The sequence below is a fragment of the Hydrogenophaga sp. genome (assembly GCF_030158645.1).
Lineage (GTDB): Bacteria > Pseudomonadota > Gammaproteobacteria > Burkholderiales > Burkholderiaceae_C > Hydrogenophaga.
The window spans coordinates 1-54132 of the sequence record NZ_JAOASO010000085.1; the positions used below are offsets into that span (position 1 = coordinate 1).

Annotated in this window: 58 protein-coding genes (1 of these 58 only partly in view); 31 read left to right on the top strand and 27 right to left on the bottom strand. The window is 66.9% G+C overall.

Annotated elements, in window-relative coordinates:
* The first annotated feature begins 229 nt into the window (after nucleotides 1-229).
* From Q1W68_RS08205 to Q1W68_RS08225, 5 genes are all read left to right on the top strand, one after another.
* Nucleotides 230-727 carry a hypothetical protein gene (locus tag Q1W68_RS08205; RefSeq protein WP_300652937.1) on the top strand — a complete coding sequence of 166 codons (498 nt, stop codon included), beginning with the start codon at nucleotides 230-232 and terminating at the stop codon, nucleotides 725-727.
* A gap of 206 nt (nucleotides 728-933) precedes the next feature.
* Nucleotides 934-1827 (top strand): sulfurtransferase, encoded by an 894-nt coding sequence (locus Q1W68_RS08210; RefSeq protein WP_300652935.1) that lies wholly within the window; start codon nucleotides 934-936, stop codon nucleotides 1825-1827.
* A 40-nt stretch (nucleotides 1828-1867) separates the two neighbouring features.
* Nucleotides 1868-2428, top strand: coding sequence for an OsmC family protein (locus tag Q1W68_RS08215; protein WP_069048175.1), 561 nt, complete (start codon nucleotides 1868-1870; stop codon nucleotides 2426-2428).
* Between the two features lie 106 nt (nucleotides 2429-2534).
* On the top strand, nucleotides 2535-3683 hold the full coding sequence (locus Q1W68_RS08220) for an acyl-CoA dehydrogenase family protein (RefSeq protein WP_300716104.1): 1149 nt from the start codon (nucleotides 2535-2537) through the stop codon (nucleotides 3681-3683).
* Nucleotides 3680-4957, top strand: coding sequence for an FAD-dependent oxidoreductase (locus tag Q1W68_RS08225; RefSeq protein WP_300716106.1), 1278 nt, complete (start codon nucleotides 3680-3682; stop codon nucleotides 4955-4957). The genes Q1W68_RS08220 and Q1W68_RS08225 overlap by 4 nt, the downstream gene beginning before the upstream one ends.
* Nucleotides 4958-4967: 10 nt before the next feature.
* Here Q1W68_RS08225 and Q1W68_RS08230 read toward each other — a convergent pair whose 3' ends face one another.
* Nucleotides 4968-5369, bottom strand: coding sequence for a helix-turn-helix domain-containing protein (locus tag Q1W68_RS08230; protein ID WP_300653739.1), 402 nt, complete (start codon nucleotides 5367-5369; stop codon nucleotides 4968-4970).
* 109 nt (nucleotides 5370-5478) lie between these two features.
* Between Q1W68_RS08230 and Q1W68_RS08235 the strand changes: the two genes are divergently transcribed.
* The gene (locus Q1W68_RS08235; RefSeq protein WP_300653736.1) at nucleotides 5479-6258 is read left to right on the top strand and encodes a hypothetical protein; all 780 of its coding nucleotides are present in this window, start codon (nucleotides 5479-5481) and stop codon (nucleotides 6256-6258) included.
* 6 nt (nucleotides 6259-6264) lie between these two features.
* On the opposite strand, the gene Q1W68_RS08240 is transcribed toward Q1W68_RS08235, so the two are convergent.
* The gene (locus Q1W68_RS08240) at nucleotides 6265-7308 is read right to left on the bottom strand and encodes an RNA methyltransferase (protein ID WP_300661423.1); all 1044 of its coding nucleotides are present in this window, start codon (nucleotides 7306-7308) and stop codon (nucleotides 6265-6267) included.
* 20 nt (nucleotides 7309-7328) lie between these two features.
* Nucleotides 7329-8234 (bottom strand): LysR family transcriptional regulator, encoded by a 906-nt coding sequence (locus Q1W68_RS08245; protein WP_300653732.1) that lies wholly within the window; start codon nucleotides 8232-8234, stop codon nucleotides 7329-7331.
* Nucleotides 8235-8332: 98 nt separating this feature from the next.
* Between Q1W68_RS08245 and Q1W68_RS08250 the strand changes: the two genes are divergently transcribed.
* The 4 genes from Q1W68_RS08250 (at nucleotide 8333) to Q1W68_RS08265 (ending at nucleotide 10877) form a co-directional block, all read left to right on the top strand.
* Nucleotides 8333-9217, top strand: a complete 885-nt coding sequence (locus Q1W68_RS08250) for a pirin family protein (protein ID WP_300716110.1) — start codon at nucleotides 8333-8335, stop codon at nucleotides 9215-9217.
* Nucleotides 9218-9331: 114 nt separating this feature from the next.
* A complete protein-coding gene (locus Q1W68_RS08255; protein WP_300653726.1) occupies nucleotides 9332-10201 on the top strand; it encodes a pirin family protein in 870 nt (289 codons plus the stop codon).
* 68 nt (nucleotides 10202-10269) lie between these two features.
* Complete coding sequence (locus tag Q1W68_RS08260; RefSeq protein ID WP_300653723.1) at nucleotides 10270-10482, top strand: AbrB/MazE/SpoVT family DNA-binding domain-containing protein; 213 nt, start codon at nucleotides 10270-10272, stop codon at nucleotides 10480-10482.
* Nucleotides 10482-10877 (top strand): type II toxin-antitoxin system VapC family toxin, encoded by a 396-nt coding sequence (locus Q1W68_RS08265; protein WP_300653720.1) that lies wholly within the window; start codon nucleotides 10482-10484, stop codon nucleotides 10875-10877. The genes Q1W68_RS08260 and Q1W68_RS08265 overlap by 1 nt, the downstream gene beginning before the upstream one ends.
* 19 nt (nucleotides 10878-10896) lie before the next feature.
* On the opposite strand, the gene Q1W68_RS08270 is transcribed toward Q1W68_RS08265, so the two are convergent.
* Together Q1W68_RS08270 and Q1W68_RS08275 are read right to left on the bottom strand one after the other, a co-directional pair.
* Nucleotides 10897-11511 carry a YitT family protein gene (locus tag Q1W68_RS08270; RefSeq protein WP_300653718.1) on the bottom strand — a complete coding sequence of 205 codons (615 nt, stop codon included), beginning with the start codon at nucleotides 11509-11511 and terminating at the stop codon, nucleotides 10897-10899.
* 42 nt (nucleotides 11512-11553) lie between these two features.
* Nucleotides 11554-12573: a zinc-binding alcohol dehydrogenase family protein gene (locus Q1W68_RS08275; RefSeq protein WP_300716113.1), complete on the bottom strand. Its 1020-nt coding sequence runs from the start codon at nucleotides 12571-12573 to the stop codon at nucleotides 11554-11556.
* A gap of 101 nt (nucleotides 12574-12674) precedes the next feature.
* On the opposite strand from Q1W68_RS08275, the gene Q1W68_RS08280 reads away from it, so the two are divergent.
* Nucleotides 12675-13586, top strand: coding sequence for a LysR family transcriptional regulator (locus Q1W68_RS08280; protein WP_300716116.1), 912 nt, complete (start codon nucleotides 12675-12677; stop codon nucleotides 13584-13586).
* A gap of 15 nt (nucleotides 13587-13601) precedes the next feature.
* On the opposite strand, the gene Q1W68_RS08285 is transcribed toward Q1W68_RS08280, so the two are convergent.
* The 7 genes from Q1W68_RS08285 to Q1W68_RS08315 form a co-directional block, all read right to left on the bottom strand.
* The gene (locus Q1W68_RS08285) at nucleotides 13602-14069 is read right to left on the bottom strand and encodes a nuclear transport factor 2 family protein (RefSeq protein WP_300716118.1); all 468 of its coding nucleotides are present in this window, start codon (nucleotides 14067-14069) and stop codon (nucleotides 13602-13604) included.
* Nucleotides 14069-14512: a cyanase gene (cynS, locus tag Q1W68_RS08290; RefSeq protein WP_300653708.1), complete on the bottom strand. Its 444-nt coding sequence runs from the start codon at nucleotides 14510-14512 to the stop codon at nucleotides 14069-14071. The genes Q1W68_RS08285 and cynS overlap by 1 nt, the downstream gene beginning before the upstream one ends.
* 45 nt (nucleotides 14513-14557) lie before the next feature.
* Nucleotides 14558-15352 carry an ABC transporter ATP-binding protein gene (locus Q1W68_RS08295; protein ID WP_300716257.1) on the bottom strand — a complete coding sequence of 265 codons (795 nt, stop codon included), beginning with the start codon at nucleotides 15350-15352 and terminating at the stop codon, nucleotides 14558-14560.
* 67 nt (nucleotides 15353-15419) lie between these two features.
* On the bottom strand, nucleotides 15420-16283 hold the full coding sequence (gene ntrB / locus Q1W68_RS08300; protein WP_300653703.1) for a nitrate ABC transporter permease: 864 nt from the start codon (nucleotides 16281-16283) through the stop codon (nucleotides 15420-15422).
* Nucleotides 16284-16285: 2 nt separating this feature from the next.
* On the bottom strand, nucleotides 16286-17695 hold the full coding sequence (locus Q1W68_RS08305) for a CmpA/NrtA family ABC transporter substrate-binding protein (protein WP_300716121.1): 1410 nt from the start codon (nucleotides 17693-17695) through the stop codon (nucleotides 16286-16288).
* A gap of 159 nt (nucleotides 17696-17854) precedes the next feature.
* Nucleotides 17855-18529: a response regulator transcription factor gene (locus Q1W68_RS08310; protein ID WP_300716123.1), complete on the bottom strand. Its 675-nt coding sequence runs from the start codon at nucleotides 18527-18529 to the stop codon at nucleotides 17855-17857.
* Nucleotides 18526-19725, bottom strand: a complete 1200-nt coding sequence (locus Q1W68_RS08315) for a PAS domain-containing sensor histidine kinase (protein WP_300716125.1) — start codon at nucleotides 19723-19725, stop codon at nucleotides 18526-18528. Before Q1W68_RS08315 ends, Q1W68_RS08310 begins: the two co-directional genes overlap by 4 nt.
* 92 nt (nucleotides 19726-19817) lie before the next feature.
* Between Q1W68_RS08315 and Q1W68_RS08320 the strand changes: the two genes are divergently transcribed.
* On the top strand, nucleotides 19818-20423 hold the full coding sequence (locus Q1W68_RS08320; RefSeq protein WP_300716126.1) for a cyclic nucleotide-binding domain-containing protein: 606 nt from the start codon (nucleotides 19818-19820) through the stop codon (nucleotides 20421-20423).
* Here Q1W68_RS08320 and Q1W68_RS08325 read toward each other — a convergent pair.
* Entirely contained in the window at nucleotides 20420-21370 is a 951-nt protein-coding gene (locus Q1W68_RS08325; protein WP_300716127.1) for a TerC family protein, read from the bottom strand. The genes Q1W68_RS08320 and Q1W68_RS08325 overlap by 4 nt on opposite strands.
* Nucleotides 21371-21614: 244 nt before the next feature.
* Nucleotides 21615-22661, bottom strand: a complete 1047-nt coding sequence (locus Q1W68_RS08330; RefSeq protein ID WP_300649983.1) for a homocysteine S-methyltransferase family protein — start codon at nucleotides 22659-22661, stop codon at nucleotides 21615-21617.
* Nucleotides 22662-22740: 79 nt separating this feature from the next.
* Between Q1W68_RS08330 and Q1W68_RS08335 the strand changes: the two genes are divergently transcribed.
* The 3 genes from Q1W68_RS08335 (at nucleotide 22741) to Q1W68_RS08345 (ending at nucleotide 25578) form a co-directional block, all read left to right on the top strand.
* Entirely contained in the window at nucleotides 22741-23160 is a 420-nt protein-coding gene (locus tag Q1W68_RS08335) for a rhodanese-like domain-containing protein (RefSeq protein WP_300716130.1), read from the top strand.
* The gene (recQ, locus tag Q1W68_RS08340; RefSeq protein ID WP_300716260.1) at nucleotides 23157-25058 is read left to right on the top strand and encodes a DNA helicase RecQ; all 1902 of its coding nucleotides are present in this window, start codon (nucleotides 23157-23159) and stop codon (nucleotides 25056-25058) included. The genes Q1W68_RS08335 and recQ overlap by 4 nt, the downstream gene beginning before the upstream one ends.
* Before the next feature lie 175 nt (nucleotides 25059-25233).
* Nucleotides 25234-25578: a hypothetical protein gene (locus Q1W68_RS08345; protein ID WP_300649981.1), complete on the top strand. Its 345-nt coding sequence runs from the start codon at nucleotides 25234-25236 to the stop codon at nucleotides 25576-25578.
* Between the two features lie 138 nt (nucleotides 25579-25716).
* On the opposite strand, the gene Q1W68_RS08350 is transcribed toward Q1W68_RS08345, so the two are convergent.
* Nucleotides 25717-28125 (bottom strand): ATP-binding protein, encoded by a 2409-nt coding sequence (locus Q1W68_RS08350; protein ID WP_300716133.1) that lies wholly within the window; start codon nucleotides 28123-28125, stop codon nucleotides 25717-25719.
* 170 nt (nucleotides 28126-28295) lie between these two features.
* On the opposite strand from Q1W68_RS08350, the gene Q1W68_RS08355 reads away from it, so the two are divergent.
* From Q1W68_RS08355 to Q1W68_RS08375, 5 genes are all read left to right on the top strand, one after another.
* Nucleotides 28296-29495 (top strand): threonine ammonia-lyase, encoded by a 1200-nt coding sequence (locus Q1W68_RS08355; RefSeq protein WP_300716135.1) that lies wholly within the window; start codon nucleotides 28296-28298, stop codon nucleotides 29493-29495.
* Nucleotides 29496-29578: 83 nt separating this feature from the next.
* A complete protein-coding gene (locus tag Q1W68_RS08360) occupies nucleotides 29579-31039 on the top strand; it encodes a mechanosensitive ion channel (RefSeq protein WP_300654310.1) in 1461 nt (486 codons plus the stop codon).
* Nucleotides 31040-31462 (top strand): PaaI family thioesterase, encoded by a 423-nt coding sequence (locus tag Q1W68_RS08365; protein ID WP_300716137.1) that lies wholly within the window; start codon nucleotides 31040-31042, stop codon nucleotides 31460-31462.
* A gap of 53 nt (nucleotides 31463-31515) precedes the next feature.
* Entirely contained in the window at nucleotides 31516-31659 is a 144-nt protein-coding gene (locus Q1W68_RS08370; RefSeq protein WP_300649933.1) for a hypothetical protein, read from the top strand.
* Nucleotides 31660-32027: 368 nt separating this feature from the next.
* Complete coding sequence (locus tag Q1W68_RS08375; protein WP_300716139.1) at nucleotides 32028-33884, top strand: phosphoenolpyruvate carboxykinase (GTP); 1857 nt, start codon at nucleotides 32028-32030, stop codon at nucleotides 33882-33884.
* A 137-nt stretch (nucleotides 33885-34021) separates the two neighbouring features.
* On the opposite strand, the gene Q1W68_RS08380 is transcribed toward Q1W68_RS08375, so the two are convergent.
* Nucleotides 34022-34567: a hypothetical protein gene (locus Q1W68_RS08380; RefSeq protein ID WP_300656023.1), complete on the bottom strand. Its 546-nt coding sequence runs from the start codon at nucleotides 34565-34567 to the stop codon at nucleotides 34022-34024.
* Nucleotides 34568-34673: 106 nt separating this feature from the next.
* Between Q1W68_RS08380 and Q1W68_RS08385 the strand changes: the two genes are divergently transcribed.
* From Q1W68_RS08385 to Q1W68_RS08395, 3 genes are all read left to right on the top strand, one after another.
* The gene (locus tag Q1W68_RS08385; protein ID WP_300656026.1) at nucleotides 34674-35693 is read left to right on the top strand and encodes a LysR family transcriptional regulator; all 1020 of its coding nucleotides are present in this window, start codon (nucleotides 34674-34676) and stop codon (nucleotides 35691-35693) included.
* A 10-nt stretch (nucleotides 35694-35703) separates the two neighbouring features.
* Complete coding sequence (locus Q1W68_RS08390) at nucleotides 35704-36624, top strand: metallophosphoesterase (RefSeq protein WP_300656021.1); 921 nt, start codon at nucleotides 35704-35706, stop codon at nucleotides 36622-36624.
* Nucleotides 36625-36696: 72 nt separating this feature from the next.
* On the top strand, nucleotides 36697-37119 hold the full coding sequence (locus Q1W68_RS08395; RefSeq protein ID WP_300656019.1) for a universal stress protein: 423 nt from the start codon (nucleotides 36697-36699) through the stop codon (nucleotides 37117-37119).
* Between the two features lie 66 nt (nucleotides 37120-37185).
* Here the strand turns inward: Q1W68_RS08395 and Q1W68_RS08400 are convergent, their stop codons facing one another.
* Nucleotides 37186-37830 (bottom strand): TetR/AcrR family transcriptional regulator, encoded by a 645-nt coding sequence (locus Q1W68_RS08400; RefSeq protein ID WP_300656017.1) that lies wholly within the window; start codon nucleotides 37828-37830, stop codon nucleotides 37186-37188.
* Nucleotides 37831-38018: 188 nt separating this feature from the next.
* On the opposite strand from Q1W68_RS08400, the gene Q1W68_RS08405 reads away from it, so the two are divergent.
* Nucleotides 38019-38474, top strand: a complete 456-nt coding sequence (locus tag Q1W68_RS08405) for a fasciclin domain-containing protein (protein WP_300656015.1) — start codon at nucleotides 38019-38021, stop codon at nucleotides 38472-38474.
* 48 nt (nucleotides 38475-38522) lie between these two features.
* Here Q1W68_RS08405 and Q1W68_RS08410 read toward each other — a convergent pair whose 3' ends face one another.
* Nucleotides 38523-39440 (bottom strand): LysR family transcriptional regulator ArgP, encoded by a 918-nt coding sequence (locus Q1W68_RS08410; RefSeq protein ID WP_300716144.1) that lies wholly within the window; start codon nucleotides 39438-39440, stop codon nucleotides 38523-38525.
* Nucleotides 39441-39569: 129 nt separating this feature from the next.
* On the opposite strand from Q1W68_RS08410, the gene Q1W68_RS08415 reads away from it, so the two are divergent.
* Nucleotides 39570-40925 carry a D-amino acid dehydrogenase gene (locus Q1W68_RS08415; RefSeq protein ID WP_300716146.1) on the top strand — a complete coding sequence of 452 codons (1356 nt, stop codon included), beginning with the start codon at nucleotides 39570-39572 and terminating at the stop codon, nucleotides 40923-40925.
* A 6-nt stretch (nucleotides 40926-40931) separates the two neighbouring features.
* On the opposite strand, the gene Q1W68_RS08420 is transcribed toward Q1W68_RS08415, so the two are convergent.
* Complete coding sequence (locus Q1W68_RS08420) at nucleotides 40932-41825, bottom strand: M14 family murein peptide amidase A (protein WP_300661522.1); 894 nt, start codon at nucleotides 41823-41825, stop codon at nucleotides 40932-40934.
* Between the two features lie 87 nt (nucleotides 41826-41912).
* Between Q1W68_RS08420 and Q1W68_RS08425 the strand changes: the two genes are divergently transcribed.
* A complete protein-coding gene (locus Q1W68_RS08425) occupies nucleotides 41913-42434 on the top strand; it encodes a flavin reductase family protein (RefSeq protein WP_300716148.1) in 522 nt (173 codons plus the stop codon).
* A gap of 54 nt (nucleotides 42435-42488) precedes the next feature.
* A complete protein-coding gene (locus tag Q1W68_RS08430; protein WP_300656006.1) occupies nucleotides 42489-43391 on the top strand; it encodes a DMT family transporter in 903 nt (300 codons plus the stop codon).
* Between the two features lie 3 nt (nucleotides 43392-43394).
* Here Q1W68_RS08430 and Q1W68_RS08435 read toward each other — a convergent pair whose 3' ends face one another.
* Nucleotides 43395-44399, bottom strand: coding sequence for a tripartite tricarboxylate transporter substrate binding protein (locus tag Q1W68_RS08435; RefSeq protein ID WP_300656004.1), 1005 nt, complete (start codon nucleotides 44397-44399; stop codon nucleotides 43395-43397).
* Nucleotides 44400-44482: 83 nt separating this feature from the next.
* The gene (locus tag Q1W68_RS08440) at nucleotides 44483-46657 is read right to left on the bottom strand and encodes an acetoacetate--CoA ligase (protein WP_300716151.1); all 2175 of its coding nucleotides are present in this window, start codon (nucleotides 46655-46657) and stop codon (nucleotides 44483-44485) included.
* A 143-nt stretch (nucleotides 46658-46800) separates the two neighbouring features.
* On the opposite strand from Q1W68_RS08440, the gene Q1W68_RS08445 reads away from it, so the two are divergent.
* Nucleotides 46801-48090, top strand: coding sequence for a solute carrier family 23 protein (locus Q1W68_RS08445; protein ID WP_300656001.1), 1290 nt, complete (start codon nucleotides 46801-46803; stop codon nucleotides 48088-48090).
* Between the two features lie 36 nt (nucleotides 48091-48126).
* On the opposite strand, the gene Q1W68_RS08450 is transcribed toward Q1W68_RS08445, so the two are convergent.
* Together Q1W68_RS08450 and Q1W68_RS08455 are read right to left on the bottom strand one after the other, a co-directional pair.
* Nucleotides 48127-48486 carry a hypothetical protein gene (locus tag Q1W68_RS08450; RefSeq protein WP_300656000.1) on the bottom strand — a complete coding sequence of 120 codons (360 nt, stop codon included), beginning with the start codon at nucleotides 48484-48486 and terminating at the stop codon, nucleotides 48127-48129.
* Entirely contained in the window at nucleotides 48483-49049 is a 567-nt protein-coding gene (locus Q1W68_RS08455; RefSeq protein WP_300716155.1) for a cob(I)yrinic acid a,c-diamide adenosyltransferase, read from the bottom strand. Before Q1W68_RS08455 ends, Q1W68_RS08450 begins: the two co-directional genes overlap by 4 nt.
* Before the next feature lie 160 nt (nucleotides 49050-49209).
* Here Q1W68_RS08455 and Q1W68_RS08460 point away from each other — a divergent pair, with 160 nt between their 5' ends.
* The 3 genes from Q1W68_RS08460 (at nucleotide 49210) to Q1W68_RS08470 (ending at nucleotide 51383) form a co-directional block, all read left to right on the top strand.
* Nucleotides 49210-49443 carry a hypothetical protein gene (locus Q1W68_RS08460; protein WP_300655997.1) on the top strand — a complete coding sequence of 78 codons (234 nt, stop codon included), beginning with the start codon at nucleotides 49210-49212 and terminating at the stop codon, nucleotides 49441-49443.
* Nucleotides 49444-49521: 78 nt separating this feature from the next.
* Nucleotides 49522-50946, top strand: coding sequence for an FAD-linked oxidase C-terminal domain-containing protein (locus Q1W68_RS08465; protein WP_300655995.1), 1425 nt, complete (start codon nucleotides 49522-49524; stop codon nucleotides 50944-50946).
* Nucleotides 50947-51050: 104 nt separating this feature from the next.
* Nucleotides 51051-51383, top strand: a complete 333-nt coding sequence (locus Q1W68_RS08470) for a YegP family protein (RefSeq protein WP_300716158.1) — start codon at nucleotides 51051-51053, stop codon at nucleotides 51381-51383.
* A gap of 24 nt (nucleotides 51384-51407) precedes the next feature.
* On the opposite strand, the gene Q1W68_RS08475 is transcribed toward Q1W68_RS08470, so the two are convergent.
* The 4 genes in view from Q1W68_RS08475 to Q1W68_RS08490 are tightly spaced (at most 17 nt apart) and all read right to left on the bottom strand, a layout consistent with a single transcriptional unit that may run on beyond the window.
* Nucleotides 51408-52322 carry a ParB/RepB/Spo0J family partition protein gene (locus Q1W68_RS08475; protein WP_300716160.1) on the bottom strand — a complete coding sequence of 305 codons (915 nt, stop codon included), beginning with the start codon at nucleotides 52320-52322 and terminating at the stop codon, nucleotides 51408-51410.
* Between the two features lie 17 nt (nucleotides 52323-52339).
* Nucleotides 52340-52879: an alpha/beta hydrolase gene (locus Q1W68_RS08480; protein ID WP_300661551.1), complete on the bottom strand. Its 540-nt coding sequence runs from the start codon at nucleotides 52877-52879 to the stop codon at nucleotides 52340-52342.
* A 16-nt stretch (nucleotides 52880-52895) separates the two neighbouring features.
* Nucleotides 52896-53666, bottom strand: a complete 771-nt coding sequence (locus Q1W68_RS08485) for an AAA family ATPase (RefSeq protein WP_300661554.1) — start codon at nucleotides 53664-53666, stop codon at nucleotides 52896-52898.
* Between the two features lie 9 nt (nucleotides 53667-53675).
* Nucleotides 53676-54132 carry the 3' portion of a LysE family transporter gene (locus Q1W68_RS08490; protein ID WP_300716164.1) on the bottom strand. The gene runs 158 nt beyond the window's last position, so the window shows 457 of its 615 coding nt (coding positions 159-615); its start codon lies off the right edge, out of view — the gene reads right to left on this strand; the stop codon is at nucleotides 53676-53678.

Here is a 54132-nt window from a genome sequence, read left to right on the forward strand (position 1 = left end):
ACCACGATGCTGCCGGAGCGATTACCGCGAAAGCGGTTTAGTCCATCGCTGCATAGCGGAAACTGAAAGTCCACCACCAAAGTCGGTGTCAGCACTGAAAAGCCTCCGCTCCACCCAAGCTTGTCTTCGAATGGCGGTTGCAGGGTAATCATGTTCTGCGATCAACGTGTTCAGGCATCACCCCAACTCGATAGCATCCATCGCAAGACCACCCACCCTTGGCCACGCCATGAAGCTGCTGATGTGCGCCGCGATGCTGATCGTCCCGTCCTTGGTTTGGGCCGGGCCGTCCCTGTGTCAGCCGTCTGAGGCGGTGGTGTTTGCCTGCCACACGAAAGGTGGCCAGTGGGTGTCTGTTTGTTCGGGCGACGCCGGGCTGAGCTACCGGTTCGGAACAAAGCAGAAAACGGAACTGGAGCTGGCCGACCCGGGGATCGCGCATCCCGATGCGTTTCGCCACTACCACTACTTTCGGGCGGGCGTCGACAGGACGTGGCTGACCATGCAGACACCCGCCGCTGTCTACGAGGTGTTCTCGGAGTACGAGGCACCGTCGCAACCCACGGCGGGCGTTCGCGTCTTCGACCAGAGCGGGCGGCAACTGGCCAACCGCTTGTGTGTGGGCCAGGCCGAAGCGCACTGGTACCGCCTGGAGGGCAAGGTGGCGTGTTCGGACGAGGCGGTGAACTCGTGTGTGCCACCCGTGCCGCTCAAGCAGCGCCCGTGAACCTCACGAACACTGTGTCGACAATGTGTCGACACAGTGGCGTGCCCAGGCGCCGCCCACCGCCAGCGCCTTCTTCCCCCCAACCCCCATAAACCCAACAAATTCAACGCCCTTCCAGCGTTGACACACCCGCTTGCCGCCCTGGCACGTTGGTTGCGCTAGAGACCTCAGGCAATCCCGCCTTCCGCCACTTCCGCGAGGTCTCCATGAGCATTGAAGCCACCCTGATCGCCCCCGCCCAGCTTGCTGCGCTGCAGTCGTCCGAACCCGTCGTGGTCATCGACACGCGTGACGCGGACACCTTTGCCGCCGGTCACATTCCCGGTGCCGTGAACCTGCGCGAAGTGTTCACCTACCTGGCCACCTCCTCGCCCGAAGGCTTGCAGGCGCTCAAGGCCACGTTTGCCGAAGCGCTGGGCGCGGCCGGTTTGTCGGGCAAAGAAACGGCGGTGTTTTACGAAGACGCGATGAACAGCGGCTACGGCCAGTCGTGCCGCGGCTACTACCTGCTCACCTGGCTGGGCTACCCCAAGATCAAGGTGCTCAACGGCGGCTTCAGCGCCTGGAAATCCGCGGGCCTGCCCATCTCCACCACGGCCGTGGCGCCCACGCCCGTGACCTTCCCGAGCGACCTGCCCACCGCCGACGTGATGCTCACGCAGGAAGAGGTGAAGGCCGCGCTGGGCACCGACACCGTGTTGCTCGACGTGCGCGACATCGACGAGTGGATCGGCGAATCGTCGTCGCCTTACGGCAAGGACTTCGCGCCGCGCAAAGGCCGCCTGCCGGGCGCCAAGTGGCTGGAGTGGTACCGCTTCATGAAGCCCTCGGCCCAAGGCCCGGTGTTCAAGACGCCCGACGAAGTGAAGGCCGAGTGCGCCACCGCCGGCATCACCACCGACGACACGATTTACCTCTACTGCTTCAAGGGCGCGCGCGCGTCCAACACCTTCCTGGCGCTCAAGCAGGCCGGCTTCTCTGATGTGCGCATGTACTTCGGCTCGTGGAACGAGTGGTCGCGCGACGAGAGCCTGCCGATCGAGACCGGTCTGCCGGTGGCCAAGTCCACCAAGAAGCCTGCGCTGGCGCTGGCCGCCTGAGCCTTTCCTTTTCCCCGATTCCTGAACACCTGGAGACACCATGTCCGCTACCGACACGCTCGAGCCTGTGACCACCGTCAAGGCGTACCTGCGCCCTATCGACAGCGAGGGCCTCGCGGCCTTCGCCGCCAAGGGCAAGGCCAACCCCGCCAGCCGTGGCACCAACAAGGTCCACACCGTCATGGAGGGGCAGTACCGTTCGCTCTCCACCGTGGGCAACCACGCCCCGGTGGTGGTGGACGAGCCGCTACACCTGTTTGGCGAAGACACGGCCCCGGCGCCCGGCGAGATCGTGCTGTCGGGCCTGGGCGGGTGTCTCGCGGTGGGCATCACGGCGGTGGCCACCTGGAAGGGCGTGAAGCTCAGCAAGCTCGAGGTCTTCATGGAAGGCGACATCGGCAACCCCGCAGCCTGGGGCGCCGGTGGCGCGCTGGAGAAGCTGCCGGCCGAGATGGGCTTCCAGGCGATCCGCGTGAAGGTGGTGGTGGAGGGCGATGCGCCGCGCGAGGTGCTCGACGAGATCGTCAAGCACGCCAACTTCTACTCGCCGGTGGCCAACAGCATGCGCAACCCGATCCCGTTCGAGATCGCGCTGGCCTGAAGGCTTCGACAAGCTCAGCCCGAACGGGATTTGTACGCTCGTCCTAACCCACCCCCTCCGTTCGCCCTGAGCCTGTCGAAGGGCTCACCCACATGTTGGAGCTTGAATGAACCCGAATGACCTGCCCCCCGAGTTGACCCACGAAACACCGGCCCACGCGCTGCTGGCCGCGGTGCGCGAGGTGGCGCAGGGCCCGTTGGCGGCGGTGGTCGAGTCCATCGACCGCACCGGCTACTACCCGCGCGCAGAGCTGCAGCAGCTCGCCGCGCTGGGCGCCATGAGCGCCCACCTGGACGGCGACGCCGGCCCCGGTGATTTCGGCCTCTCGATCCGCGCCATGGCCGAGGCCTCGCGCGTGTGCGGCGCCACCGGCTTCATGATGTGGTGCCAGGCCGTGTGCGGCCTGTACATGCAGCAGTCGGGCAACCCCGCGCTGAACGGCGAGGCGTTGATGGCCCATGTGCGCGGCGACACGCTGGGCGGCACCGCGCTGTCCAACCCCATGAAGAGCTACGCGCAGATCGAAAGCCTGCTGCTCAAGGCCACGCCGGTCGAAGGTGGCTACCTCGTCAACGGTTCGCTGCCCTGGGTGAGCAACCTCGGGCCCGACCACGCCTGCGGCGCCATTGCGGCGGTGGTGAACGGCGACGAGCACATCGGCCGTGAGGTGATGTTTCTGCTGCGCTGCGACGCGCCCGGCGTGGAGCTGCGCGAATGCCCGAGCTTCTCGGCCATGGAAGGCACGGGCACCTACGCCCTGCGCCTCAAAGACCATTTCATCGGCGCCGACGACGTGATCGCCGACGCCGCCAAACCCTTCATTGCCCGCATCCGCGCGGCCTTCGTCATGCTCCAGTGCGGCATGGCGGTGGGCGTGACGCAAGGCGCCATCGACTCCATCTGGGAGGTCGAAGCGCAGCTGGGTCATGTGAACCAGTTTCTGGAAGACCGGCCCGACGCGCTGCAGGCCGAGCTGGACGCGCTCACCGCGCGCGTGATGAAGCTGGCCGAGACGCCCTACAACGCCTCGGTGGAGTTTTTCATCGACGTGCTCGACGCCCGCGCCCACGGCGCTGAACTGTCGTTGCGCGCCGCGCAGTCGGCCCTGTTGCACCAGGGCGCACGCGGCTACCTCATGAGCTCGGCCGTGCAGCGCCGCGTGCGCGAATCGCACTTTGTGGCCATCGTCACACCCGCCATCAAACACCTGCGCAAGGAAATCGCGCGGCTCTCCGCCGAGGTGATGCCGGCATGAACACCCCACCGTTCGGGCTGAGCTTGTCGAAGCCCTCACCAGACGCCACCGTGCAGGCCCTGGCGCCGTGGCAGCAATACATTTGCGACGCCTGCGGCTACATCTACAACGAAGCCGACGGGGACCCCGACGGTGGCCTGGCCCCCGGCACGCGCTACGCCGACATCCCCGACGACTGGGCCTGCCCGCTCTGCGGCGTGACCAAGGCCGACTTCACACCGTACACACCCCCCAGCCTCGACGCCTTGCGCGCCGGCCTTCAAACCAGCACGCCGGTGGCCACGCGCGGCGCGGCGGGCGTGCTCATCGTCGGTGCCGGGCGTGCCGGCTGGCAGATGGCCGAGGCGCTGCGCGCGCTCGACGCCACGCTGCCCATCACCGTGGTCACGGCCTGCGCCGGTGATGTGTACGACAAGCCCCTGCTGTCCATCGCCATGGCGCGCAGCACCGCGCTGGAGGCCATGGTCAAGGAAAGCGGTGCCGCCGCGGCCGCCCGCCTGAACGTGCGCCTGCTCGGCCACACCCACGCCGTGCGCATCTGCACCGACACGCAGCAGCTGCGCACCACGCGCGGCGTGCTGCGCTACGACCGGCTGGTGCTGGCCCACGGCGCGCAGGCCGCGCTACCCCCCACGCTGCCCGCCGCGATGTGCTGGCGCATCAACCACCTCGCGGCGTACCAGAAGCTGCGCTCCGCACTCGGCGACACACCGAAAGACGTGGCCATCGTCGGTGCCGGCCTGATCGGCAGCGAGCTGGCCAACGACCTCGCACTCGGCGGCCACCGCATCACGCTGCTGGACGTGCAGACCGAGCCGCTGGCGCGCTGGAGCGCCGAGGGCGCGGGCAGTCAATTGCTCGACGCATGGAAAGACCTGGCCATCCGCTTCGTGGGCGGTGTGCAGGTGGCGCAGCTGGAGCAGGTGGCGGGCCGCTACCGCATCACCACCGCCTGCGGCCAGCGCTTCGCGGCCGACCAGGTGATCGCCGCCGCCGGCCTGGCCACACCGCCGCGCCTGGCGCAGAGCGCCGACCTGAAGTGGGACAACGGCATCGCGGTGGACCCGGCGAACCTGAAGACCAGCGTCGAGCACATCCACGCCATGGGCGACTGCATCGCCATCAACGGCCAACCCAGCCGCTTCATCGAACCCATCGCCCGCCAGGCCCGGGCCATCGCTGCCGACATCTGCGGCGCCACCCCGGCGCCCTACGAGCCGCGCGCGGCGGTGGTGCGGGTCAAGACGACGTCACGGCCGTTGACCTTGCATTGACGGCACGGGGTCATTCCCGGCGCTCCGCCTGCACCTGCACCAGCGCCAGTATCACCTCCCTCACCAGCTTGCGCTGCGGCGCCGGCAGGCTGAGGAAGGCCTCGAACACTTCGCGCTCCTGGAAACCCACGCCCTCGTCCCAGCGTTTGCGGTGCTCCTGCACGCGGTGGCGCACCGCCTGGCCGAAACGCAGCACCTCGGGCTCCACCCGCAGGATCTCCGCCAGCACCAGCAGCTTGTCTTGCGCGGGAATGGCCTCGCCGCGCAACCAGCGCGACACCGCCTGGAACGACACCGAACGCCCCCAGTAATGGGCATTGAACAGGTTCAACAGCACCCCCGGACGGGGCTCCAGCCCGGCGCCCGCCATGGCATCGCGCAGGCGTTGGGCGAATTCGAGCTTGTGTTCCATGGACCGAACGCTAGTTTTCGGTCGCGTCTTCAATCAACATCGTGTTGTATGCTGAATTCACTTGTTGATTGAATCTTTCACCCAAGACCACATGCTCAGGGAGGACAACATGCAGCCCGTCGTGTCGCAAAACGTCACGCCCACCACCGCAGAGCTGATGCGCTGGTGGTTTGATCCGCGGTCGCCGCGCGATCGCACCGGCCCCGGTTTTCACGAGGAACAGCGCCGGATGATTCTGCAAACGATCGCCAGGCACGAGGCGCTGCACGGCAACGCGCCCGCGCGCGTGCGGCCGGTGCACCGGGTGGCGTTGCCGCCCGGCATCGACCCCATGCGCGTGCTGCTGGCCCTGATGCTCTGGCAGCTGCTCAACCGCAACGATGCCCTTGCCGCCGGACGCGACGACCCGCGCTTCACGAACCACTTCGTGGCCGTGGCCCACCACGCCGCTGCGCGCGAACGCCTCTTCGACGCGTTCTGCGGGGAGCCGGTGCCCGGGGCGCACGGCGCTCGCAATTTCGGCACCGCCGGTCTGGTGCGGCAGGCCGAGCTGCTCATTCCCGACCACCGCCGAAACGAGGTGTACGGCTTCGTGTGCGCCAGCGTCTGCAGCGGTGCGCAGTTCGTGCGCCAGCCCATGAGCGACGGGGTGATCGCCATCACCGACGGGCGCCTGGAAGTGCTGGAATGCCTCGCGCGCCTGCCGCGCGCCGTGGTGTTCGACGACGAAACGCGCCCGCCCCTGCGGGCGCCCGGTACCGGCAACGCGACCGGACCGGCGTGGCGTCGGCACCTGCGGCGCATGGCCTCGACGCGCGAGGGGCCCTGCACGCAGGTGGTGTTCGCCCGGCACGCCCCCGGTGAAGAGGGTGGCTTCAGCGGGTTTTGAGCACCATCAGGCGTCGGCGGCTTGTGGGCGCAGCGGAATCACGCGCCGCGCGGGCTTCCCGGCCCGCGCCCGCAACTGCCCACAGCCGCCCTCCACGTCCTGCCCGGCCGACTGCCGCAGCTTGGTGAGGATGCCGCGGCGGTGCAGGCGGCGCGCGATGTCTGCGGCCTGCTCCCAGCTCGGGCGCCGGTAGGGCAGATCGTCCACCGTGTTGTACGGAATCATGTTGAGGATGGCGTGTTTGCCGTGCAGCAAACGCACGATGCCCTCGATCTCGTCGTCGCCGTCGTTGATGCCGGCCAGCAGCGTCCACTGGTACTGGATGGGATACCCGGTGGCGCGCGCGTAGCGCTCGCCGGCCTCCACCAGCTCCTCGGGCGTCATGCGCGGGGCGCGGGGCAGCAGCTGTTCGCGCAGGTCGGCCTTGGTGGTGTGCAGCGAGAGCGCCAGCGCCGGCTTCACACGGGCCAGCGGCAAGGCCTCGAACACGCGCGGATCGCCCACGGTGGAGAACACCAGTTGCTTGTGGCCGATGTTGCCCACGGTGCCCAGCAGGTCGATGGCCTCCATCACGTTGTCCAGGTTGTGCGCGGGCTCGCCCATGCCCATGAACACCACCTTCTTCACCGGTCGCAGCGTGCGGGCCAGCACCACCTGCGCCACGATCTCGGCGCTGCCCACCTGGCGAATGAGACCGCCCTGGCCGGTCATGCAGAACACGCAACCGACCGCGCAGCCCACCTGCGTGGACACGCACAGGCCGTCGCGCGGCAGCAGCACGCTCTCCACCGTCTGGCCGTCGGCCAGCGCCACCAGCAGGCGCGCCGAGCCGTCTTCGCCCGGGTGCTCGGACTGCAGCACCGCCAGGCCCGCGAGCTGGTCGGCCACCTCGGGCAGCGCGGCCACCAGCGTGGCCGGCAAAAAGTGCGACAGCTCGCGCCGCCCACTGTCCTGCGGCAAGGCCTGCGACCACAGGCGCAGCACGCGCTGGGTGTGGCGCGGGTTGGCGCCCAGGGCTGTCAAGCGTTGGCGGAGGTGTTCGATGCGCATGGGGGGGTGAAGCTTAGCGCTCAGCGCTCGAACAGGGCGGACAACGCAGGCCCGGCCTCGTCGATGAAATGCCGCAGCTTGGCGGGCACGAAGCGCTGGCCCGGGTACACGAGGTGGATCGGGTCGGTGCGCGCGTGCCAGCCCGGCAGCAGCGGCACCAGGTGCCCGTGGTCGACCTCGCGGCGGCACACGTAGTCGGGCAGCAGCGCCACGCCCTGGCCGTCGAGTGCGAGCTGGCGGATGAGCCGCATGTCGTTGGCGGCGAAGGCGCAGCGCAACGGCACCTGTGCGCGGGTCTTGCCGCGTGTGAGCGTCCAGCTGTCGCGCCCCAGCGGGCTGAAGCACAGCGTGGCGTGTTGCGTGAGGTCTTTGGGTGTGCGCAGCGCCGGTGCGCGCGCGAGGTAGTCGGGGTGGGCAAACGGTGCCCAGCGCGCCTGGCCGATCTGGCGCGCCACCAGGCTCGAGTCGGCCAGCTCGCCGGCGCGCAGCGCGAGGTCCAGGCCCTGCGCCACGAGGTCGAGCCGGGCGTCGGAAAACACCAGCTCCACCGCCACACCCGGGTGGCGCGCGCGGTAGCCGTTCAGGATGTTGAGCAATTGGTCGTCGCCCATGTCGATGGGCAACGTGATGCGCAGCAGGCCCTGCGCTTCGTGTTTGCCGGCATCGAGCTGCGCCTCGGCCTGCAGGATGTCTTCGAGCCCGCGCGCGGCCTGCGCCAGGTAGGTCTGGCCCGCTTCGGTCAGGTGCAGGCGGCGCGTCGTGCGCTGCAGCAGCGTCACACCCAGGCGCTGCTCCAGCCGGGAAACGCGCACGCTCAGTGTGGACGTGGGCATGCCCATGAGCCGCGCCGCCGCGCTGAAGCCGCCCGCCTGCGCCACGCGCACGAACACCAGCGTGTCGTTGAGGTCGGGGTTCTGCGGGTTCATTGGATTGTTCAGCTCATTGAAAAATGATTTGTGATCTTACCGACTTATCAGCACGGGGCAGGCCCGGTACAGTGACCCTTCAACAGGAGAACACCCCCATGAAAACCGTTTCTTTCATCCAGCGCAGCGCCGGCGGCCATTGGGTCGGCGACGGCTTTCCGGTGCGCAGCATGTTTTCGTACAACGACCGGCCCGAGCGCTTCTCGCCGTTTCTCATGCTCGACTACGGCGGCCCCACGCGCTTCGAACCCACCACGAAACAGCGCGGCGTGGGCCAGCACCCGCACCGCGGCTTCGAGACCGTGACCATCGTGTACGACGGCGAGGTCTCGCACCGCGACTCCAGCGGCGGCGGCGGCACCATCGGCCCGGGTGAGGTGCAGTGGATGACGGCGGCCAGCGGCATCGTGCACGAGGAATACCACGGTGAGCGCTTTGCCAAAACCGGCGGCCCGTTCGAGATGGTGCAGCTGTGGGTGAACCTGCCGGCGCGCGACAAGATGGCCGCGCCGGGTTACCAGGGCATTACCCGTGAGCAGATTCCCGAGGTGGCTTTGCCGGACATGAACGGGGTGGGTGCCGGCACGGCCCGCATCATCGCGGGTGAGCTGCTCGGTGCAAAAGGCCCGGCCCACACCTTCACGCCCATGCAGGTGTGGGACCTGCGCCTGAAGGCCGGCCACACCGTGACCCTGCCGGCCGCGGCGGGCCACACCACGGCACCGCTGGTGCTGCGCGGGCGCTTGCGCCTGTCCGACGGAAAGGAAGTGGTGGCGGCCAACCTGCCCGTGTTCTCGCGCGACGGCGAGGGCGTGACGCTGGAGGTGCTGGAAGACAGCACCGTGCTCTGGCTGAGCGGTGAGCCGATCGACGAGCCCGTGGTGGGCTATGGTCCGTTCGTGATGAACACCGAGGCCGAGATCCACCAGGCCTTCACGGACTTTCAAAGCGGCAAGATGGGCCGCATCACGGCGGAGGTGTGACCCCCCGCGCCGCCTGCGGCGTCACCCCCCAAGGGGGGCGCACCTGGCGGCCCGGCAAAGCCGGTTCCGCGGGTGCCTTGGGACAGAACTCCGCATCACCACAAGGAAAAGAAAATGTTTGAAATGGTCATCACCGCGCGTGCCGCCGACCTGGGCCACGGCCTCAAGGTTCGGCGTGTGCTGCCCTATGCCAAGCGCCGCATGGTCGGCCCCTGGATCTTTGTCGACCACGCCGGGCCGGTGACCATCGCCCCCGAGGACACGCACGCCGCCGATGTGCGCCCGCACCCGCACATCGGCTTGTCGACCGTGAGTTATTTGCTCAGCGGCCAGATCCACCACCGCGACAGCCTGGGGGTGCACCAGCTCATCAACCCCGGCGACGTGAACTGGATGACCGCCGGGCGCGGCATCTCACATTCGGAGCGCTTCACGCACCCCGACTCGTTCCAAGGCGGCGGGCTCGAACTCATGCAGCTCTGGGTGGCCCTGCCCGAAGCCGATGAAGAAACCGACCCGGCCTTCACCCACTACCCTTCCGCCGACCTGCCGGTGCGCGACCAAGGCGGCGTCTGGATGCGCGTGATCGCAGGCTCGGCCTACGGCATGATCAGCCCGGTGAAGACGCATTCGCCGCTGTTTTACCTGCACACCGAGTGGCAGGCGGGTGCAAGCCTGGCCCTGCCCGGGGGGTACAGCGAGCAGGCCGTGTACGTGGCGCGCGGCGAGATCGAACATGCCGGCGAAACCTATGTGCCCGGCCAGCTGCTGGTGTTCGGCAACGACACCGACGCCGTGATCACCGCGCGCACCCAGAGCACGCTCATGGTCTTTGGCGGCGAGCCGCTGGGCGAGCGCCACGTGTTCTGGAACTTCGTGTCCTCGCGCAAGGAGCGCATCGAACAGGCCAAGGCCGACTGGGCAGCGGGGCGTTTTGCGCTGCCACCCGACGACAACCAGGAGTGGATTCCGCTGCCGGGGTAGACCAACGGCATGTTGACGACGTTTGGTGTATTCTTACCATTCATCAATCGATCCATCAGGAGCCAGACATGTCTGCCACCGCCACCCTGTCCAGCAAATTCCAGATCTCGATTCCCAAGGCGGTTCGCGACGAACTGCACTGGGAGGCGGGCCAGGAGTTTGTGTTCATTCCCAAGGACAAGGGCGTGCTGGTGATGCCGGTCCCAGAGCTCAAAGAACTTGCCGGCATCGCCAAAGGCGCGAACGCGGCGGGTTACCGGGATCGCAAGGACCGCTACTGATGGCGGCGTCTTTGCGGGTGGTCGACACCTCGGCGTGGATCGAATGGCTGATCGCCTCGCCGGTCGGCAAAAGGCTCGCCAAGGAAATTCCTGACAAAGACCTGTGTGTCGTACCGACCATCGTGCAGCTGGAGCTGTCCAAATGGTTGTGGCGCGAACTCGGTGAATCGCAGGCTGATCAGGTGATCGCTTACACGATGAAGTGCCAGGTGGCACCGCTGGACACCGCCACCGCGCTGCTGGCCGCCGATCTGCACCGCCAACACAAGCTGGCCACGGCCGATGCCATCGTGTACGCCACGGCGGTACAACAAGGTGCCGAGTTGCTCACCTGCGACGCCCATTTCGAAGGACTGCCCGGCGTGATCCTGGTTACCAAGTCGCCCGTGCGCTGATTCCCCGGGATTCGTCGACTCACACCCCCAGATAGCGCCCCGGCCGGTGGTTCAAGGTGAGGATGGCGCCGATGGCGACCGCACCCACCACCGACTGCAGCACGCGCTCGGGCGGCACCACCGCGAACGCGGTGAGCACCACCAGAACGTCCACCGACATCTGGATGGTGCCGGCGCGCAGGCCGCGGGTCTGCTGCAGCCACTGCGCCACGATGTTCACGCCACCCACGCTGGCCTGGTGGCGCAGCAAGGCCAGCAGGCCGAAGCCGATGAGAAAGCCGCCGAGCACCGAGGCCACCCAGGGGTTGAGCAGTTCAAACCGCACCACGCGCGGCGCCAAGGCGGTGCACAGCGACACCAGCGTCACCGCCGCCAGGCTCTTGAGCGTGAACTCCACGCCCAGCCGCGTCCACGAGAGCCAGAAGAACGGCAGGCTGAACACAAAGAAGCACAGCGCCAGGTTGAGACCGGTGGCGTAGCTCACCAGAAACGCCACGCCCGCCACGCCGCCCGTGAGCAGGCCCGCGTGGGCGAACATGGTCATGCCCAGCGCCACAAACAGCGACCCGGCCACAAGCGCATGGCCGTCGTCGAGCCAGGAGTGGGTGAGGCGGATCAAGGGGGTGGTGGGCATGCGGTATCAAAGCACATCGCGTGCCGCCACCGCCTGCGCCGGTCAGAACCCTTCCAGCACGATCTTGCCGCGCGCCTTGCCGCTCTCGAGCAGCGCGTGGGCACGCCGCAGGTTGGCGGCGTTGATCGTGCCCAGGTGTTCGCCCACCGTGGTGCGCAACTCGCCCGCGTCCACCCGGCGCGCCACCTCGGTCAGCAGCTGGTGCTGCTCGACCATGTCGGGTGTCTCGAACAGGGAGCGGGTGAACATCAGCTCCCAGTGCAGCGACAAGGCCTTGCGCTTGAGCGCCAGGATGTCGATGCTGCCGGGCACCGGGTCGTCGATCAGGCCGAGCTGGCCTTGCGGCGCGATCAGCTCGACGATCTGCGCGAAGTGGTGTTCGGTGTGGGTCAGGCTCACCACGTAGCGCGGCGCGGGCAGGCCGGCCTGCTTCAGCGCATCGGCGAGGGGCTGGCTGTGGTCGATCACATGGTGAGCGCCCAGCGCCTTCACCCATTCCACGGTTTCGGGCCGCGACGCGGTGCCGATCACGGTCAGGCCCGTGAGCCGGCGCGCCAGCTGCACCAGGATCGAACCCACGCCGCCGGCGGCGCCGATCACCAGCAGGGCGTCACCCGTTGGCGCGGTGTCGCGCGAGACGCGCAGGCGGTCGAACAGCATCTCCCAGGCGGTGATGGCGGTCAGCGGCAGCGCGGCGGCGTCGGCGTCCGACAGCGAGCTCGGCGCCAGCGCGGCGATGCGCTCGTCCACCAGGTGCCGCTGGGCATTGGCGCCGGGGCGGTTGATGGCACCGGCGTACCAGACGCGGTCGCCGGGCTTGAACATCGTGACCTGCGCGCCCACCGCGCGCACCGTGCCCACGGCGTCCCAGCCCAGCACGGCCCACTGGCCCTCGGCCGGCACGGAGCGCAGGCGCATCTTGGTGTCCACCGGGTTGACGGCGATGGCCTGGACCTCCACCAGCAGGTCGCGCGGGCCGGGTGCGGGCTCGGGCAAGTCCACGTCTTGCAGCGACAGCGGATCGGTGATGGGCAGGGCTTGCTGGTAGGCAATGGCTTTCATGGAGGGCTTCCGGGTGGTCAATGAATGACCGGCAGTGTGCGCGCAGGGTCGCGCCGGTTGAAGCCCCGCAGGGGCGAATCAGTTTCAATGAAAATCGAACGATGACGCGCCTGGCCGACCTGGAACTCATCACCCACATTGCCGACCTGGGCAGTCTCACCGCCGCCGCCCTGGCGCTGGACTGGTCGCCCGCCGCCGCCAGCGCGGCGCTCAAGCGGCTGGAAGCCGAGTGGGGTGTGGCCGTGTTCGTGCGCAGCACGCGCAGCCTGCGCCTCTCAGCCGAGGGCGAGCGCCTGATGCCTCATGTGCGCCAGGCACTGCAGGCCATGGGCGAGGCGCGCGCGGCAGCCCAGCCGCACCGCCTGGCCCTGCGGGGCGAGCTGCAGATTTCCATGCCGTCCGACCTCGGTCGCCATGTGCTGTTGCCGTGGCTGGAGACGTTTCAGCAGCGCCACCCGCAACTGGCGCTGCGCCTGCACCTGTCCGACCACAACGCCGATTTGATGCGCGTGCCGGTGGACATTGCGATCCGCTATGGCACACCCGCCGACTCGGTGCATGTGGCCTTGCCGCTGATGCCCGACAACCACCGCGTGCTGGTGGCCTCGCCGGCTTACCTGGCGCGGCACGGCGCGCCCACGCAGGCGCAGGACCTGGTGGAGCACGAAGCCTTGCGCTTCATGCTCGGCGGCGAAGTGCCCAAGGTGTGGCGCCTGCAGATCGATGGCCAGTGGGTGGACGTGCCGGTGCGCGGCAGCCGTTCAACCAACGACGGTGAGGTGGTCAAGCGCTGGGCTCTGGCCGGGCTGGGCGTGGCGCACAAGTCGTGGCTCGATGTGTCGGCCGAACTCGCCGCCGGCCAGCTGGTGCGCGTGAACCCGGCCTGGCTCGGCGAGCCTGCGCCGCTGCACCTGGTGCTGCCGGGCCGGCGCCAGATCACGCCCGCTGCACGCGCCTTGCGCGACTGGCTCAAGGCGCAGTTGGGTGCGTGGACCAACAGCCTGCGCGCCTGACCCGGCGCCTTGTGCTCACAGCCCGAGTTCGGTCAGGCCCGAATGGTCCTGTGGTCGCGCACCCAGCGGCCAATGGAACAGGCGTTCATCTGCCGCAATCGGCCGGTCGTTGATGCTGGCGTGGCGCTGCTCCATGTAGCCCTCGGCAGTGAACTGCCAGTTCTCATTGCCGTGCGAGCGGAACCACTGGCCCGAGTCGTCGTGCCATTCGTAGACGAAGCGCACCGCGATGCGGTGGTCGGTGAAGGCCCAGAGTTCCTTGATGAGGCGGTACTCCAGTTCCTTCGCCCACTTGCGCACCAGGAAGGCGTGCACCTGCTCGCGGCCCACCGGGAACTCCGCGCGGTTGCGCCAGCGCGTGTCCTCGGTGTAGACCTTGACCACGCGGTCGGGGTCGCGTGAATTCCACGCGTCCTCGGCCATGCGCACCTTCTGCGCAGCGGTCTCGGCCGTGAACGGCGGCAGCGGCGGGCGCGGCTCCATCAGTACTGTTTGTACGGGAGGAATTTGCCGGACAGCACCACGTTCACGCGGTCGCCTTTGGGGTCGGCCTGGCGCTGGATGTCCATGCTGAAGTCGATCGCGCTCATGATGCCGTCGCCGAATTCCTCGTGGATCAGTTCCTTGATGGTGGTGCCGTAGACGCTGACGATTTCGTACCAGCGGTAGATCAGCGGGTCGGTGGGCACGGGCGTGGGCAGCGAGCCTTTGTAGGGCACGACCTGCAGCCACTTCTGCTCTTCGGTGGTCAGGCCGAAGATCTTGCCCACCACCTTGGCCTCGGCGGCGGACGCCGTCATCTGGCCCAGGCACAGCGCCGTGGTCCATTCCTTGGACTGGCCCACTTTTTTGGCCACGTCGGCCCAGCTGATGCCTTTGGCGACTTTGGTGGAGATGATCTTTTCGGTGACGTCGAGTCGGTTCATGGTTGCCTCGTTGCTTGTGATGAAAAAAGGAAAACGGAAATGGGGTCAGTGCGCCTTGGCGCGGCTCACCAGGAAATCAACAATGTGGTTTCGGAGGTCGTAGTAACCGTCGAGGTGATGGAGTTGCGCGCGTGTGCGGCTGCGCGGCAGCGGGTTCACCACCACCTCGGCCATGCCGCCGGGCTTGTAGCCGTTCGGCGTTTCGGTTCCGTTGCTCATGAGCAGGATCCGGTCGGCCAGCAGGATGGCTTCGTCCACGTCGTGCGTGATCATGAAAACGGTTTGCTGCGTCTTGCGCACGATGCCCATCAGCTCGTCCTGGATGGTCCCGCGCGTGAGCGCATCGAGCGCGCCGAAGGGCTCGTCGAGCAACAGCATCTTGGGCTGGATGGCGAAGGCGCGTGCGATGCCCACGCGCTGCTTCATGCCGCCGGAGAGCTGGCTGGGCTTCTTGTCGATGGCCGGCGACAGACCCACCAGCGCCACAAACTTTTCGGCGTGTTCGTTGATCTGCGTGCGGCTCCAGTCGGGCCAGCGCGACTTCACGGCGAACGCGATGTTCTGGCGCACGGTGAGCCAGGGCATGAGCGCGTGGCTCTGGAACACCACGCCGCGCTCCAGGCTGGGGCCAGCGATCTCGCGGCCGTCCATGAAGCAGTGGCCGGAGCTGGCGGTGTCCAGACCCGCCAGCACGTTGAGGATGGTGGTCTTGCCGCAGCCGCTGTGGCCGATGATGCAGACGAACTCGCCCTTGTCGATGGCGAAGGACACGTCGGCGAACACCGGCTTGTCGGCCTGGAAGGCCTTGGCGAGTTTTTCAACCTGGAGGAAACCGGTCATCTTGGGGGCTTTCGTTGGGGCCGGTGCGGCGGGCTGGGTGGCCACGGGGCTTTCGCGCACGCTGGTGTCACTCCACATAGGTCACCGCCTTCTGCAGCTGGGCAAACATGAGGTCGAGCAACATGCCGACCACGCCGATCAACAGCACGGCAAAGATCACGTTGGTGAGCGAGAGGTTGTTCCACTCGTTCCAGACGAAGTAGCCCACGCCGGTGCCGCCCACCAGCATCTCGGCGGCCACGATCACCAGCCACGCAATGCCCATGCTGATGCGCATGCCCGTGAGGATGGTGGGCGCCGCGGCCGGCAGGATCACCTGGAAGGCCTTGCGGATCGGGTTCACTTCCAGCGTGCTGGCCACGTTGAGCCACTCGCGCTTGACGGCGGACACGCCGAACGCGGTGTTGATCAACATGGGCCACACCGAGCAGATGAAGATCACGAAGATGCCGCTCACATCGGAGTCTTTGAGCGTGTAGAGCGCCAGCGGCATCCAGGCCAGCGGGCTGATGGGCTTGAGCACCTGCACGAAGGGATCGAACGCCTTGCGCATCAGCGGGGACATGCCGATGAGGAAACCCAGCGGAATGGCCACCGCCATGGCGAGCAAAAAGCCCAGGCCCACGCGGCCGAGCGAATGCGCGAGCTGGATGCCGATGCCCTTGTCGTTCGGACCCTTGTCGTAGAAGGGGTCGGACAAATGCCCCCAGGTGGCCTTCGCCACCTCGATGGGCGGCGGGAAGCCGGAGCTTTTCTCGGCACCGGGATCCTTGCCCATCATCTTGGCGTACTCGATCTGCTCGGCCGTCATGCCGGTGGACGCACCACCGATGCTCGGGCCGGAGGTGGACAGCTGCCACGCCCCGATGAACACGCAGAAGATGATCAGCGAGACCAGGGCCGCGCGCAGGTTGAGGCTGGTGGCTTTCATGGTCAGGTGGCCTTGCTGATGGCGAAGCTCTTCAGGTATTCAGCCGGCTTCGAAGCGTCAAACGCCTTGCCCATGATGGTGTGCTTGGTGTAGCCACCGCCGGCGGCGAACGGCTGGCCCAGGTCCTTCATGTGCTTGCGCGCGTCGGTGATCAGGAACACCTTCTCGGCCACGGCCTTGTAGTCCACGTCGCCCTTGATGTAGCCCCAGCGCTGCATCTGCGTGAGCATCCACACGGCCATGCTCTGCCACGGCATCGGGTCGAAGTCGGCGCGCTCGGGCACGTTCTGGATCTTGCCCAGGCCGTCGGCAAACCGGCCGGTGAGCACCTGCGTGAGCACGGCCTCGGGCTGGTTGAGGTACTGGCTGGGCGCGATCACCTTGGCGATCAGTTCGCGGTTCTTCGGGTCGCGCGCCATGGCGGCCGAGGTGAGCACCGCGCGGTACAGCGCGGCGAAGGTGTTGGGGTTCTTCTGGATGAACTCGGTGCTGGTGCCGAAGGCGCAGCAGGGGTGGCCGTTCCAGAGGTCGCGGGTCAGCACGTGGATAAACCCGACTTCGTCGAACACCGCGCGCTGGTTGAACGGATCCGGGCCGAGGAAACCGTCGATGTTGCCGGCGCGCAGGTTGGCCACCATCTCGGCCGGCGGAATGACGCGCAGCTGCACGTCGGTGTCCGGGTTCAGGCCGTTCTCGGCCAGGTAGTAGCGCAGCAGGAAGTTGTGGATCGAGTAGTCGAACGGGATGCCGAACTTGAAGCCCTTCCAGTTCTTCGGGTCGCGGTTGTTCTTGTGCTTGAGCGCCAGCGTGATGGCCTGGCCGTTGATGTTCTGGATGGTCGCCACGTTCATCGGCACGGCGTTGCTGCCCAGGCCCAGGCTGATGGCCAGCGGCATCGGCGAGAGGAAATGCGACGCGTCGTATTCCTTGTTGATCATCTTGTCGCGCACCAGGGCCCAGCCCGCGGTCTTGGTGACTTCGACGTTGAGGCCCTGCTTCTGGTAGAAGCCCAGCGGCGCGGCCATGATGAGCGGCGTGGCGCAGGTGATCGGGATGAAGCCGATCTTCAGGTTGGTCTTCTCCAGCGAGCCCTGTTTTTCCTGGGCCATGGCCTGCAGGCTGGCCACCGGCAACACGCTGGCGATCGCCGCCATGGCCGTGCCCTTGCCCACCGCGCGCAGGAAGCGGCGACGCACCTCGTCGTGCGGGAACAGCGCCTTGACCAGCGTGGCTTCGATGAACTCGTTGCTGTAGGCCTCGAACTCGGCGGTCTCGCTGCGCCGGCGCAACTCGATGGCCGCACCGTCCGCGGCCACCTCGGCGTGGTGGTCAGCGATCGTGTGGTCGCGTCCGCAGCTGCACTTGAGCATGAGCGGACGATCGGCGTTGTAGGGATCGAAGAATTCGGACATGGCGCGCACCTCGTGAGTTGATGGACGAGGTGGACATTGCAAGCACCGGGCCAGATACGGGCCAGGGGTACCCGTTGATCGCCGTGTTTGCCAAGTCGCGGGGCCTTGGCCGACCTTGTGTAGGGCCAGCCCTACACGGCGGTGGTCAAAACCGGCGAATCAGGGCTTGGCGCGGTGCCGTTCGGCGTAGAGCGCGAGCTCCACGTCGTTCTTGGTACCGGTTTTCTCGAGCACGCGGGCCCGGTAGGTGCTGACCGTGTTGGGCGCCAGGCCGAGCTGTGCACCAATTTCGCTCACGGTCTGGCCTTGTGTGAGCAGGCGGTAGACCTGGTGCTCGCGGTGCGACAGGGTTTCGGGCCCGGCCTGCGCGGTGGCGTTGCCCACGGCGGCGGCCAGCGCCTCGGCCGTGGCCTGCGTGAGGAACACCCCGCCGCCCGCCGCCTTGCGCACGGCGTAGAGCATGTCGTCGGGGTCGGCGCTCTTGTTCAGGTACCCGCACGCGCCCAGGCGGATGCAGCGCACCGCGTACTGCTTTTCGGGGTAGGTGCTCAGCATGAGCACCGGCAGCAGCGGGTGCTCACGTTTGATGGTCTGCAGCACGTCTAGCCCGTCGAGCCCGGGCATGGCGATGTCGAGCAGCACCAGGTCCAGGCCGTCGAGCCCGCCGAGCGCGCGCACCTTGGCCAGCACCTCGTCGCCGCTCTGCGCTTCGGCCACCACCTGCACGTCGGGCGCGTCGGCCAGGATCTGTTTCAGGCCTTCGCGCACGATGCGGTGGTCGTCGCCGATCAGCACGCGGATGGTTTCGGACAACACGTCGAACACGGTGGTCATGCAGGGGCTCCGCTGGGTGTCTGGAGAGGCAGTTCGATCGACAGGCGCATCAGCGTGCCCTGTCCTGGTGCACTGGTGATCTGGATGTCGCCGCCGAAATGGCGGGCACGTTCGCGCATGCCCATCACCCCGTAGGCATCGGCGGCTTCAAAGGCCTGGGCCGGTGCACCCACGCCGTCGTCCCGCACCGAAAGGCTCAGCACCCCGGCCTGCACGGCGATGCGCACATCGAGATGGCGCGCGCGCGCGTGCCGGCCCACGTTGCTCAACATCTCCTGGAAGATGCGGAACACGCCCATGGCCAGGGGGTCGGGCGGGTCGGGTGCGTCGTCCACCTCCATGCACCAGTTCAGGGCCATCTCGGCCGACTGCACGAATTCCTGCGCCTGCCATTCGAGCGCGGCCCACAGGCCCTGGTGGTCCAGGATGCTGGGGCGCAGGTCGGTGATGATGCGGCCCACGTTGTCCACCGCGTTCTCGATCAGCCGGCTCATGTTCTGGCACTTGCAACGCATGCGCTCGCGCATGTCGCCCGCGGCTTCCTGCGTGCGCTGCTCCTGCTCGGAGAGGCGCTTGTCCAGCCAGTTCACGTCCATCTTCAGCGCCACCAGCAGGCTGCCGAGCTCATCGTGCACCTCGCGGGCGATGCGGGTGCGCTCTTCCTCGCGCACGGCCTCCGACCGTGCGGCCAGCTCGCGCACCTGCTTGAGCGCGGTGGCCAGTGCGAGCGTGCGCTCACCAACGCGCTCTTCCAGCTCGTCCTTGGCGCGCTGCAGCGCGTCGGCCGCGCGCTTGCGCTCGGTGATGTCGACGAAGGTCACGACCGCGCCGCGCACCGCGCCGCCGTCGATGATGGGGTGGCTGGAGTACTCCACCGGGAAGCTGGAGCCGTCGCGGCGCCAGAACACCTCGGTGTCGATGCGACAGGGCAGCCCCTCCAGAAACGCCTTGAAGATCGGGCAGTCTTCCACCGGGTAGTGCGCGCCGTCGGCGTGCGAATGGTGGGTGAGGTCGTGCATGTTGCAGCCCAGCAGCTCGCCGGGCTCGAAGCCGATCATGCGGGCGCCGGCGTGGTTGATGAACACGCACAGGCCGTCCAGATCGATGCCGAAGACGCCCTCGCCGGTGGAGGCGAGCAGCAAAGCCAGCGGATCGCCCCAGGCGCGGGTGTTCGGTGTGGGTGCGTCGATCTGCATGCACCCGTTGCACGCAATGAATGTGCCAAAGCGGTGCATGGCCGGGGAGCGACGACAATGGGGCCCATCCCCGCAGCCCACCAGTAGTGCCCATGGCCCTGTTCGACAAACTGTTCGGCGAGCGCTCCACCGCCGCCAGCGCGCGCAAGCGCCGACACCAGCGGGATGGCCAGTCCAACACCGCCCACCGGGCCGCCGAGCTGCTGCGCTCCAACACGGCACTGGTCCAGTTGACCGAAGCGGAGGCGCTGACGGTGGTGGCCTACATGGAACTGCGCCACTGCGCCGAGGGCGAGGCCATCATCCGCCAGGGCCACAGCGGCGGTGACGACGGCTTCATGGCGCTGGTGATCGAGGGCGAGATCACGGTCGAAGCCGTCACGGTGAGCCGCACCGAACCGCTCACGGTCAACGTGCTCGGCCCGGGGCACCTCATGGGCGAGATGTCGCTGATGGACGGCGAAGCCCGCTCGGCCACCTGCACCGCCAGCACCGAGGTGCGCTGCGCCGTGCTCACCCGCGCGGCCCTGCAAAGCCTGATGGCCGAGGAAGCCACCACCGCCGCCAAGCTGCTCAGCGCCGTGGCCCAGCGCCTGAGCCAGCGGCTGCGCGAGACCGACACCAAGCTGCAGCTCTACGGTCAACTCGTGCTGTCGATGCAGCAGGAGATCGACCGCCTGATTCCCGAACAGCCTTAAGTGTTTGGAGCCGTTTTCGAGCTCCAGATCATGGTGATGGCGAGGATCGACAGGACGACGCCAAGAGAAACAGCCACCGGGATCTTGAAGACGTCGATCAACAGCATCTTGCTGCCGATGAACACCAGGATCACGGCCAGACCGTAGTTCAGCAAGTGGAAGCGGCTGGCCGCGGCCTGCAGCAGGAAGAACATGGCGCGCAGGCCCAGGATGGCGAACACGTTGCTGGTGAGCACGATGAACGGGTCCTTGGTGATGGCGAAGATCGCGGGGATCGAATCCACCGCAAAGATCACGTCGGTCAGGCCCACCAGGCAGATCACCATGAACAGCGGCGTGGCAATGCGCTTGCCGTTCTCCACCGTCCAGAACTTCTCACCGTCGAAGTTCTTGCTCACCGGCAAGACCTTGCGCAGCAGCTTGAGCGCGGGGTTGTCTTCCAGGCTCGGCTCCTGGCCGGCGGCCCACCACATCTTCAGACCGGTGAGCACCAGGAAGGCGCCGAACACGTACAGAACCCAGTGGAACTGCGAGATCAGCCAGCCGCCCACCAGGATCATCACCGTGCGCAGCACGATGGCGCCCACAATGCCGATCATGAGCACGCGCTTCTGGTAAGCCGCGGGCACGGCGAAGTAGGTGAAGATGAGCAGGAAGACAAAGATGTTGTCGACCGCCAGGCTCTTCTCGATCAGGTAGCCCGTGAGGAACTCGAGCGACTTCTCGTTGGCAATCGCGCTTGACCCCGTGGTGTCCTTGATGGCGAACCAGAACAACACGTTGAACACGAAGCTCAAGCCCACCCAGACCAGCGACCAGTTGATCGCCTGCTTGACGCTCACCTCCTGCGCGCCCTGCTTCTTGAGCACGACAAAATCGACAAACAGGGCCGCCACGACGAACACGACGAAGACGATCCACAGCCACAACGGGGCAATGCTTTCCATGAGAAACCTCAGATTTGGTGTTGAAGGAACACCCCAAGGTCTTGCCATGGCCGCACGGTGTGCGGTTGGGGATTTCCGGCGACCGTCAGGCCGCGTATTGACGAAAATCCCACCCGCCGAGGCCCGGCTGTGCGCCGGGTGGCAGGTTGACTACTCCCCTTGAAGGGAAGCGCGATTGTGGTGGCGAAACACAAGTTCCACCAACTGAACCACCCTCAGGATTTTCCTGAAGATCGCACTTGAATCAAGCGGCTTCCTTGTAAAACAGCTCGCGCTTGAGACTGCGCGGAGCCAGCGGCTCCACGCTCTGGTGGATGGCCGCGATGTGCTCCGGTGTGGTGCCGCAGCAACCCCCCACGATGTTGACCAGACCCTCGGCCGCGAACTCGCGCAGCAGGCGGCTGGTGTCCTCGGGGGTTTCGTCAAAGCCGGTGTCGCTCATGGGGTTGGGCAGGCCGGCGTTGGGGTAGCAGCTGATGAAGGTGTCGCCCGCGACCTTGGCCAGCTCCTGGATGTAGGGGCGCATCAGCGCGGCACCCAGCGCGCAGTTCAGGCCCACGGCCAGCGGCTGCAGGTGGCGCACGCTGGCCCAGAAGGCGCTGACGGTCTGGCCGCTCAGGATGCGGCCCGAGGCGTCGGTCACGGTGCCGCTGATGATCACCGGCAGGCGCTCGCCGCTGTTCTCGAAAAACTCGTCGATCGCGAACAGCGCGGCCTTGGCGTTGAGCGTGTCGAAGATGGTTTCCACCAGCAGCACGTCGGCACCGCCTTCGACCAGCGCCTCGATCTGCTCCAGGTACGCGGCGCGCAGCTGCTCGAAGGTCACGTTGCGCGCCCCGGCGTCGTTCACGTCGGGGCTGATGCTGGCGGTCTTGGGCGTGGGGCCGAGCGCGCCGGCCACGAAGCGCGGTTTGTCGGGCGTGCTGAACTTGTCGCAGGCCGCGCGCGCGATGCGCGCCGAGGCCAGGTTCATCTCGCGGGCCAGGTGCCCCATCTCGTAGTCGTCCTGCGCGATGGTGGTGGCGCCAAAGGTGTTGGTCTCGATCAGGTCGGCACCCGCAGCCAGGTAGCCCTCGTGGATGTCGCGGATCACATCGGGGCGCGTGAGGCTCAGCAGCTCGTTGTTGCCCTTGACATCCTTGTGGAAGTCCTTGAAGCGCTCACCCCGGTACTGGGCCTCGCCGAGCTTGAACCGCTGGATCATGGTGCCCATCGCGCCGTCGAGGATGGCGATGCGGTGTTTCAGGATCTCGGGCAGCGCCTGGGCGCGGGTGTAGGCAGGGGAAGTCATGCCAGGATTGTAAGAACCGGTCGGGTCGGGGGGGCGCAGCCGGATGGGCGGCCTCGGGCTTTCCCCGACAATAGGCGGCATGAAACACCTCTCGCCCACACAGGCCTGGGCCTGGTTGCAGGCCGAACGCGAGCAGCGCGAAGCCCGCGGCGACGCCCCGCCGCTGTTTGTGGACGTGCGCATGGAAATCGAATCCCTCTACGTGGGCCGCCCGCCCGGCGTGGAGAACATTCCCTGGTACGAATACCCCGACCTCACCCCCGACCCGGCGCGTTTTGCGCAGGCGGTGGAGCGCGAGGCCGGCGACAAACAGCGCCCGGTGCTGCTGATCTGCCGCAGCGGCAAACGCACGCTGGACGCCGGCAAGGCACTCGAAGCCGCCGGCTTCAGCGAAGTGGCGCACGTGGTGCACGGCTTCGAGGGCGAGCTCAACGAGGACTTCAAACGCTCCAGCCTGAATGGCTGGCGGCACGATGGGTTGCCGTGGGAGCAGATGTGATCGACATCGCGCCGGAAAGCGAGATCCTGGAGGCCAGCGTCGGCGTTCTGCAAGAGGTCTTCGGGTTTGACGCCTTCCGCGGCCCGCAGGCCGAGATCGTGGCGCACGTGGGGGGTGGCGGCGACGCGCTGGTGCTCATGCCCACCGGCGGTGGCAAGTCGCTCTGTTACCAGGTGCCGGCGATCGTGCGCGAGCGCAGCGGTCAGGGCCTCACGGTGGTGGTGTCGCCGCTGATCGCGCTCATGCACGACCAGGTGGGTGCGCTCCTGGAAGCCGGCGTGGCCGCGGCCTTCCTGAATTCCAGCCTCTCCAGCGAAGACGCGCAGCGCGTGGAAAAAGAAATGCTGCGCGGCGAACTCACGCTGTTGTATGCGGCGCCCGAACGCCTGACCACGCCGCGTTTTCTGGCCCTGCTCGACTCGCTCAAGGAGCGCGGCAAGCTCGCGCTGTTCGCCATCGACGAAGCCCACTGCGTGAGCCAGTGGGGCCACGATTTCCGCCCCGAGTACCGGGGCCTGGCCGTGCTGCACGAGCGCTTTGCCGGCGTGCCGCGCGTGGCGCTCACCGCCACCGCCGACGACCTCACGCGCGCCGACATCGTCGAGCGCTTGCAGCTGCAGGACGCGCGCACCTTCATCAGCAGCTTCGACCGGCCCAACATCCGCTATCAGCTGGTGGAGAAAAAAGACGCCACCGCGCAGCTGCTGCGCTTCATCCGCGACGAACACACCAGCGGCGACGAACACGACGCCGGCATCGTCTACTGCCAGTCGCGCCGCCGGGTGGAAGAGGTGGCCCAGTTGCTGGGCGAGGCCGGGCTCCAAGCCATGCCTTACCACGCCGGGCTGGACGCGGCCGTGCGGCAGAAACACCAGGACCGCTTCCTGCGCGAGGAGGGCCTGATCATGGTGGCCACCATCGCGTTCGGCATGGGCATCGACAAGCCCGACGTGCGTTTCGTGGCCCACCTGGACATGCCCAAGAACATCGAGGGCTACTACCAGGAAACCGGCCGCGCCGGGCGCGACGGCGAACCCGCCAACGCCTGGATGGCCTACGGCCTGCAGGACGTGGTGAACCAGCGCCGCATGATCGACGAGAGCCCGGCGGCCGAAGAGTTCAAGCAGGTGCTGCGCGGCAAGCTTGACGCGTTGTTGACGCTGGCCGAAGCCAGCGATTGCCGCCGCGTGCGCCTGCTCTCCTATTTCGGGGAACACAGCGAGCCCTGCGGCAACTGCGACAACTGCCTGCACCCGCCGCAGCTCTTTGACGCCACCGAGTCCGCGCGCAAGCTGCTCTCGTGCATCTACCGCGTGCAGCAGTCCAGCGGCACGGCCTTTGGTGCCGGCCACATCATGGACATCCTGCGCGGCAAGGTCACCGAGAAGGTGACGCAGCACGGGCACGACAAGCTCTCCACCTTCGGCATCGGCGCCGATTTGTCCGAGACCCAGTGGCGCGCGCTGTTGCGCCAGCTGATTGCCCGCGAGGCGGTGCAGGTGGACGCGGCGCACTACAACACGCTGCACCTGCAGGACGCGGCGCGCGAGATCTTGAAGGGCCAGAGCGCCGTGTGGCTGAAGTCGCTGGCCGAAAAGGCCGCCGGCTCCGGGCGCGTGAGCCGCCCGCGCAACGCCCGCGCCGCGGTGGCCGACGACGGCCAGCCGCTCACCCTGGCTGCGCGCGACAGTCTGGACGCGCTCAAGGCCTGGCGTGCCGGCGTGGCGAAGGAGCACAACCTGCCCGCTTTCGTGATCTTTCACGACGCCACGCTGCGCGCGATCGCCGCCCGCCAGCCCCGCACGCTGGCCGATCTGGACGGCATTGCCGGCCTGGGCGTCAAAAAGCGGGAGGCCTACGGCGACGAGGTGTTGCGGGTGGTGAGTGCTTTCGGTTGAGCGCAGAGTCGGGCTTCAGGCCCCGACCACCACCATCGGCTGACACGCCCGACCGCTCATCGCAAGCGGCCGTTTTCAGCCCTGTCATTGCTCAAGAACGCCCCCCACATGACGATGCTTGAGGTGTACCCGGGGAACGGTCCCCTCACCCCGAACATCTCGAACGGAGCACTGCATGTTTTCCTGGCTGCCCTGGATTGGCAAAAGCAAAAGGGTTCAGTACCACGACACGCAAGTGCTGGAGCTGGATTTCCTGGTGGACGAGTTCCACGCCGCGATGGCCGACATCCAGGACCCGGTGCGCGTGCGCATCCACGCCGCGCTGCTCTCCTGCCAAAGCCCCAAGGACCTCTGGTTCCTGCGCAGCAAGCTCTTTGGCCTGATTTCCAAACACCATTGCGAGAGCGTGGCCAACACCCGCATCGGCCGCCTCGACCAGAAGCTGCGCTTCTTCGTGGAACACCACCCCGATTATTCGTCGGACGAGTTGCCCAGCAAGCCCATGATGCTGGTTCACTGAACCTCCCGCGCCGCCTGCGGCGTCACCCCCCTGGGGACGTCCGCTGTGGCCCGTCCCGAGCCTGTCGAAGGGCGGTTCCACGCTGCCCTGGATGAGAAAAGGCCACCGCAAGGTGGCCTTTTCTTTGGGCGTGCGCCCTCAGTGGACGAACCCCATGCCACGCGCTTCGCGCACCTCGGGCTTGATGCGGTGTTCGGCTTCGAGTTGGGCGATGAACTCCTCGGGCTCGAGCACTTCGGCGAGGATCTCCACCTGCCGTTTCACCGCAGCAAAGTCACCGGGGCACAACTGGTCGAGTTTGCTCAGCCGCACCGCGTGTGCCCCGTCCAGCCTCGACACGTCACCCGCCAGCGCCTCCACCACAAACATGGTTTCGCGCTGCTCGGCGGTGAGCGGCTTGAAACGGATCTTGAAGGTGAATCGCCGCAGCGCCGCCTGATCGATCCTGTCCATCAGGTTGGTGGTGCAGATGAAAATGCCGGCGAAGCGCTCCATGCCCTGCAGCATCTCGTTGACCTCGGTGACCTCGTAGGTGCGCTGAGCGCCGCGGCGGTCTTGCAGAAAGCTGTCGGCCTCGTCGAGCAACAGCACGGCCTTCTCGGCCTCGGCCTCGCGGAACATGGCCGCCATCTGCTGCTCGGTCTCACCCACAAACTTGCTCACCAGGTCGCTCGCGCGGCGGATCATCAACGGGCGCTCCAGCTGCTGGGCCAGGTGCTCGGCCAGCGCGGTCTTGCCGGTGCCGGGCGCGCCGTGAAAACACAGACAGCCGTGCCCGCGCGCCTTGAGCGCGGCGATCACGCGCGGCAACTCATAACGCGACTCGACGTTGAGCATGTCCAGGCTGTACTGCGTGACGCTGGGGCGCTGCACCAGGTCGGGCTTGCGGCCCAGCGCGAGATCGGCGTTTTTCAGCTGCCGTTCGATCAGCTCGTCGAGCATGGGTGCCGCTGCGAGACGGGCTTTGGTGGTGCGACGCGTGGCGGGTTTGGCGGGGCTGGCAGCCAGCTCGGCGAAGCGCACCGCGGTGCGGATCTGCGCGGGCGTGAGGCCTTTGCGCTCGGTGAGTCGCGCCACCAGCGCGTCGGACACCGGCGCGCCTTCCAGCGTCTTGCGCACCAGCTGCTCGCGCGCTCCGGGCGGCGGGCTCTTGAGTTCGAGGTGGTAGGCAAAGCGGCGGCGAAACGCCGGGTCGATCTGCTCGATGCGGTTGGTCACCCAGATCGTGGGCACGGCGTTGGTCTCCAGGATCTGGTTGACCCAGGCCTTGCCGCTGACGCTGCCGGTGTGCGAGGCCGCCACGTGCTCGGCGCGCGCCATGATCTGCGCGGCCTCGCTGGAGATCGGCGGGAACACGTCTTCAACTTCATCAAACAGCAGCGCCGAATGCGCCGTGCCTTTGAGGAACACCTGCGCGATCTGCAGCGAGCGGTAGCGGTCGCGGCCCGAGAGCGCATTGCCGTCGCGGTCGGCGTACTCGACTTCAAAGAGTTCCAGCCCGGCGGCCTGCGCCACCACACGGGCGAGTTCGGTCTTGCCGGTGCCGGGTGGTCCGTACATCAGCACGTTCACACCCGGTTCCTTGCGCGCCACGGCTTCGCGCAGCAGGCCGCAGAGCAGGCGCACGTCTTCGCCCACGTAATCGAAGTCTTTGGGCGTGAGCGCCGAGCGCGCGGCCGGGCGGGTGAACACCGCCATGAGTTCGCTCTGCGTGCGGTACTCACGCATCAGCACCGGCGGCAGTTTTTCGCTGACCTTCATGAGGTCGGCCAGGTCGGTGATGTTGTGCTCGGAGATGAGGTTTTCCACCATGCCGATGCGCTCCAGCCGCGAGCCGGCGCGCAGGGCCTCGCCCACCTCGCTGGCCTTCACGCCGGCCACGTCGGCGATGGCCGCGTAGGCTTCGGGCGCGTTGTTCACCTTGAACTCCACCAGGATGGAGCGCAGGTCGCGCTGGTAACGCGCGAGCGTGCCGTACAGCAGCAAGGCGCGTTCGGCACGGTTGAGCTGCAGCAGGCCGGCGAGCGCGTCGATGTTTTTCTCGACCAGCGTGGATTGTTTCTTCAACGAGTGGCTGAGCCATTCACCGGTGACGGCCAGCACCGAGAGCAGGTCTTTGGGCGACTCCTTGGCGTACTCGTCGAGGTAAAAAAACAAGGTGCCTTCTTCGTACGGGCCACGCCACACACCGTAGCGCTCCATGAAGGCGGTGGTCGGCAGCTTGTCGTGGCCGCTCCAAAGCTCGTTGTCCTTGCAGCGGCGCTCCAGAAATTCGCGCAGGCGCGACAGCACCGTGAGCGGCCAGACCAGATGGCGACCGGCGAGCGAGAGCAGGGTGTTGAGGTCGCGCCGCACGTTGAAGCGCGGGCCCTGGCGCGCGGCCAGGGTGAGCACGAAATGCGAGCACATCAGATCGAGCACCGGGGCCTGACGAAGGCCGTGCGGCACGAACACGCGACCCTCGCCCACGAAGGGCGCTCGGCCCTCGCGAGGGTCGGTCGGGGTGCGGCCAGCGGTGATTGCAGGCTGCACGGAACGCTTGCTCATCCAGACACCTCCAGAACGTGCTTCCAGTGACGCCGTACCGGGACATCCGGTATTCAAATGGACCATAACCCAGCTTGATGATTCATGGAAGTGAGTGATGGTCGGTGTTTGTGGGATTTGTCCGGCTTTGAGCCCATGCGCCCAGCGCGCTGCCGGTTCACAATCGCGCGATGCTGGAACTCCAAGACATTCAAGCCGCCGCCGCCCGCCTGAGCGGGCAGGTGCTGGACACGCCCTTCGTGGAATCGCGCACCATCTCGCAGCTCACCGGCTGCCAGGTGTTCCTGAAGTTCGAGAACCTGCAGTACACCGCCTCGTTCAAGGAGCGCGGGGCCTGCAACAAGCTGGCGCAGCTGGGTGCCGAGGAGCGCGCGCGCGGCGTGATCGCGATGAGCGCGGGCAACCACGCCCAGGGTGTGGCGTACCACGCGCAGCGCCTGGGACTGCGTGCGGTGATCGTCATGCCGCGCTTCACGCCCGGCGTGAAGGTGGAGCGCACGCGTGGCTTCGGCGCCGAGGTGGTGCTGCACGGCGATTCGCTGGACGAGTCGCGCACCCACGCGCGCGAGCTCGCGACGCAGGAAGGCCTGGTGTTCGTGCACCCCTACGACGACGAAGACATCGTGGCTGGCCAGGGCACGGTGGCGCTGGAGATGCTGCGCGAGCAGCCCGACCTGGACACGCTGGTGGTGGCCATCGGCGGCGGCGGGCTGATCGCCGGCATGGCCACCGCAGCCAAGGCGATCAAGCCGGGCATCGAGGTCATCGGCGTGCAGACCGAGCGCTTTCCGGCCATGGTCAATGCCATCAAGGGCACCCACCTGCCGCAAGGCACGAGCACCATCGCCGAAGGCATTGCGGTGGGCACACCGGGTGTGATCACCGAGGCCATCGTGCGCCAGAAGGTGGACGACCTGTTGCTGGTCGACGAGGGCGACATCGAGCAGGCCATCGTGATGCTGCTGGAGATCGAGAAGACGCTGGTGGAAGGCGCGGGCGCCGCCGGTCTGGCCGCGCTCATCAAGCATCCGCAGCGCTTTGCCGGCAAACGCGTCGGCCTGGTGCTGTGCGGCGGCAACATCGACCCGATGCTGCTGGCCTCCATCATCGAGCGCGGCATGGTGCGCGCCGGTCGGCTCGCGCGCATCCAGGTGAACGCGCGCGACGTGCCGGGCAACCTCGCGCGCATCACCGCCACCGTGGCGGACGCGGGCGCCAACATCGACGAGGTGCACCACCAGCGCGCCTTCACGCTGCTGGCGGCGCAGAACGTGGCCATCGAACTGGTGCTGCAAACGCGCGGGCGCGAGCACATCGCACAGGTGATCGAGCGCCTGCAGCAGGCGGGCTTCGAGACCGCGCTGTTGTGAGTCCCGGCGCCGCTGGCGGTTGACGCTGGCGACAGCGCTCTGCATCATGGTCCGGGGCCCGACACACCAACCGGAGGAAGACCATGAACACCAACGCCTTGTGGGACTCGCTGCAAAACAACCTGGGCACCCACATCCCGCAGCTGCTCGGGGCGCTGGCCATCTTCATCCTGGGCTGGCTGATCGCGGTGCTGGTGCGGGCGGCCACGCGCAAGACGCTGGGCTTCAGCGGTGTGAACCACCGTTTCGGCAAGCTCACCGGCACGGGGGTGGACATCGAAGGCGCGGTGGCGCTCGCCTTGTTCTGGCTGGTGATCCTGCTCACGCTGGTGGCGGTGTTCAATTCGCTGAACCTGGCCATCGTCTCCGGTCCGTTCTCGGCCTTCACCACGCAGCTGTTTGAATACGCGCCGCGCTTGCTGGGCGGCCTGGTGCTGGCGCTGGTGGGCTGGCTGGTGGCCAGCGTGGTGCGGGCGCTGGCGCAGAAACTGCTCGACAGGACCACGCTCGACGACCAGCTCTCCGCACACGCCGACATGGCGCCCATGAGCGAGAGCCTGGCGGGCGCGCTGTTCTGGCTGGTGATCCTGCTGTTCGTCCCGGCCATTCTGGGCGCGCTGCAACTCGAGGGCCTGCTCGACCCGCTGCGCAGCATGGTCACCAAAACCCTGGACATGCTGCCCAACGCGGTGGCGGCGTTCGTGATCGGTGGCGTGGGCTGGATTGTGGCCACCGTGCTGCGCAAGCTCACCACCCACCTCAGCCGCACGGCGGGCATCGACCAGCTGGGCGGCCGCGCGGGTCTGGGTGAAACGGTGCAGCTCTCCAGCGCCATCGGCCTGCTGGTGTTCATCGCGGTGTTCCTGCCTTCGCTCATCGCCGCACTGGATGCCTTGAAGATCGAGGCGATCTCGCGCCCGGCCACCGAGATGCTGGGCAAGCTGATGCTGGCTGTGCCCAACATCGTGGCCGCCGGGCTGATCCTGGTCGTCACCTGGCTGGTTGCCCGTTTCGCCAGTCAGTTGCTGGCCAGCCTGCTGGCCGCCCTGGGTTTTGACACCCTGCCCGCGCGCGTGCAGCTGGCCCATGCGTTCGAGACAACCAGCGCATCGCAGACGGTGGGCCGGGTGGTGCTGTTTTTCGCCATGCTGTTCGCCACGGTGGAGGCCGCCGCTCAGCTCGGCTTCCGCCAGGTCAGCGACATCGTGGCCAGCTTCATCCGTTTTGGCGGCGACATCCTGCTGGGCTCGGCCATCCTGGTGATTGGCTTCTGGCTCGCCAACGTGGCGCACGACGCCATCGACCGGGCCAGCGGCGCGCGCACGCAGGGCCTGGCGCGTCTGGGCCGCTACGCCATCCTCGCGCTGGTCATCGCCATGGGCCTGCGCGCCATGGGCATCGCCGACGACATCGTCAACCTCGCCTTCGGGCTCACGCTCGGGGCGGTGGCGGTGGCGTTTGCCCTGTCGTTCGGCCTGGGCGGGCGCGAGGCGGCTGGCAAACTCATGGACCACTGGCTCGCCCGTTTGCGCAAAGAGGACTGAATGCCCCATTCGCCATCCCCCGTCTCGGTTCAATCGCTGCAGGATCTGCTGTCCGCGTGGTTCGCGCCCTGGGTCCAGGGCCTGGGAATGCAGGTCGAGTCGTTTGCCGACGGCGAAGTCACGCTTCGCCTGCCGCAAAGCGACCAGCTCGCGCGCGTGGGCGGCATGCTGTGCGGCCAGGCCATGATGTCGGCCGCCGACACCGCCATGGTGCTGGCCATCGTCTCGCAACTCGGCGAACGCCACATGACCACGGTGCAGCAGAACACCAGCTTCCTCAAGCCGATCTCGGGCCAGGACGCCCGCGTCACCGCGCGCGTGGTGCGCGCTGGCAAAAACCTGGTGTTTGGCGAAATCGACATTTCTGGTGCCACCGACGGACGCAGCGTGTGCCGCGCCAGCACCACCTACGCACTGCTCTGAGGCATCTGCCTTTAAAATCCCTGGAGTTTTTGAACCTCCCATCGGAAAACACCATGTCCCAGCACGACCACCACACCCCCAGCGACCAGCCCGAAGACGTGGTCGAGTCCATCGTCCCCCTGATGCCCATCGTGCTGCCCATCGCCGGCGGCGTGCTGATGTTCCTGCTGGCCTTCATCGCGGTGTTCATGGCCTGACACCCCCCGCTGTCGGCGCCACGGCCGGACGTCCCCTCGGGGCGGCCGGCCGTTTCATTTGGCGAAATCGCCGGTTCGCCCAGACTGTCCAATGCATCACGTTATGCGGGTTTTGCATGTAACCAGTTCGTAACCCGGCGCCCGGTTTCATAAAATCAGAACCTTGGACGACACACGGACCGAGCCGCGGGCACACCAACCCGCCCCTTGTCCCTCTTGCCGGCAGGCGCCAACCGCCTCCCGACCACAGCGCCGACCACCCTTTCAAGCACAAGGGACCCCTGACAGCCGCCCTGCTGCACGCCCTGCAGCCCGCGGCTGTCCGCGTCTCTGGTGCGCACCGGTTATCAACTTCTGGAGCCTTTTCCATGAACTCTCCTGTGATGCAGGGCCTGACCCTCAACACCCCGTCCTATGTGAAGAACGCCCGGTTGGTCGCCTGGGTGGCCGACATGGCCGCCCTGTGCAAGCCCGACACCGTGGTCTGGTGCGACGGCAGCGACGAGGAATACGCCCGCTTGTGCGAACAACTGGTGAGTGCCGGCACCATGAAGCGCCTGAACCCGGTCAAGCGCCCCAACAGCTTCCTGGCCTGCTCCGACCCGTCGGACGTGGCGCGCGTGGAAGACCGCACCTTCATCTGCAGCGAGAAGCAGGAAGACGCCGGCCCGACCAACAACTGGAAGGCCCCGGCCGAGATGCGCGCCACGCTGCAGCCGCTGTTCGACGGTTGCATGCGCGGTCGCACCATGTATGTGGTGCCCTTCAGCATGGGTCCGCTGGGCAGCCCGATTGCGCACATCGGCATCGAGCTCTCCGACAGCGCCTACGTGGCCGTCAACATGAAGCTCATGACCCGCATGGGCAAGGCCGTGTTCGACGTGCTGGGCACCGACGGCGAGTTTGTGCCCTGCGTGCACACCGTGGGCGCGCCGCTCGCGGCGGGCGAAACCGACAAGACGGCCTGGCCCTGCAACCCGACCACCAAGTACATCGTCCACTACCCCGAAACCCGCGAGATCTGGAGCTACGGCTCGGGCTACGGCGGCAACGCGCTGCTGGGCAAGAAGTGTTTTGCGCTGCGCATCGCCTCCACCATGGGCAAGCGCCAGGGCTGGCTGGCCGAGCACATGCTCATCCTGGGCGTGACCAGCCCCGAGGGCAAGAAGTACCACGTGGCCGCGGCCTTCCCCAGCGCCTGTGGCAAGACCAACTTCGCCATGCTGATCCCGCCCAAAGGCTTTGAAGGCTGGAAGGTCACCACCATCGGTGACGACATCGCCTGGATCAAGCCCCGTGCCGATGGCCGCCTGTACGCCATCAACCCGGAAGCCGGTTACTTTGGCGTGGCCCCGGGCACCAACACCCTGACCAACCCGAACTGCATGGCCAGCCTGGACCGCGACGTGATCTTCACCAACGTGGCCCTGACCGACGACGGCGACGTGTGGTGGGAAGGCATGAGCGATGCGCCGGCCCACGCCATCGACTGGCAGGGCAAGGACTGGACGCCGCAGATCGCCAAGGAAACCGGCGCCAAGGCCGCCCACCCCAACGCGCGCTTCACCGTGGCGGCGACCAACAACCCCGCGCTCGACCCGGCCTGGGACGATCCGTCCGGTGTGCCGATCGACGCATTCATCTTCGGCGGTCGCCGCTCCACCACCGTGCCGCTGGTGACCGAAGCCCGCAACTGGACCGAAGGCGTGTACATGGCCGCCACCATGGGTTCGGAGACCACCGCCGCCGCCTTCGGCGCGCAGGGCGTGGTGCGCCGCGACCCGTTCGCCATGCTGCCGTTCGCCGGCTACAACATGAGCGACTACTTCCAGCACTGGCTCGACCTGGGCGCGAAGCTGCAGGGCCAGGGCGCGACCTTGCCCGGCATTTTCTGCGTCAACTGGTTCCGCAAGGACGAAGCCGGCAAGTTCGTCTGGCCCGGTTTTGGCGAGAACATGCGCGTGCTCAAATGGATGATCGACCGCCTGGAAGGCCGTGGCCAGGGCACCGAACACGCGTTTGGTGTCAGCCCGCGCTACGAAGACATCCACTGGGATGGCCTGAACTTCTCCACCGAGCAGTACAAGACCGTGACCCACATCGACAAGGCTGCGTGGACACAGGAACTCGCGCTGCACAGCGAGTTGTTCACGCAGCTGGCCCATCACCTGCCCAAGGAGCTCGAGGAGACAAAAACGAAGATCGAGAAGCGCCTGGCCGCCTGAAGCCGGCAGCCCCCGACACGGCCAGCGGCACGATCTGCCGCTGGCCGAAAACCCCCCGGGTCATGAAGCCCGGGCGAAAAAAAAGCCACCGGACCGGGTGGCTTTTTTGTGGGCGCAGGGCCCGCGGGCCCAGGCGTTCAGATGTAGCGGTTGTGCAAGTGGCGCGCGGCACGGGCTTGACCGAGGCGCTCCCAGTACGACACGTCGGGTGCCACGGCCGCGGCTTGCACCGGCAATCCCAGCGGCGCCAGGGCGTCGTCGAAGGCGCCGACCGGCTCTTCGACATCGGCGCGGGTGCGGGCCAGGGTCAGCTCGCTCATCAGGCGAGGATCGTGTTTGGCCATTTCCCACAGGCGCGTTTCGGCGCGGGCCTCGGCCATCGACTGCGACCAGCTGTCCAGCACCACGATGCCCCGGCGGGCCACGCGGCGGGCCGAGTCTGCGAACAAGGCCAGACCAGCGAACACCACCACCCAGAGGAACACCCAGGCCAGCAACAGGTGGCCATCGGCCCAGGTGCTGATCAAGCGGTCGGCGAGGACCACCATGGCCGCCACCACAGCGGCCAACAACATGGCGGCCAGGCCGCGGGCGCCGTCGGCATTGCGTCGGGCTGGTGGGGTCGACGGTGTGCGACCGAGGCCCAGAGAAACGGAAGAAGAGGTGGATGCGAGGGTGCTCATGGCGGGCTCCTGAGGAGGAAGTTATGTCTTTTGGACCACGCAATACTAGGGTTAACCCGCGCATATTCCCAATTTATCTTTGTGATGGATTACATTCGCCACGGTGATAAATAGCCTGAACTTTCGAACGCTGGACCTGAACCTGCTCCGGGTTTTCGACGAGGTCATGACCGAGCGCAATCTCACCCGTGCCGCGCACAACCTCGCGATGACCCAGCCGGCCGTGAGCAACGCACTGCGCCGGTTGCGCGAGGTGGTCGGTGACGATCTGGTGCGGCGTTCGGGTTACGGGGTGGAGCCCACGCCGCTGGCGCTGAGCCTCTGGCCCTCGGTGCGGGACGCGCTGCACCTGCTGCGCGAATCGCTGGCCCCGGGCACCTTCGACCCGCTGAACGCCCACAACGCTTTTGTGCTGACCATGGCAGACGCCACCGCCGCCAAGCTGGTGCCTGGCCTGATGGACATTTTTGAAACCGAAGCGCCCGGGGTGAACCTGCGGGTGCTGCCACTGACCACCCGCGATCCGCGCGATCTGCTCGAAAGCGGCTCTGCGGATCTGGCCATCGGGCACTTCCCCGGCGTGCTGGCCGAGCTGGGCGCGCTGCACCTGCAGGAGAACAGCCCGCAGTTCCTGCACCAGCGCCTGTACGACGGCGAATACGTGGTGGTGATGCGCAAAGGTCACCCGCTGGCCGGGCAACCCCTGAGTCTGGACACCTACTGCGAGGCGCGACATTTGCTCGTGAGCTTCTCCGGGCGGCCCTTTGGATTCGTGGACGAGGCTCTGGCTGCACTGTCACGCCAGCGGCGGGTGGTGCTGACCGTCAACCAGTTCTTCACGGCCGGGCGCGTGGTGGCCACGACCGACCTGCTCACGGTGCTGCCTCGCCACTTTGTGGGCGCCACCGGCATGGAACACGAACTCGCCCTGGCCGACCTGCCCCTGCCCATGACGCCGGTGCATGTGGATGCGCTGTGGCACCGGCAGGCCACCCACAACAGCGCACACCGCTGGCTGCGTGAAGCCGTCGAGCGGGCCTCGGCGATCGGCTTTCGCAACGTGAAGGCGGCGCTGGGGCCGCCGAAAGCCCGCCAGGCGCGCGTGCGCGCCACGGACGCTGGTTGACAATGGCCGCATGAAGATCCAGCTGCTCAGCGACCTGCACCTCGAGGCCAATCCCACGTTCGTGCCCGAGCCGGCGAGCGGCGCCGACCTGCTCGTGCTGGCCGGCGACATCGGTTCGTACCAGGTGCGACGCGATGGCAGCGTGATGGACGAGCCGGACTGGGGCCTGCAGCGCTTTTCGCCCCTGCCCCAACACGCCAGCTGGCCCACGCCGGTGGTGTTCGTGCCGGGCAACCACGAGTACGACGCACTGGATCTGGATCAGGCACACGCCGATCTGCGCAAGACCTGCGACCGGCTTGGCATCCAGTGGCTGGAACGCGAAACCTTGCAGATGCAGGGCGTGCGCCTGATCGGCACCACACTCTGGAGCGACTACGACGCCTTGGGCGAGCCAGCTGCGGCGCCCACACCACCGCGCCATGGCCGCGCCGGTGCGGTGGCACCCAGGCGCACAACCGATCCGCTGACCCACCGGCTGCAGCAACGCGAAAAGGCCTTTCGCGCGGCCAACCACTACCTCGTGAAGATGGGTGGCCAGCGACGGGGCCGCCTGTTCGACGCCGAGGCCATGCGTGAACTGGGACTGGAATGTCAGGACTGGTTGCGCCGCGCGCTGAACGTGCCGTTCGACGGACCCACCGTGGTGGTCACCCATTTCGCACCCACGCTGCACAGCATGGACCCGCGCTATGGCCGCAGCCCGGGGACGGCGGGCTTCTGCAATGGCCTGGACGACTTGCTGCCGCTGGCCGACCTCTGGCTGCACGGCCACCTGCACTGTCCGACCGATGTGCAGGTGGGGCGCTGCCGCATCAAAGCCAATCCGCTGGGGTACCACGACAAGCAAGAGCAAGCGGCCTTCGTGCCCGCGCAATGCATCGAGGTGAACGCGCGCAGGATGGCGGGCGACCACCCGCAACCTGTTTGAGCCAGCGCAAGGAAATGGCCTGCGATGCCTCTAAACTCCAAGGCACCCGACGAACCACACAAGGAGACCCCCATGAAGATCCTGCTCGCCGTTGATGGCAGCGCGTACACCAAGAAGATGCTGGCCTACCTTGCCACGCACGACGAGATGTTCGGCACCAACAACACCGTCACGCTCGTGACGGTGCAGCTGCCCCTGCCGCCGCGCGCGCGCGCCGCGGTGGGTGCCGACATTGCGAATGGGTACTACGCCGATGAGTCGGCGAAGATCACAGCCCCGGTGGTCAAGTTCCTCAAGCGCCACGGCATGGAGCCGACGGTGGTGTCCAAAGTGGGCTCTCCGGGTGAAGCCATCGCCAAGGTGGCCAACGACGGCAAGTACGACCTGCTGGTGATGGGCTCCCACGGCCACAGTGCGCTGGGCAACCTGGTCATGGGCTCGGTGGCCACGAAGGTGCTGGCGCATTGCGGCGTGCCGGTGTTGCTGGTTCGCTGAACCCGCTTGCGCAGACAAAAAAGGCCGCGATTGCGGCCTTTTTTCTTGTGCGTCGAACGCTGGCGATCAGCGCGATTTCAGTCCATCGAAGCAGGTGCTGAGCACCATCTCGATGATCTCCTCAACGCTGTACTGGCCCGAGCCCTTGAGAAAACCCAGCACCGGATCGCAGGCCCGTGCAAAGAGCGTGTAAAGCACGGCGACCGGCGGCAGGGCGTTGTTGAGGCTTCCGTCGGCCTGCGCCTGCGTGATCCAGCCACCCAAACGCTCGCTCACGTCCATGAGTCCGTCCACATAGGCTTTGTTGGTGGTGAGCGAGGCGCGCAGGCTGGAATTGGCACTGGGCAGCGATGGCATCTCCCCCGCGAGCTGCACTTCCATGGTCCAGCGGGCCACGGCCCTGAGCTGCTCGATCGGCGCGCTCCCGACGCGGCCTTCCAGGCTGTCGAGAAAGGCGCGAGCGCGCTCCATCACACGCACCATGGCCGCGGCGGCCAGGTCTTCCTTGCTGGGAAAGTGTTTGTAGAGGCTGGCCTTGGCGATGCCGACTTCGGCGGCGACCTCATCCACCGTCATGGCGTCAAAGCCTTTTTCGGCCAGCAACCGGTTCACCGCGGAGACGATCGCGTCCTCGCGCGCCAGGTGCATTTGCTGGCGGAAGCTGCGTTTTTGCGGGGTTTCGGGGGGCGTTTTTTCGACAGCGCTGGTCATGGGGCAAGCCTTTTGGTACGGGTTGGATTCTGCCCGATACCGACGAATTCGTCGATATCCCTACCGATAAGTATTGTTACATACTCATTGGTCACGTTTTGACTTGTGAAGGTAGGATTGCGGTCAAGCAGGGGCAAACGTCTCTGCCCCGGTCTCCCGTCTCTTCAACCCCTCTCAAGGAAATCACCATGAAAAAGACACTGCTCGCATCCCTCCTGGCTTTCGGCGCACTCACCTCGGCCCAAGCCGCCGACATCGTGGACACCGCCGTGGCCGCGGGTTCGTTCAAAACCCTGGTGACCGCTGTTCAGGCCGCCGGCCTGGTCGACACGCTCAAGGGTCCCGGCCCGTTCACCGTGTTCGCACCCACCGACGAAGCCTTCGCCAAGATCCCCAAGGCCACGCTGGACGCCTTGCTGAAAGACAAAGCCGCCCTGACCAAGGTGCTGACCTACCACGTGGTGCCCGGCAAGGTGATGGCCAAGGACGTGAAAGCCGGCATGGTCAAAACCGTGCAAGGCAGCTCGATCACCGTGGCCACCACCGGCGGTGTGAAAGTGGACTCGGCCAACGTGGTCAAGACCGACATCGCGGCCGACAACGGCGTGATCCACGTAATCGACACCGTGATCATGCCCAAGTAAGCGGGCACTTGCTCGCAAAAAGCCCCGCTTCGGCGGGGCTTTTCTGTTTCAGGTGGCCGGGCGCAAGTTGTTGGCGGCGGCGTTGCGCAGGGCCTTGCTCAGGGCGTCGAGCACGTCCGAACTCAGGTTCCAGCAGTGCCAGTACAGCGCCACGCCCAGCCGGTGGCGCGGCGCCAGGTTGACCAGTTCGCCCGATGCAATGAGTTCGCGGACCTGCAGTTCGGGCACCACGCTCACGCCCCAGCCGGCCTGCACCGCGCGCACCTGCCCTTCGCTGGACGGCACAAACAACTGCTTGAGCATCACCCGCGGCAGGCCGAAAGCCTTCATCACGAAGCCGTGCTGCAGGTTGTCCTTGCGGTTGAAGGCCACGAACGGGACCTTGTGGAAGTTGTGTGCGTTCAGCCCCTTGGGGCAATGCTGCGAAGCGAAATCGGCGCGCGCCACGGCCACGTAGTCCATGCTGCCCAGCGCTTCCATCTTGCAGCCGCGCAGCGCCTGCCCGAGCGATGTGACACAGCCCAGCACCTGGCCTTCGCGCAGCCACTCGTGGGTGAACTCCTGGTCGTCGGTGATGATTTCGATCGGCAGCCCGTTCTGCGCCAGGTCGTCCAGTGCGGGCAGGGCCCAGGTGGCGATGCTGTCGGCGTTGATGGCCACCGAAATGCGCTCCTCTTCGCGGCCGCTGCCGGTGGAACTGGGGGCGAGCTCCTTCAGGTCTTTTTCCAGATCGGCACGCAGCAACCGCATCATCTTGGCGTGCTTGAGCATGAGCTGGCCAGCCGGCGTGGGCTTGAGCGGGCGGCTGCGCACGATGAGCACGGTGCCGACCTGCGCCTCCAGGGCCCGCAGGCGTTGCGACACCGCCGACTGCGTGATCGACAGGCGCTGCGCAGCGCGCTCGAAGCCACCCTCTTCAATGATGGCTGCCAGGCATTCGAGGGCGTCGGGATCGAAGGTGCTCATGGGGTGCTTGAGGGTGCTCGCTGCTCGTATAAGCAGTTCTGATGCTCGAAATTTTAGTTTAATTTCGCTTCACTTAGAAGCCGCTTCTTTTCATACTTCGATCAGTTTCATCCCTTTGAGGAACAGATCATGCAGGTCACCATTTTGGGCGCGGGCATCATTGGAGTCAGCACGGCGTGGCACCTGCTGGAACGTGGTCACGAGGTGACGCTGGTCGACCGCCAGAGCGACGCCGCGCTGGAAACCAGCTTCGCCAATGCGGCGCAGATTTCCGTGAGCTACTGCGAGCCCTGGGCCAACAAGGACGCGCCGCTCAAGACCCTGAAGTGGATGTTCTCCGACGAGTCGCCGCTGCTGTTCCGCCCGCAGCTCGACTGGGCGCAATGGCGCTGGGGCCTGCAGTTCCTGGCGCAGTGCAACGACGCCGCCTTCGAACGCAACGTGGCGCAACTGGTGGCGCTGGGCTCCTACAGCCACAGCGCGCTCAAGGCCGTGGTGGCCGCCACCGGCATCGACTACCACCGGCTGGAGCGCGGCATTGCGCACTACTACACCGACCAGAAATCCTTCGACGGGGCCGCCGAAGCGGCTGCCGTCATGCAGCGTTTCGGCGTCAAGCGCCGGGTGGTTTCGCGCCATGAGCTGCTGGCCATCGAGCCCGCACTCAGCGCGTTTGCCGACCGCATCAAAGGCGGCACCTACACGCAGAGCGACGAATCGGGCGACGCGCGCAGCTTCACGCAACAACTGGCCGCCCTGTGCGGTCAGCGCGGCGCGCGGCTGATGTTCGGCCACGACATCGAGCGCCTGGACAGCGACGGCCAACAGATCCGCGAAGTGCGGGTGCGCGACCGCCAGAGCGGCAGCGCGCACGTGCTCAAGGCCGACGCCTTTGTGGTGGCCAGCGGCTCCTACACCACACCGCTGCTCCAAACGATCGGACTGAGCGTGCCGATCTATCCCGGCAAGGGCTACAGCGCCACGTTGCCGCTGCTCCAGCCCGAGAAAGCGCCCAGCGTGAGCATGATCGACGACCAGCTCAAGATCGCGGTCTCGCGCCTGGGCAACCAGCTGCGCGTGGCCGGCACCATCGAGCTCGGCGGGTTTGACCTGTCACTGGACACCCCGCTGGCGAAGAAGCGCTGCGAAATGCTGGTGCGCCGCATCGAGCAGGTGTTTCCGGGTGTGGCCGACACCCGCACGCCCGAGCAGGGCGGCGACCCCCAGTTCTGGTGCGGCCTGCGCCCGGCCACGCCGACCAACATCCCGCTCATTGGCCGCCTGCCTTTGAAAAACCTCTGGATCAACGCCGGCCACGGCACGCTGGGCTGGACCCACGGCGCGGGTTCCGGCAAGGCCCTGGCGGAGCTGATCAGTGGAGAACAACCGGCCATGGACTTCGGCTTTCACGGCATGCCGCGTGCGGCACACGGTGCGTCGACCTCGGCGCGCCTGCGGGTCGCCCAGCCGCCCGGCCAGGCCTGAATCGGCTCAGGGCCGCAGGCGCTCCACCATCCAGCCCTGCAGGTCCATCCACATCTGCCGCATCTCGCTCTCCAGCGGTGCGCGAAAGGCGTTGGGCAGTTCGATCGTGACCACCGGCATGCCACGGTGCACGCCACCGTAATTGCCCAGGCTGCCGGGGAAGATGCCCACCTGGTCCAGGTAGAGCCGCCCGAGCTTGGGCGGTGGTGCGCCCGGGCCATCGAAGTCGAGCACGCCGTAGGGTGCGTGGATGCTCACGATCAGGTGCGGCTGAAAGCGCGCCATTTCCTCGTGCAAAAACCGCGTCTCGGGCTCGGACAGCGGGCTGGGGCCAGGCCAGCGCCGCGGGTCCTTGCGCGTGCGCTGCTCCCAGTACACCTTGGCGTCGCTGGCCCAGTTGGGGGTGGGAAAGTTGCGGTTCAGGTCCACGCCGCGCGCGTTCACGCGTTTGGCGGGCCGCGCCAGCAGGCCATCGGGGTTGAGCACGGGAATGAAGCGCCAGTGCGCATCGGCCGGTTCCTTGAGCGCGTGCTGTATCCAGTGCAAGGCCACCGAGGCCGACGACATTTCGTCGCCGTGGATGGCCCCCACCACCAGCACGCGCAGGCGCGCTTGTGGCGCCACCACATCGCGCGCGTAGAGCGTGCGCCCCTGTGACGAACGGCCGGTGGTCGGTGCCAGTTCGGCGGCGTCGCACAGCGCGCGACCCATGTGCGGCAGGCGGGCCGAGAGGTGCACGCAGGGCGCCGCGCTGGCGGGCACCACGGTGCGGTGGTGCGGCGGTCCGCGCAGCGCCGAGCTGGCTTGCGCACCCGGAACCAGCGCCAGCCCGACGCCCAGCATCAGGGTGGGCAACAACGGCGAACGGGGCTTCGCGCGGATCAATGGGCTGCTGGGCATCACGGCATTCTAGGGATGGGACCGGCCAACCGCGGCGATCGCCGAGAATCGTGTCTTTGCCGTTGCACGCTCTGGACCCCGCCCACCATGTCTTCTGCCCGCCCAACCGTCCTGCAGGCCCGCGCACCCGATTTCTCGGCGCGCGAGTTCCGAGCCTCGCTGGGCATGTTCGCCACCGGCGTGACCATCGTCACCGCGCGCACCGACCAGGGTGAACTCGTGGGCCTCACCGCCAATTCGTTCAACTCGGTCTCGCTGAGTCCGCCACTGGTGCTCTGGAGCCTGGGCAAATCAGCGGGCTCGATGGCGGCGTTTTCCAATGGACGCCACTACGCCATCAACGTGCTCGCAGCAGACCAGCAGGCGCTGGCCGAACAGTTCGCCGCCAAGGACACCGACCGCTGGGCCGGCGTGGCGTTTCGCGAGGGCGGCAACGGCGCGCCCTTGCTCGAAGGCGCCGCCGCGTCGTTCGAGTGTTTCAACCGCAGCCAGTACGCCGAAGGCGACCACGTGATCTTTGTCGGCGAGGTGGAGCGCTGCAGCCACCGCTCCGACGCCTCACCGCTGCTGTTCCACGGCGGGCGCTTCTACACCGAACACCCGCTCTGACCGGCGCGCGCACCAGCGACAGTGCGCCGCGCGCGACCTCGCGACAATGCGCGCATGAGCCCGTCCAACGCCCGCAAGACCCACCTCGACGCCCTCGCCATCACGCTGCTCGTGGTGTGTTGTGCCTTCTGGGGGTTTCAGCAGATCCTGATCAAGTCCACGGTGGGCGAAGTGCCGCCGCTGTGGCAAGCCTCGCTGCGCTTCTGGGGGGCGGCGGTGCTGCTCGGGCTGTGGTGCGCGGTGCGTGGTGTGCCCCTGTTCCAGCGCGACGGCACGCTCAAGGCCGGCCTGCTCGCCGGCGCCCTGTTCGCGGGGGAGTTCGCCTTCATCTACCTCGGGCTGATGCACACCACCGCCTCGCGCCTCACGGTGTTCCTCTACACCAGCCCCTTTGTGGTGGCGCTGTTGCTGCCGCGCGTGGTGCCCGGCGAGAAGCTGCGGCGCATCCAGTGGGTGGGCCTGGTGATCGCGTTTGCGGCGGTGGCGCTCGCGTTCGGCGAAGGCTTCATGCACGGCTCACCCGTGGCCGGCGCGTGGCTGGGCGATGCCATGGCGCTGGCGGCGGGTGTGCTCTGGGGCCTGACCACACTGACGATCCGCGCCACGAAACTCGCCAGCGCCAGCCCGGAGAAAACCCTGTTCTACCAAGTGGCCGTGACGGCGGCGGTGGCGCCCCTCATCTCGCTCGCGTTGGGCGAGGCGTGGTCGCTGGATTACTCGGCGCAGGCCTGGGGTTCGCTGGCCATCCAGACCGTGGTGGGCGCGTTCGCGAGCTACCTCACCTGGATGTGGATGCTGCGCCACTACCCGGCCACGCAGATGTCGACCTTCACCTTCCTCACGCCGGTGTTCGCGCTGGTGTTCGGCGTGGTGCTGCTGGGCGAGCCGCTCACGCCGCAGCTGGTGCTGGCCCTGGTGGGTGTGGCGGTCGGCATCGTGCTGGTGAGCAAACGATAGCCGTCAGCTCTTTTTCGACAGGCCCAGTCGCTCGATCGTCGCTTTCTCCGCCGCAAACGTGCGCGCCGCATACGCCGTGTAGTCAGCCGTGTTCATGTAGATCGTGGGCTGGTAGAACTTGTCGAAGGTGGCCTTGACCTCGGGGTCGTCCAGCGTGCTCTTGAAGGCGTCGTGCAGCACCTTCACCACGGCCGGGTCCATGCCTTTGGGGCCGCCGATGCCGAACGGCGATTCGGTGATGGTGTCCCAGCCGCTTTCCTTCACCGTGGGCACGTCGGGGAAGGCCTTGTTGCGCTCCCGACCCAGCGTGGCCAGCAGGCGCAGCTTGCCACTCTGCACGTGCGGCGCAAACTCCGTGGTGCCGCTCATCATGCGGATGTGGCCCCCGAGGATGGAACTCATGATTTCGGCCGAGCCCTTGAACGGGATCGGGTTGAGCTGGATGCCCGCCTTCTCGCTGAACTCTTCGATCGCCAGGTGCGGCGTGGTGCCGGTGCCGGTGTGGCCGTATTCGAGCTTGCCCGGGTTGGCCTTGGCGTAGGCCACCATCTCCTTGAGCGTCTTGAACGGTGCGTCGGCCGTGCAGGCCAGGCCGAAGGTGTAGCCGGTGAGGCAGACGATGTGGGTGAGATCGGTCACCGGGTTGAACGGCATGGTCTGCATGTGCGGCAGGCGGTAAACGCCCAGCGGCAGCTGCGTGAGGGTGTAGCCGTCGGGCTTGGCCTGCACCATGGCGCTGGCGCCCAGCGTGCCACCCACCCCGGGCTTGTTCTCGATCACCACCGGCACGCCCAGCGCCTTGCTGGCGCTCTGGGCCAGCGCGCGCATCACGCCGTCGCTGCTGCCGCCGGCGGGCCAGGGTGCGATGAGGGTGATGGGGCGCGACGGAAACTTGTCTTGCGCCCACGCCGCGCCGCTGAACAAGCCCGGTGCGGCCACCGCAGCGGCGCCACTGGCAGCCAGGGTGAGCGCCTGGCGGCGGCTGACAGAACGGTCGGTGGGCTGCATGCGCGTCTCCGGTTCTTGGCGGGATCTCCAAGTTAGCGCAAGGACGGTCGGGCCAACAGCGGGTTAGCCCGAAGACCGGGCGCTCAGGCCGCCGGGCGGCGCACCGCGAAATCCACGTACCAGTCGAGACAACCCGGGTTGGCCATGGCCTCCTTGTTGATCACTTTTTCCAGCGGCTGGCCCAGCAGCAGCTTCTTGATCGGCAGTTCCTGCTTCTTGCCAGACAGCGTGCGCGGGATCTCGGCCACCTGGAACACGTCGTTGGGCACGAAGCGCGGCGAGAGTGCGGTGCGGATGCTGTCGGTGATGCGCGCGCGCACCGCGTCGTCGAGCGTCACGCCGTCGCGCAGCACCACGAACAGCGGCATGTAGCTCTCGCGACCCAGGTACTCCAGATCGACCACCATCGAGTCCATCACCTCGGGCAAGGCTTCGACCGCGCTGTACAGCTCGCTGGTGCCCATGCGCAGGCCGTGGCGGTTGATGGTGGCGTCCGAGCGGCCATAGATCACACAGGAGCCGTCGGGGTGTATGCGCAGCCAGTCGCCGTGGCGCCAGACGGCGCCGGCGTCGTTGCCGAGATCACCTCCCCCGGGATTTCGGCCATGACCGGCCGGGTACATGTCGAAGTAACTGCCGAGCAGGCGCTTGTTGTCGACATCGCCCACGAAGTACAGCGGCATCGACGGGATGGGCTGCGTGCACACCAGCTCACCCACCTCGTCCATCACCGGCAGACCCTGCTCGTTCCAGGCTTCCACGGCGCAACCCATCAGGCGGCATTGCATGCGGCCAGGGGTCTGCGGGAGCTCGCGGTTGCCGCCGATGAATGCGCCGGCGAAGTCGGTGCCGCCGGAGATATTGCACCACCAGATGTCTGGTTCCTGCTCCGGCTGAACACGACTCCGTTCGGGCTGAGCCTGTCGAAGCCCCACGTGGGTGAGCCCGTCGACAGGCCCAGGGCGAACGGAACGAAGCCGCCGGAACTGCTCAGTCCCCCAGTTCTGCGCATCTTCCGACAGCGGCGAGCCCGTGCTGCCCAAGGCGCGCACCGCCGAGAGATCACCACACGTCGACAGGTCCACACCGGCCTTCAGGCAGTTCGCAAAAAACGCTGCGCCCGCACCGAAAAAGGTCACGCCTTGCTCGGCCGCAAAGCGCCAGAGGGTGGTCCAGTCGGGCTGGTCTTTGGAGCCACCCGGATTGCCGTCAAAGATCACGCAGGTGGTGCCACCCAGCAGGCCGCTGGTCTGCGCGTTCCACATCACCCAGCCGGTGGAGCTGTACCAGTGGTAACGCTCGCCCCAGCTGTTGGGCTCGTAGCTGCAGCCGATGTCGTTGTGCAGGATCTTGAGCGCCAGCGCCACGATGGTGGTGCCGCCGTGGCCGTGCACGATGGGCTTGGGCAGGCCGGTGGTGCCGCTCGAATACACGATCCACAGCGGGTGGTCAAAAGGCAGCCAGAGCGGCTCGAACTGCGCCACGGCCGTGTCCATGCGCGCGGTGGCGTCCGCAAACGCGGTGCAGGGTGCGGCGGCTTGCAGCGCCTGGTCGGCGGCCTGTGCATCGTCGGCGGCCAGGTTGGTGTGCAGCACCACGTGGCGCACCGTGGGCAGGGCCGCGCGCAGCTCGGCCACCACGGCCAGGCGGTCGAAATCGCGCGCGCCGTAGGTCACGCCGTCGCAGGCGATCAGCACCACCGGTTCGATCTGGCGAAAGCGGTCGAGCACGGCGTGGGTGCCCATGTCGGGTGCGCAGATGCTCCACACACCGCCCACGCTCACGGTGGCCAGAAACGCCACCATCGCTTCGGGAATGTTGGGCAAATACGCCGCCACGCGGTCGCCGGGCTGCACGCCCTGGGCCTGCAGGTGCAAGGCCAGCGACGCCACCTGGCGGCGCAGTTCGGGCCAGCTCATCTCGGTGTGGTGGCCCTTTTCGTTGCGGCTCACGATGGCCATGAAGCCGGCGTCGTGCGCAGGCTGCACGTGGCGCAGCACCTGCTGCGCGTAGTTGACCCTGGCCCCCGGAAACCACCGGGCACCCGGCATCACGTTGCGCTCCAGCACGGCCGTGTGCGGCGTGGGCGAACACACGTCGAAGTAATCCCAGATGCTTTGCCAGAAAGCGTCGAGGTCGGTGGTGGACCAGCGCCAGAGCGCGTCGTAGTTGTCAAAGTGCAGGCCGCGCTGGTCGGCCAGCCACTGCTGGTACAGGCGAATCTGTGGGGTGTGGGGTGGTGTGCTTGTCTCGTTCATGCCGTTGTCCTTTTTTGGCCATCAGGTTAACAGCGCGGGCCCGCGTTCTGGAAGATGGCGAACGCCGGTCTGGCCCTGCGCTTGCGGGCACAATCCTTGCGGGCCTCAAGGCCATCCACCACCCACCTCAAGGAGACCCGCACATGGGCCTGTTCCACTGGACAGAAAAATCATCGGCCACGCTCGACAACGGCGGCGTGATCGCCCCCGACGAACGACTGCCCTGGCCGCAAACGACCGTCATGGGCGTGCAGCACGTCATCGCCATGTTTGGCGCCACCGTGCTGGCGCCGCTGCTCATGGGCTTCAACCCCAACGTCGCCATCCTCATGAGCGGCATCGGCACGCTGATTTTCTTCTTCATCACCGGCGGCAAGGTGCCGAGCTACCTGGGCTCCAGCTTCGCCTTCATCGGCGTGGTGATCGCCGCCAGCGGCTACGCCGGCCCGGGCCCCAACGCCAACCTGGGCGTGGCCCTGGGCGGCATCATCATTTGCGGCCTGGTCTACACCCTCATCGGTTTCCTGGTGCAGGCCACGGGCACGGGGTGGATCGAACGCCTCATGCCGCCGGTGGTCACCGGCACCGTGGTCGCCGTGATCGGTCTGAACCTCGCCGCCATTCCCATCAAGAACATGGCCCCCACCGGGTTTGACGCCTGGATGCAGGCCATCACCTTCATCAGCGTGGCGCTGGTGGCGGTGTACGCGCGCGGCATGACGCAGCGCCTCCTGATCCTGGTCGGCCTGATCGTGGCCAGCGTGATCTACGCCGTGCTCACCAACGGCCTGGGCCTGGGCAAACCCATCGACGCCTCGGGCATCGCCAGTGCGCCGTGGTTCGGCATGCCCACCTTTGCCGCGCCGGTGTTCCAGGCGCAAGCCATGCTGCTCATCGCCCCGGTGGCGCTGATCCTGGTGGCGGAGAACCTGGGCCACATCAAGGCGGTGAGCGCCATGACCGGGCGCGACCTCAACCCGTATCTCGGCAAAGCCTTCATCGGCGACGGCGTGGCCACCATGGTCAGCGGCGCGGCCGGCGGCACCGGCGTGACCACCTACGCCGAGAACATCGGCGTGATGGCCGCCACCAAGATCTACTCCACCGCCATGTTTGTCGTGGCTGCGGTCATCGCCATCGTGCTGGGCTTCTCACCGAAGTTCGGCGCGCTGATCCAGGCGATCCCGCTGGCCGTCATGGGCGGTGTGTCCATCGTGGTGTTCGGCCTCATCGCGATTGCCGGCGCCAAGATCTGGGTCGACAACAAGGTCGACTTCTCGGACAACAAGAACCTGCTGGTGGCCGCCATCCCGATCATCCTGGGCACCGGCGAGTACACGCTGAAGTTCGGCGAATTCGGCCTGGGCGGCATCGGCACCGCCACCTTCGGCGCGATCTTTCTGTATTGGCTGCTCAGCCGCGGCAAGGCCTGACGAACGTCTCGGGCGAGATGACCTGTGTGTCGGGCCTCAGCTCCGCTCGCACCGCCCCATCGCCGTCGCCTGCCCCCGGAAATCGCTGCTCCAGGTCTGCGCCGCCGTGTCGATCTGGATGCGTTCGTTGTCCACCGCGGTGAGGATCACGGTTTCCTGGATCGCGAAGGTGTAGACCGGCACGCCGTCGATCTGCACCGAGCGCACGCGTTTTTTGTCATAGCCGATGCTCACCGTGCGGGTCCAGGTGGTGCGCGCCGGCAGGTAGACCGCTTCGCAGACCAGCGTCACTTCGCTGGCGGGCGAAGCCGCGTTGGGGGACGCCTTGTTTTGTGCCGATGCGGTGAACGGCAATGCAGCGGCCACACAGGCGGCGGTGACGATCGCGGCTTTCATTCAGCCGCACCCTTGGCCATGCGCTCGCTCTTCCAGTACACGTCGTCGCCGCCGTTCATGCGGTTGAGCACGCGGGCCAGCACGAACATGAGGTCGCTCAGGCGGTTGAGGTACTGGCGCGGCGTGTCTTTCAAGGCCTCTTCGTTGCCCAGCGCCACCACCGCGCGCTCGGCGCGGCGGGCCACGGTGCGGCACACGTGGGCCTGGCTGGCCGCGCGCGAGCCCGCCGGCAGGATGAACTCCTGCAGGCGCGGCAGGGCCTCGTTGTAGGCGGCCAGGGCTTCGTCCAGCGCGATCACGGCTTCGGGCTTGAGCAGCTCGTAACCGGGAATCGACAGCTCGCCACCGAGGTTGAAGAGCTGGTGCTGGATTTCCACCAGCACGGCCCGCACATCGGGCGCCATCTCTTCGCAGAGCAGCACGCCGATGTTGGAGTTGAGTTCGTCCACATCGCCCATGGCGTGCACGCGCAGGCTGTTCTTGGAGACGCGGGTGTTGTCGCCCAGACCGGTGGTGCCGGCGTCGCCGGTGCGGGTGGCGATTTGTGTGAGGCGGTTGCCCATGGGAGGTCCTTGATTTGAATGGGGGTTGCCGGATTGTGCAGCGTTGGCCCGTCGTAACGGAGCGCAGGGAAATGTGACCGAGGCAACGTGAGGCAAGAACGCTGGCTTTGATCGCCGTTGCAGGCGCTAATGGCCACCTGTTCACTCTCAGGAGACCCCGATGACGCAACGCCGACAACGACTCGCCGACTTCGAAGCCCGCAGCGTGCAACTGATCGCCGCGTGCACGCTGGGCCTGGCCGGCATGGCCAGTGTGCCGCCGACGCACGCCGCACGCGTCAACGGCCAGGCCGCCAGCCTCACGGGGACCACGGGCCACCCCACGCTCACCGGCAGCACACGTTCCAGCCGGGCGCCGGCCGTCTTGCTGCCAGCCGGGAAAGTCCGCAGCTGAGTGCGCCCGCGCGGGGCGCCGCGCACGCGGCTGCGGGCTTAAACTGGTTGGTCGATACAACCGCGCCGGAGACCGCCCATGAACGCCCCCACCGCCCACAGCCACCTCGCGCCCCCAGTGCACCAGCGCATGGTGCCGCCGGCGTTGATCGCGGCGCTGCAGGCCCGCTTTGGCGCGCAGTGCTCCACCGCCCTGGTGGTGCGCGAGCAGCACGGCCGCGACGAGTCGGTCTACGAGGTGCCACCGCCCGCCGCCGTGGTGTTCGCACAGAGCACGCAGGACGTGGCCGACGCGGTGAAGCTCGCCGCCGCCCACCGCGTGCCGGTGATCCCGTTCGGCGTGGGCTCCTCGCTCGAAGGCCACCTGCTCGCGGTGCAGGGCGGCATCAGCATCGACGTGAGCCGCATGAACAACGTGCTGGCCATCAACGCCGAAGACCTCACCGTGACGGTGCAGCCCGGCGTGACGCGCAAGGCGGTCAACGAAGCGGTGAAGAGCGAGGGCCTGTTCTTCCCGATCGACCCGGGAGCCGACGCGTCCATCGGCGGCATGGCGGCCACGCGCGCCAGCGGCACGAACGCGGTGCGCTACGGCACCATGCGCGAGAACGTGCTGGCGCTCGAGGTCGTCACGGCCAGCGGTGAAGTGATCCGCACCGGCACGCGCGCCAAAAAATCATCGGCCGGCTACGACCTCACGCGCCTGATGGTGGGCAGCGAAGGCACGCTGGGCGTGATCACCGAGGTCACGCTCAAGCTCTACCCCTTGCCCGAAGCCATCTCGGCGGCCACCTGCTCGTTCCCCAGCATCGAAGCCGCGGTGCGCACCGTGATCCAGGTGATCCAGCTCGGCGTGCCGATCGCGCGCTGCGAACTGATCGACCACAACACCGTGCGCATGGTCAACGCCCACAGCAAACTGGGCCTGCGCGAGGAAAACATGTTGCTCATGGAGTTCCACGGCTCGCCCGCGAGCGTGAAGGAACAGGCCGAGACGGTGCAGGAGATCGCGGGCGACTTCGGTGGACAGGCCTTTGAATGGGCCGACACACCCGAAGAACGCACCCGCCTGTGGACCGCGCGGCACAACGCCTACTTCGCCGCCATCCAGAGCAAGCCCGGCTGCCGCGCCATCAGCACCGACACCTGCGTGCCCATCAGCCGCCTGGCCGACTGCCTGCTCGACTCGGTGACCGAGGCCGACGCGGCCGGCCTGCCCTACTTCCTGGTCGGCCACGTGGGCGACGGCAACTTCCACTTCGGCTATTTGATCGACCCGACCAAGCCCGAGGAGCACGCCCTGGCCGAGCAGCTCAACCACCAGCTGGTGGCGCGCGCGCTGAGTCTGGAAGGCACCTGCACCGGCGAGCACGGCGTGGGCCTGCACAAGATGGCGTTCCTGCTCACCGAGGCCGGCAGCGGCGCGGTGGACATGATGCGCACCATCAAGCGCGCGCTGGACCCGGACAACATCATGAATCCGGGGAAGATCTTCTCGATGTGAGGGTTCGCTGGCTCCAACGCCAAGCCCAAGGGATCACCCGCTCCCGAGCTGCACCGAGCGTGGATAGGATAAAAGTCCATTCATCCACACTTCACGGGGGTCACATGGCGGGTTGGTACGAACTGAACAAGAACGACAAGGGGCAATTTTCGTTTGTCCTGAAAGCGGGCAACGGCGAAGTCGTTCTTCGCAGCGAAACTTACGAATCGCGCTCCGGTGCCGAAAACGGGATCGCTTCGGTACAGAAGAACTGTGCCGTGGAGTCGGCCTACGCGCACAGCGACTCGTCGGACGGCCGCTTCTATTTCAACCTCAAGGCCGCCAACCACCAGGTCATCGGCACCAGCCAGATGTACAAGACCACCGCCGCGCGTCAGTCGGGCATGGAGTCGGTGCGCACCAACGGACCCACCACGGTGGTCAAAGAAGGCGCTTGATGCGCGGATGGGGTGGCGGCTTGCTCAGCGGCCGCCGCGCAGCTTGTCGATCAGGCCGTTGAGTTCGTCCAGCGAACCGAACTGGATGGCCAGTTCGCCCATCTCCTCGACGCGTCCGTGGCGCTTGACGCGCTTCTTCACCCGCACCTCGACTTCGGCCATCAACAGGTCGGCCAGCTCTTCTTCCACCCGGCGGATGTCGCGCGATTTGTCTTTTTTGAGCTTTTGCGGCGACAGCTCAAACTCGGCGCCGAGTTTTTTCACCAGGCTTTCGGCCTCGCGCACCGACATTTTTTTGGCCGCGATCTGGTTGCCCGCCGTGATCTGGTGGGCCTTGTCCAGCGCCAGCAGCGCACGCGCGTGGCCCATGTCCAGGTCGCCGGCCATCAGCATGGTCTGCACCGGCTCGGCCAGTTGCAGCAGGCGCAGCAGGTTGCTGGCGGCGCTGCGCGAGCGGCCCACGGCCTGTGCGGCCTGTTCGTGAGTGAGCCCAAACTCTTTCACCAAACGTTGCAGACCGTGGGCTTCTTCCAGCGGATTGAGGTCTTCGCGCTGCATGTTCTCGATCAGCGCCATCGCAGCAGCCGACTCGTCGGGCACGTCGCGCACCAGCACCGGCACGCTCTCCAGCCCGGCCAGCTTCGATGCGCGAAAACGGCGCTCGCCAGCGATGATTTCGTATTTCCCAGCGTCCGGACCAGCGGCGAGCCGGCGCACCAGGATCGGCTGCATCACGCCCTGGGCCTTGATGCTCTCCGCCAGCTCGTACAGCGCGCCCTCGTCCATGTGGGTGCGCGGCTGGTACTGACCGGCCACCAGCTCCGTGAGGGGCAGGTTCGACGGCAGGCTGTCGGGATCGGCCGGCGCGCTGTCGACCACTTTGGGGCCCAGCAAGGCTTCGAGTCCGCGGCCGAGGCCCTTGGGTTTTTTGGTGACCATGGGTCGTCTTTCGAATGTCAAAGGTTCAGGAGTTCGGCGAGCACCGCGTGACCGGTGGGCCAGTCGCCCAGGCCGGACTCGGCGTTGATGTGGCCAGCCTCGCCCAGGTCGACGAAGCGCGATCCCCAGGCGGTGGCGAAAGCTTGCGCGCGCTCGAAGCTGCAATACGGGTCGTTGCGGCTGCCGAACAGCACGCTGGAAAACGGCAGGCGCTGCATCGGAATGGGCGCCCAGCTCGGCAGCACCGGGCGCATCTCTTCGCGTTCGGCATCACCGGGCGCCACCAGCAGAGCGGCCTTGACGCGACCGGTGTTCAGGGAGTGGGACGCCCATGCCGCCGTGTGCAGGCAGCCCAGGCTGTGGGCCACGAGCACAGCGGGTTCGTCGCAGGTGAACAGCACCTCTTCCAGTCGGGCGATCCAGTCGCCGCGCCGGGGCTGCAGCCAGTCGTGCTGGTCCACCCGGCGGTAGCCGTGGGTCGTTTCCCAGCGGCTTTGCCAATGCTCGGGCCCGCTGTTCTGCCAGCCGGGCAGGATGAGGACGTTGTGAGGTTTCACGTGAAACAACCGGACTTCAGAGTTTGTCGATGCGATCGACCATTTCCTTGGCGAACGCGACGAAGGCCTGGCTGCCGCGGGCAGCGGGGTCGAACACCACGCCGGGCAGACCGTAGCTCGGGGCTTCGGCCAGGCGCACGTTGCGCGGGATCACGGTGTCGAACACCTTGTCGCCGAAGTGGGCCTTGAGCTGGTCGCTCACCTGCTGCTGCAGGGTGATGCGCGGGTCGAACATGACGCGCAGCAGGCCGATGATGGCCAGATCCTTGTTGAGGTTGGCGTGCACCTGCTTGATGGTGTTGACCAGGTCGGTCAGGCCTTCGAGCGCGAAGTACTCGCACTGCATGGGCACGATCACGCCGTGCGCGGCGCACAGGCCGTTGAGGGTGAGCATGCTCAAACTCGGCGGGCAATCGATCAGCACGAAGTCGTAGCTGTCCAGCACGTCGGCCAGCGCGGTTTTCAGTCGCTTCTCGCGCCGCTCCACCTCCACCAGCTCCACTTCGGCGCCCGCCAGTTCGCGGTTGGCGCCGAGCACGTGGTAGCCGCACTTCTCGGAATACACCGCCGCCTCGGCCACCGAAGCCGACTCCAGGAGTACGTCGTACACGGAGAGCGCCATCTGGCGTTTGTCAACGCCCGAGCCCATGGTGGCGTTGCCCTGGGGATCGAGGTCGACCATCAGCACCCGCTGACCCACCTTGGCCAGGCCGGCGGCCAGATTCACCGTGGTGGTGGTCTTGCCGACGCCGCCCTTCTGGTTCGCAATGCAAAAGATCTTGGCCATGGGTTCTTCTTATTTGGAGATGGCCAGCTTGATGCCGAAACCGATGAGGAAGATGCCAGCGATCTTTTCCAGCGCACGGCCGATGGCCGGATTGGCGCGCATGCGCTCGGCAAGAAAGTGGGTCAGCAGCGTGACCGCCAAGCCGTAAGCGAAGGTGAGCACCGCGATGGTGGCGGCCATGGCGCCAAAAGTCACCAGACCCTTGTGGCGGGCAGGGTCCACGAACAGCGGGAAGAACGCCATGTAGAACACGATGGCCTTGGGGTTCAGCAGGGTGATGACCATGGCCTGCTGGAAATACTGGCGCGGGCGGATGTTGAGAATGGGTGCATCACCCGGTTTGGCCACCAACATCTTGAACCCCAGCCAGGCGAGGTACGCGGCGCCAAGCCACTGCACCGCACTGAACGCCGCCGGGTAGGCCGCGAGCAAGGCCGCCACACCGGCCACCGCCAGCCACATCAGC

Bases quoted from the DNA above. Each gene is read 5' to 3' on its own strand.
- Q1W68_RS08220 (WP_300716104.1), top strand. From the start codon at position 2,535: ATGAACCCGAATGACCTGCCCCCCGAGTTGACCCACGAAACACCGGCC.
- Q1W68_RS08245 (WP_300653732.1), bottom strand. From the start codon at position 8,234: ATGAACCCGCAGAACCCCGACCTCAACGACACGCTGGTGTTCGTGCGC.
- Q1W68_RS08260 (WP_300653723.1), top strand. From the start codon at position 10,270: ATGTCTGCCACCGCCACCCTGTCCAGCAAATTCCAGATCTCGATTCCC.
- Q1W68_RS08275 (WP_300716113.1), bottom strand. From the start codon at position 12,573: ATGAAAGCCATTGCCTACCAGCAAGCCCTGCCCATCACCGATCCGCTG.
- Q1W68_RS08295 (WP_300716257.1), bottom strand. From the start codon at position 15,352: ATGACCGGTTTCCTCCAGGTTGAAAAACTCGCCAAGGCCTTCCAGGCC.
- Q1W68_RS08310 (WP_300716123.1), bottom strand. From the start codon at position 18,529: ATGACCACCGTGTTCGACGTGTTGTCCGAAACCATCCGCGTGCTGATC.
- Q1W68_RS08225 (WP_300716106.1), top strand. From the start codon at position 3,680: ATGAACACCCCACCGTTCGGGCTGAGCTTGTCGAAGCCCTCACCAGAC.
- Q1W68_RS08305 (WP_300716121.1), bottom strand. From the start codon at position 17,695: ATGTCCGAATTCTTCGATCCCTACAACGCCGATCGTCCGCTCATGCTC.
- Q1W68_RS08375 (WP_300716139.1), top strand. From the start codon at position 32,028: ATGAACTCTCCTGTGATGCAGGGCCTGACCCTCAACACCCCGTCCTAT.
- Q1W68_RS08325 (WP_300716127.1), bottom strand. From the start codon at position 21,370: ATGGAAAGCATTGCCCCGTTGTGGCTGTGGATCGTCTTCGTCGTGTTC.
- Q1W68_RS08465 (WP_300655995.1), top strand. From the start codon at position 49,522: ATGAACGCCCCCACCGCCCACAGCCACCTCGCGCCCCCAGTGCACCAG.
- Q1W68_RS08410 (WP_300716144.1), bottom strand. From the start codon at position 39,440: ATGAGCACCTTCGATCCCGACGCCCTCGAATGCCTGGCAGCCATCATT.
- Q1W68_RS08270 (WP_300653718.1), bottom strand. From the start codon at position 11,511: ATGCCCACCACCCCCTTGATCCGCCTCACCCACTCCTGGCTCGACGAC.
- Q1W68_RS08265 (WP_300653720.1), top strand. From the start codon at position 10,482: ATGGCGGCGTCTTTGCGGGTGGTCGACACCTCGGCGTGGATCGAATGG.
- Q1W68_RS08315 (WP_300716125.1), bottom strand. From the start codon at position 19,725: ATGCAGATCGACGCACCCACACCGAACACCCGCGCCTGGGGCGATCCG.
- Q1W68_RS08415 (WP_300716146.1), top strand. From the start codon at position 39,570: ATGCAGGTCACCATTTTGGGCGCGGGCATCATTGGAGTCAGCACGGCG.
- Q1W68_RS08405 (WP_300656015.1), top strand. From the start codon at position 38,019: ATGAAAAAGACACTGCTCGCATCCCTCCTGGCTTTCGGCGCACTCACC.
- Q1W68_RS08450 (WP_300656000.1), bottom strand. From the start codon at position 48,486: ATGAAAGCCGCGATCGTCACCGCCGCCTGTGTGGCCGCTGCATTGCCG.
- Q1W68_RS08400 (WP_300656017.1), bottom strand. From the start codon at position 37,830: ATGACCAGCGCTGTCGAAAAAACGCCCCCCGAAACCCCGCAAAAACGC.
- Q1W68_RS08230 (WP_300653739.1), bottom strand. From the start codon at position 5,369: ATGGAACACAAGCTCGAATTCGCCCAACGCCTGCGCGATGCCATGGCG.
- Q1W68_RS08470 (WP_300716158.1), top strand. From the start codon at position 51,051: ATGGCGGGTTGGTACGAACTGAACAAGAACGACAAGGGGCAATTTTCG.
- Q1W68_RS08350 (WP_300716133.1), bottom strand. From the start codon at position 28,125: ATGAGCAAGCGTTCCGTGCAGCCTGCAATCACCGCTGGCCGCACCCCG.
- Q1W68_RS08425 (WP_300716148.1), top strand. From the start codon at position 41,913: ATGTCTTCTGCCCGCCCAACCGTCCTGCAGGCCCGCGCACCCGATTTC.
- Q1W68_RS08390 (WP_300656021.1), top strand. From the start codon at position 35,704: ATGAAGATCCAGCTGCTCAGCGACCTGCACCTCGAGGCCAATCCCACG.
- Q1W68_RS08210 (WP_300652935.1), top strand. From the start codon at position 934: ATGAGCATTGAAGCCACCCTGATCGCCCCCGCCCAGCTTGCTGCGCTG.
- cynS (WP_300653708.1), bottom strand. From the start codon at position 14,512: ATGAACCGACTCGACGTCACCGAAAAGATCATCTCCACCAAAGTCGCC.
- Q1W68_RS08335 (WP_300716130.1), top strand. From the start codon at position 22,741: ATGAAACACCTCTCGCCCACACAGGCCTGGGCCTGGTTGCAGGCCGAA.
- Q1W68_RS08250 (WP_300716110.1), top strand. From the start codon at position 8,333: ATGAAAACCGTTTCTTTCATCCAGCGCAGCGCCGGCGGCCATTGGGTC.
- Q1W68_RS08380 (WP_300656023.1), bottom strand. From the start codon at position 34,567: ATGAGCACCCTCGCATCCACCTCTTCTTCCGTTTCTCTGGGCCTCGGT.
- Q1W68_RS08355 (WP_300716135.1), top strand. From the start codon at position 28,296: ATGCTGGAACTCCAAGACATTCAAGCCGCCGCCGCCCGCCTGAGCGGG.
- ntrB (WP_300653703.1), bottom strand. From the start codon at position 16,283: ATGAAAGCCACCAGCCTCAACCTGCGCGCGGCCCTGGTCTCGCTGATC.
- Q1W68_RS08435 (WP_300656004.1), bottom strand. From the start codon at position 44,399: ATGCAGCCCACCGACCGTTCTGTCAGCCGCCGCCAGGCGCTCACCCTG.
- Q1W68_RS08215 (WP_069048175.1), top strand. From the start codon at position 1,868: ATGTCCGCTACCGACACGCTCGAGCCTGTGACCACCGTCAAGGCGTAC.
- Q1W68_RS08205 (WP_300652937.1), top strand. From the start codon at position 230: ATGAAGCTGCTGATGTGCGCCGCGATGCTGATCGTCCCGTCCTTGGTT.
- Q1W68_RS08280 (WP_300716116.1), top strand. From the start codon at position 12,675: ATGACGCGCCTGGCCGACCTGGAACTCATCACCCACATTGCCGACCTG.
- Q1W68_RS08395 (WP_300656019.1), top strand. From the start codon at position 36,697: ATGAAGATCCTGCTCGCCGTTGATGGCAGCGCGTACACCAAGAAGATG.
- Q1W68_RS08475 (WP_300716160.1), bottom strand. From the start codon at position 52,322: ATGGTCACCAAAAAACCCAAGGGCCTCGGCCGCGGACTCGAAGCCTTG.
- Q1W68_RS08320 (WP_300716126.1), top strand. From the start codon at position 19,818: ATGGCCCTGTTCGACAAACTGTTCGGCGAGCGCTCCACCGCCGCCAGC.
- Q1W68_RS08430 (WP_300656006.1), top strand. From the start codon at position 42,489: ATGAGCCCGTCCAACGCCCGCAAGACCCACCTCGACGCCCTCGCCATC.
- Q1W68_RS08370 (WP_300649933.1), top strand. From the start codon at position 31,516: ATGTCCCAGCACGACCACCACACCCCCAGCGACCAGCCCGAAGACGTG.
- Q1W68_RS08460 (WP_300655997.1), top strand. From the start codon at position 49,210: ATGACGCAACGCCGACAACGACTCGCCGACTTCGAAGCCCGCAGCGTG.
- Q1W68_RS08360 (WP_300654310.1), top strand. From the start codon at position 29,579: ATGAACACCAACGCCTTGTGGGACTCGCTGCAAAACAACCTGGGCACC.
- Q1W68_RS08285 (WP_300716118.1), bottom strand. From the start codon at position 14,069: ATGGAGCCGCGCCCGCCGCTGCCGCCGTTCACGGCCGAGACCGCTGCG.
- Q1W68_RS08330 (WP_300649983.1), bottom strand. From the start codon at position 22,661: ATGACTTCCCCTGCCTACACCCGCGCCCAGGCGCTGCCCGAGATCCTG.
- Q1W68_RS08455 (WP_300716155.1), bottom strand. From the start codon at position 49,049: ATGGGCAACCGCCTCACACAAATCGCCACCCGCACCGGCGACGCCGGC.
- Q1W68_RS08345 (WP_300649981.1), top strand. From the start codon at position 25,234: ATGTTTTCCTGGCTGCCCTGGATTGGCAAAAGCAAAAGGGTTCAGTAC.
- Q1W68_RS08235 (WP_300653736.1), top strand. From the start codon at position 5,479: ATGCAGCCCGTCGTGTCGCAAAACGTCACGCCCACCACCGCAGAGCTG.
- Q1W68_RS08255 (WP_300653726.1), top strand. From the start codon at position 9,332: ATGTTTGAAATGGTCATCACCGCGCGTGCCGCCGACCTGGGCCACGGC.
- Q1W68_RS08420 (WP_300661522.1), bottom strand. From the start codon at position 41,825: ATGCCCAGCAGCCCATTGATCCGCGCGAAGCCCCGTTCGCCGTTGTTG.
- Q1W68_RS08240 (WP_300661423.1), bottom strand. From the start codon at position 7,308: ATGCGCATCGAACACCTCCGCCAACGCTTGACAGCCCTGGGCGCCAAC.
- Q1W68_RS08485 (WP_300661554.1), bottom strand. From the start codon at position 53,666: ATGGCCAAGATCTTTTGCATTGCGAACCAGAAGGGCGGCGTCGGCAAG.
- Q1W68_RS08440 (WP_300716151.1), bottom strand. From the start codon at position 46,657: ATGAACGAGACAAGCACACCACCCCACACCCCACAGATTCGCCTGTAC.
- Q1W68_RS08445 (WP_300656001.1), top strand. From the start codon at position 46,801: ATGGGCCTGTTCCACTGGACAGAAAAATCATCGGCCACGCTCGACAAC.
- Q1W68_RS08365 (WP_300716137.1), top strand. From the start codon at position 31,040: ATGCCCCATTCGCCATCCCCCGTCTCGGTTCAATCGCTGCAGGATCTG.